The following is a 44,293-nucleotide window of genomic DNA, read 5'->3' on the forward strand; positions in this document are numbered from 1 at the left end:
AATCGACAGAGTATGACTTCATTTAAAAGTATTTATATTTTCATCTAGTGTACCTTGTAACAGACGGAAGTGCTGTATGAGAGGCAAAGCAAGTACCTTGGCTTCTTTAGGACAAATGTTAGTATATGAACTTGGTGATTATGAGCAAGGATTAGATTACTTACAGCAATCATTGAGTATATTACAGCATCTTCAATCTTGTGAAGCTGATACAGTCAGACAAATAATATTTAGCATCCAGAACTCAAATATTTAACTACGCGCCGACGTTGCACAATCTAGCGAGTATCTACGCCAACAAAGGAAAAGTGGATGAAGCGATCGCACTTTTCAAGAAGTCTTTGGAAATAAACAATGCGGTATCTTAATTAATGAACCAATTTTCTATGTTTATACCATCAAAATCTTGAAAATCTGCTACATTATTCGTTACTAAAATCAAGTTATTTGTAACTGCAATACTCGCAATTTGCCCATCAATAAATCCAGGATTTTTACCAATTTTTGATAATCTAGCTCTTTCCTGAGCATGATATTGTGCAGATTTTAAATCGTAATCAAATAAAGGGATTTCTGCTAAAATTACGTTGTTGATATAATCCTCTATATCTTGACGTTTTTTAGAAATAGGAAGACGGAAACAACCATATAACATTTCATGGATAACTAGGATAGCTGTGGCTATTTCTTGTCTATATAATCTTAGCTTTTCCATTACTTTCTCGTTGGGATTAGGTCGTTTAGCCTCCGACAAAATATTAGTATCTAGTAAATAATTTAGACTCATAAATTAACTTCTCTTCCTGGTGACTTATCCCGTAGATTTTCAAAAGTGTCATCATCAATACTTTCTAAATTAACCCTTTGTCTAAAGTTTTGTAAAGCTGACCAAAAATCAGTAATGTCTTTAGTTTCTCTTAACCTTTTTTGATGTTCAGATATAGAAAATGGTTTTATAACTGATAATTTATATTTGAGAAATTGAATAAAATCTAAAACTTCTTGCTGTTTATCTGGTGGTAATTCTCGGAATGTTTGTAGAACTGTTTGTTCAATAGTCATAGTTTTACCTCTGCTAGATGAGATATGATTACATTATAAGAAAATTGCTGTAATGAGGCTTTGATCTTCGTGGATAAGTCTTTGAACTCCATTTTAGATTAAATCAGGATCTATGCCGAGCGATCGCAACCGTTCTGCTAATAATTGAGTGCGTCGTTGGGCAAGTTGTGCTTCTTGTTTTGCTTGTTGAGCTTCTTGTTGAGCAAGTTTTTTGTCTTCTTCTGGTGTTAAAAACCGTTGTCCTTGCTGGTTATACCAATACATCCACTCGCGCGGAATGCCTAAATACGTTCCTCGTTCTATGCCAATTCCTAAACTAATCTCTGGTAGCCAAACAGGATTACCATCATGTAATTCATAAACATTGTTAACTAATTTGTAAACTTCTAAACGTGGCTTTCGGCGACGAAATGGGTTGTAAACTACATAATACAAAAATCCCAATCTTGCATACTCTGCTTTTTTAGTCGAGTACTCACCGCGATATGTCTTAGATACCACTTCCAGCGCTAATATCGGTAGTTTCTTCTCTTCCCAAAGCACGTAACTGGGGCGGAGGTTTTCATCATAAAATCGCTCAACGCCCAGACTCAAAAACCCATCTGGGACTATTGGCGGTAAGTCTGAGTCATAATAAATACCCATATCTACGCCAAAAAACCAATCCATACGTTCTGGCCAAGCCATTGCCAGAAGCGCTTTGAGTAAACCGGGAATCAAATCTTGTAATTCATTATCCACTGGCGTATCGTCAGAGTCTGGCAGTTCCTCTGATGAGGGCAAACAAGCTAATGGATCGTAATTTAGCATGATTGATTTCCCGTTCCTCAGTTATTAGTACATCTTTATTTTATAAATGAATCTTGATAGCAATTAAGGTGAGAGAATCAGGATGTATGCCAAGCGATCGCAACACGTTGTTTGTCTGGCTGGGGTTGTTGAGCTTATTTCATCTTTGCTTCTGGTGTTAAAAACCGACACCTCTCCCTACCCTTTTGCCTACTGTCTCAGTTCTTTGATGTTTTTCATCACTTGTTGATATAAGTCGTTGTTACCCTGACTTTGAAAAATGCTCGCTGCTTTTTCTAAATCCTTGAGTGCCCCCTGTCTATCTCCATTGGTGGCGCGGGCATTTCCTCGGTTATTGTAGGCAGGGGCAAAGTTAGGGTTGAGGCGAATGGCTTGATTGTAATCTGCGATCGCACCTTTTGGATCTCCATTGGCAGCACGAGCATTTCCTCGGTTATTATAAGCGATCGCATATCTGGGATTAAGGCGAATTGCTTGACTGAGATCGTCTATTGCCCCTTTTCTGTCTCCATTGGCGGCGCGGGCATTTCCCCGGTTGTTGTAGGCTTCGGCGTAGTTGGGATTAAGGCGAATCGCTTCACTGTAATCTTTAACTGCTTCTCTGTTACCTTCTAGTGAGGCGCGGGCATTGCCCAGGTTATTGTAAGCTTCAGCGTCGTTAGGGTTGATGCGGAGGGCTTGATTGTAATCTGCGATCGCTTTTTCTTTGTCTCCCAAATCAAAATAGGCTAATCCCCGGCCGTTGTAAGCTGCGCCATATTGAGAGTTTTGACTAATTGCCTTACTATAGGAAGCGATCGCAGCTTGTAAATCGCCGTTTAAATGCTGATTCTTGCCTTGAAGATAGAATTCCCCACCTCTGGATGCTGTAGCTGAACGACGGCTAGGTGTACTAACTCCTATTTCTGTCACCAAAACACTGTCATTCTTGCTACAAGAAACACTGCTAATTGCTGTCAATGTAGTAAAAATAGCTATAGTAAATACTTGATTTACCTTTGTTTGCTTTTGTCTAAATAAACGCCGTCTCATAATTTAATATAAACTGCCATAACACCTGAACGTAATTAGTACCAAAATCTAGATTTTAATTCTTTAACTCAATGGTTATTCTAACTTTGGATAGACGTTTCAAGTCAATTAACAAATTTACCAGATATTAAATATATTTATTTAATAGTTATATTAAGGGAAAAGCATGAATTGTAAAGTATAAAAATTGTCAATTCGGCTCTTTGTTATTGTCATCTCTCTACTTCTTGACAATGGATTCCTGAGCAGAAAGCTACTGTTACTCATGTTGTTTTAGATACTTTTTGGAAAAAATATATTTGAAATCTTAAGATTTGCTATAAACAATAACTCCATAAATTTTGACATTTGTAGCCTTATGGAAAATTTACTCATCTTCTGTTTCACTCTCTTGAGCTTTGGGAGTTAGCCGCCAAGAGGTAGTTTTTTCAATATCTACAGACAGTTGTTCTAGATTTGCCCCTAAATCTTTTTGGAGTTTCTGAGTTAGCGTGATAGGGAAATCTAAATCAATGTCTTGGGTTTGTGCTAGCCTGGCCAATTCTGAAAAAGTCGCTTTGACTGTAGTGCGATCGTAACTAGTCAGCTTATGATAAGAAGTTTCAGATATATTCTGAGCTTGCATCGCTTTTTTCATGCGTTCTTGCAAATGCTCAAATTCTGAATTCAACAACTTCCATTGTTGTTCAAGTTGCGAGTATCTAGTACTTAGTGAGATTAAATCTTCCGTTGCGGGTTCGGGGTTGGCTTTGGCTTGTAAACCTAATAAATTTGAGTGGATTTGAGCAAGATAAATACAATCTAGATAAGCATACTCTATCTGTTCTTCAGTCAGGGGGCGTTTTCCCCAATCGCTGGTTTGCTCTTGTTTATCGATATTGTTAAAGCTACAAAGTGCTGTAGCTATGGTTTTGAGTTGATAGTTAGGTAATGGCAAAATATGGTAGGGAATTTTTTTTGCCATTTCTAAAGTACAAGTAATATTTTTAGCTTTCTTGTTACCGAGAAATTTTAGATCGTAACTGGCATTGTGAAAAACTTTTTCAATGGCAGAATTTATCATAATTTTTTCAATAAATTCAGCTATGATATTAGGTTTATCTAGCACATCTAAAAGATAGACGCGATCGCCACTCATATCTTGAGGATTATCTAACACCTGAATCAGCGATAGTCTAGGATTACGACTTTTATAGTCAGCTACTTCTGTATCGATCCACAGTGTTTTGACATTGGTGTATTCAGCGACAATAGCACTAATTTCGCTGGCAGAAGTGAGGTAGGGCATTGGCTGATATTTCCTGAATATTTAGGGCGTTGCTAAGTAAGCCATAGTTTTCTAAAGTAACATTTTGTTGGTAATTTTGCTGGCACAGGATTGCAAAAATATGAAGTTTTGAGTTGCATAGGTATAGACATCGCCAAACTGACCCAAATCTGATAACATCGATTCACTAGTTTAAGGCTGCATAGTTTATCATTAAAAAAGCTCCTCAGCATCTACATTAAATTTATAGGAGCTACAGTCCGTATATACAGGTATCTTGGTTAGCAACCGGCAATAAAATTGAATTGGTGCTTCTCAAAAATGGCTGCAAAATCTTAGCCTAAACAAATCGTTCAAGTTTCAATTTCCAGTAACCTGAGTAATTGCTTGGACAATTTTGCTACTTCACATTTAATTGCTTTTTAACATCTGCTCCTCACCATGACACACAAATTAATTGCTTCCAGTAATCAATTCGGAGATAGATAATGAAAAAGCTAATTCTATTAATCGTTAGTAGCATTTTGGTAGTTGGTACTTTTGGCTGCCAAGAGGCTCCTAAAACTGTTTCGGAAACTCCTAGCACTACTAATGAAGCTGCTCAAGTACCAGCAAAACCTGCTTCACAGATAAATGAAGCTGCCAAAGTTCCAGGAATACAAACAACTCCTTTAGCAACTAGCACAGATACTAAAGTTAAAACCGGTTCTGAAAAAACGGCAGCAACAAAAGTTAAGAGCGACTTAAAAACTGAAGTTAGCGCCAAGTTGAACAAAGGCTTACCAGGCAATAAGTTACAGGTTGAAAACAAAGAGGGTGAAATTATCCTCAAAGGCACAGCGACTTCTGCTGAAGAACTCAAGAAAGCTGAAACTTTGGCTAAGGAAGTTCAAGGTGTGAAGACTGTGAAGGTGGAAGCAAAAGTTGAAGCTGTGAAAAAGCCATAAAAGAATAACTGAAATTCTCAGTTAACATCGGCATGAAAGCCAAACAGGGACTTACACAGATGTAAGTCCCTGTTTTTTATTTACTCATGTCAAGCAAGTTTGTAGAGAAGACTAAATTCCTTGGAATATTGTGCTTTTCTTTGAAATAAGATTTTCCTTACCCTTTCTGCGTTCTTTGCGCCTCTGTGGTAGCCTTGCAACAAGCTGTTACGCGTCTACGATAATCCTGAATTCTCTCCCCTACCCTCTTGCGAATTTTTAATTAGTTGATACACTTGTTCTTCATTAGCCCAGTTAACCAGCGCCTATGGTTCATATCAAGCGCGTGGAACTTACCAACTTCAAATCCTTCGGCGGTACTACTTCAGTCCCTTTGCTGCCGGGGTGTACTGTCATATCTGGGCCAAATGGTTCGGGTAAATCTAATATTCTAGATGCACTGCTATTTTGCCTCGGACTCTCCAGTTCTAAGGGAATGCGAGCCGAACGCTTACCAGATTTGGTAAATAACACCCAAACGTCTAAAGGACGCGCTTCTATTGAAGCTAGCGTCACTGTAACGTTTGATTTGTCAGATGAAATCTCACACAAAGATACAAAGGCGCAAAGGGAGGAAGTAGAAGAAGCAGGGGATACAGGGGATGTAGGGGAAGCGGAGGAAGAACCAAAATCCAAAATCGTTCGACTGAGCGAAGCCGAAGTCCAAAAGCCAAAATCGGCAGAGTGGAGTGTTACTAGAAGGCTGCGAGTCACCCACCAAGGAAGTTACACGTCGAATTACTATATCAATGGTGAAGCTTGCACGTTGACAGAGTTGCATCAGCAACTAAGTAACCTGCGGGTTTATCCTGAAGGCTACAACGTGGTGCTACAAGGGGATGTCACCAGCATTATCTCGATGAATGCGCGGGAACGGCGGGAAATTATTGATGAATTGGCTGGGGTGGCGGCGTTCGATCGCAAAATCATTCAAGCCAAATCAACTTTAGATGAGGTAAAGGAAAAGGAAGATAGCTGTCGGATTATCGAGACAGAATTAACTGCACAACGCGATCGCCTTTCTCAAGATCGTGCTAAAGCTGAGAGATATCAGAAACTCCGCACAGAATTTCTGGCGAAACAATCTTGGGAAGCAGTTTTATCATGGCGATCGCTACAAGCACAACAAGAAAAGTTAGTTCACGAAATTCAAACAGGCGATCGCAATTCTACTGAACTCTCAACCCAACTCACAAATCTAAATTCCGAAATCGTCCAAAAAACGGCTGAACTTGAACAACTCAATGCCCACGTCAAAGCATTGGGAGAAGATGAACTTTTGGCGGTACAATCTACCCTCGCCACCCAAGAAGCAGAACGAAAACAACTCCAGCGTCAGCTAACGGAATTAGAAACGGCTTCCCAAGAAACTGCTAAACGTCTGACTCAAACTCAGCAAGAAATTCAAAAACACCGTCATTCCCTAGAAGAAATTGCCGAAACCCAAATTGTAGAGACGCGATTCATCGCGTCTTCCCAACAACAAAGAAACGAAGCCCACCAAGCCTTAGAAACCTCCCGCGAAGCCGCCGCCGAAATCGCCTCAGCTTCCGAAGCCTGGGTGCAGCAACAAACGGCATTCAACCGTCAAATTGAAACTCTGCTGCAAACTCTAGAACCGCAACGCACAGAAAAAGCACAACTCACAGAACGCAATAATCAGTTACAGCAATTAATTTCCGAGCAAACCCAGTTAATTGAACGCGACGAACCCCTGTTAGCCCAAAAACAAACTCAATGTAGTCAAATTGAAACAGAATTTAACGCCTCTAGCGAACCCATCCAAAATTTAGCTCAAAATCTCTCAGCTACAGAACAAGAATTGCAAATCCAACAGGAAACCCAAAAGCGGTTACTTTTTGAACAACGAGAAAAACAACGCCAGCTGGATAAAATAGAGGCGCAAACTCAAGCACAGCAAGAAGTCCAAGGAACCCAAGCGAGTAAAGTTATTTTACAATCGGGAATGCCTGGACTTTGTGGCTTAGTTGTGCAGTTAGGAAAGGTAGAACCCCGCCATCAGCTAGCTTTAGAAATGGCTGCCGGTGGACGCTTGGGACATATTGTGGTGGAAGATGATGGTGTAGCCGCAGCCGGGATTGAATTGCTCAAACAGAAGCGTGCCGGGAGAGCGACTTTTTTACCACTAAATAAAATTCATGCTCCGAAATTTACTCAAGATGCAACGCTGCGTTTTGCTAGCGGCTTCGTTAATTATGCTGTGAACTTAGTCGATTGCGATCGCCGTTACAAAGATGTATTTAGCTATGTTTTCGGTAACACGGTAGTATTTGCCAGCCTTGAGGCGGCGCGGAAAAATTTAGGTTTATATCGCATCGTCACCTTAGACGGGGAGTTGTTAGAAACTAGCGGTGCAATGACTGGTGGTAGTAACAGCAATCGTTCAGCGTTGCGGTTTGGTACGGGTGAAGCGGCAGAATCTGATGAAGCGATCGCTTTGAGAAGTCGTTTGGTGGATATTGAGCGAGTTTTAGAGCGTTGTACTGAAGCGATCGCAACTTTATCAGCCAGAGCCAAAAAACTCACCCAAGAACTCGCAGAAGCGCGTCAAGCACGGCGCGAACAGCAGTTGCAATTGGAACAGTTGCAAAAAGATATTAAGAATTTAACAACACAATTAGAGGGGACGCGATCGCAACTCGCCCAAAACAGCGAAAAGTTAGCTATTGCTCAATCTCGATTAGAAATTTTAGACCGGGAATTACCGGGACAAGAAACTCAGTTGCAACAATTGCGACACGCTTTGGCAGAGTTAGAAGCATCCCAAACCCCCAGTGAATGGCAACAAATCCAGGCAACCATTAAAATTCAAGAGCAACAATTGCAACAACGTGAAACAGCGTTACGGGAAGCTGAACAAAGATTAAAAAATTTAGAAAATCAGCAACAGCGTTTGCAAGAAAAAATCCAAGAAGGGGAAACACGAATTACAGAATATGAAACCCAACAAATCTCTTGTAAAGACGCGATTCATCACGTCTCCACACAAATCACAACCATAAACGAGCAAATCACCCAAACCCGTTTATCGTTGAGTCAAATGGAGCAGAATTTGGGTGAAGAGAAACAAAAACGCGACGCTACAGAATTGGAAGTGCGATCGCACCTTTTACGCCAACAACAATTGCAATGGGAAATCGAAAAACTCAAAGAAACCCAAGAGAAACGGCGAGAGGAACTAATTGCACTGCAAAGCCAGTTGCGGGATATGGGAGCAGAATTACCAAATCCTTTGCCGGAAGTTCCAGATAAAGTAGATTTGGAAGAATTGCAGAAAGAATTGCGATCGCTTACCAAACGTTTACAAGCGATGGAACCGGTTAATATGCTGGCGTTGGAAGAATACGAACGCACTCAAAACCGCCTCCAAGAACTCACGCAAAAATTAGAGACACTAGAAGGTGAACGCACCGAACTACTTTTGAGGATTGAAAACTTTACCACATTGCGGCAACTTGCCTTTAAAGAAGCGTTCGATGCCGTCAACGAAAACTTTCAATCGATTTTTGCCATTCTTTCAGACGGCGACGGCTTTTTACAACTCGAAAATCCCGAAGATCCCTTTAGCAGTGGGTTAAATTTAGTCGCTCACCCCAAAGGCAAACCCGTACAGCGCCTAGCTTCCATGTCTGGGGGAGAAAAATCACTTACAGCCTTGAGCTTTATCTTTGCCCTCCAACGCTACCGTCCATCGCCCTTTTACGCCTTTGATGAAGTGGATATGTTCTTAGATGGAGCAAACGTAGAACGATTAGCTAGAATGATTAAGCAACAGTCACAACAAGCGCAATTTATAGTTGTGAGTTTGCGTCGTCCGATGATAGAATCAGCCGAACGCACAATTGGCGTTACTCAAGCACGAGGAGCCTACACTCAAGTTTTGGGGATTAAATTACAATCATCCAATACATCTGCTTGAGTTTTTGTTAATAATAGTGTATAGACAAACCGGATTCGAGATCAGGACTCGGTATAGAATGACCTCCGAACAGATAATTAGACGTTCCGATATATTAAACACTCAGGTGATTACCCGCGACAACGGCAAGCGGCTAGGCATCATCAGTCAAGTCTGGGTTGATATTGATCAAAGAGAGGTTGTGGCTCTTGGTTTGCGAGACAGCCTGATCTCCATTTCGGGCATACCGCGCTATATGTACCTCAACAATATCAGCCAAATTGGTGATGTCATCCTGGTTGATAACGAAGATGTCATTGAAGATATTGAAGTTGAATCTCTCAGTAATCTAATTAGCTGGGAAGTAATTACAGAAACAGGTGAAGTACTAGGCAAAGTTCGGGGCTTTAAATTCAACGGCGAAACAGGGAAGCTTAACTCCATAGTCATCGCTTCTTTAGGAATCCCCCAAATTCCCGACCAATTTTTGAGTACTTACGAGTTCTCAGTAGATGAAATTGTCAGTACTGGCCCCAATCGGTTGATTGTGTTTGAGGGAGCCGAAGAACGGGTGAATCAGTTGACAACTGGTTTACTAGAGCGTTTAGGTATCGGCAAAGCGCCGTGGGAGAGGGATGCAGAAGAAGAATACGGCTATACTCCACCACGCCAAGTTGCACCAGGTAATCAACTGCCCAGTGGAGTGCCATTGCAGCCACCTAAACAGAGAGTTCGCGCCCCCGAACCCGTAGCGCGGGAAGAAGAATGGAATGAAGACTATGTGGAAGAAGAAAGACCACAGCGTCAGGTAATGAAGGCGCGGCAGTATGAATCTATTCAATACGAAGAAGACGAGGAAGAAGATAACTGGAGTGAAGCAACAGGCAACGACAGGTATCAACAACCGCAGCCACTAAAGTATGAAGCCAAGCCCTACAGCAAGCCTTATGTTGACGAATACGATGATTATGATGATGTAGACGGCGATGCTTGGGAAGATGAGCCAAAGCCTGTGAATATTCCTAAAAAAGTCAAAGAAAGGCAGCCAGAATACGAAGAAGAAGGCGGATATTAAATAATTCGTAATTCGTAATTCGTAATTCGTAATTTTCCAGTTCAATTACGAATTATTTCTCAGATAAGTTTAGCCCTCTCCTTGCAACTAAGGAGGGGGCTAATTTTTTAGGATAAGTGAGGGATGAAAGCAATACGTTGGTTCGGTTAAGGTTTTTTGATGAAAATTCTAGATCACAAAAATGCGATAAATCGACGTCTCTACAATAATCAGTCCTTTGTAGAGACGGCGATTCATCGCGTCTATTGGCTTAGAGGTAGATATTCAATTCGATCCTGGTATTCATCCTCAAACGAAGCTTGCACAATGATGATTAATTTTTCAACAGTTTGTCCAATGCTTTGGTTTGCATCGATGGTGAATATTCCAGGAATATGGCGGGCGACCTGAAGCTAAATGGTCAGCCAAATGTCTAGGCATCGACTTACGGTTATTTATCACCAAAATAAATCCATCGGTTTCGCACCAAATCAAAATCTCTGGATCTGGAGTACCCTTGGGTGGCACATTTAAATCCCCAATGATTCGAACAACCAATTCAGGGTTGCGCCGCACAAGTTGAGAACGATATGTAGGACTCAAATGTTCATCCAACAGATACCGAATTGCCATTAGCTTTCCTGTAACTGCTTTGGAGCGTTTTCTTTCTGCATCTGCCGAAACCTCATCCTGGCAGGAGATGGATTTCGCTGTTGTTCTTCGCGCATGGTTCGGGAAAATTCCAACCAATCTATCAGATACGCATCAACCTCTGAGCGATGATGCAAGTAATACAAAATCGTGGCGTAAACCTGTTCTAACGTCACCGTATGAAATTGTTCGGCAATTTCTTCTGGTGTTTTAGAGCGATAGATATACTCGTAAAGAATGCTCTCAATCCCAATACGGGTTCCTTTGAGTCGGATGTAATCTGGTGCAAGGGCGTTGAAATACTCTTCCAGGTTCATAAAGCAATACCCCTCAAATTAACATTCCACTTTAATCATAAAAGAACACCGGGAAACTCTATGATCAACCCTAAAACAGTTTGTAACTAATTAGTGAACTGTTCAGAAACTCACCAAAAACTGCTAGCGTCAAACAAAGGAAAAATATCGTTGTGGACTTTCGAGCTTGAAAACGCGTTCTAATTACTGGCAACTACTGCCTTATATCCGCCTCCAGTGGAAAACGATCGCCAAGGGACTTATTGGGATCTTGGGATACGTGCTAGCGACATTAGTGTTGATAAATCTTGCCGGTAAATTGGCAATTCCCTTTGCCCAAGGTAATGTAGTAGCGATCGCTCAAATAACTGGCAGTTGTGCCTTAGTCTTTCTTGTCAGAGGCTTGTTTCAGTCTATACAAGATATGTACATGGCGAAAGCTTCTTTGAGAGTTGCTTTTTATCTTCGCCAGCAAGTCTACGCCCATCTGCAAAAGCTAAATCTCAGCTATTTTGAAACCGCAAAAGCAGGTGATTTATCTTACCGCCTCACGGAAGATGTTGACCGGGTTGGCGAAGTAGTAAATAAAGGATTTCACGACTTTATCCCCTGTATTTTGCAGTTGTTGGCAATTCCGATTTACATGATTTATCTGAATTGGCAACTGACACTAGCAACAGTGATAGTCGCGCCATTGATGGGTATTTTGGTTGGCTGGTTTGGTGAACGGTTACGCAAGTATTCCTTAAAAAGTCAAAATCGCGTGTCGGGTTTATCAGCCATCCTCGCGGAAGTTTTCAACGGTATTCGTTTAGTACAGGCTTTTGCTGCCGAAAATTACGAAATCGCCCGCTTTGGCCATGAAGCAGAACGCAGTCTCAAAGCCAAATACTCAGCCGAACGCCTGAAAGCGATTCAGATTCCCATTGTGGGATTTTTGGAAGCTTTAAGTGCGTTATCGTTACTGATTGTGGGAGCGTGGCAAATTTCCCAAAATAACTTAACAGTGGCGAATTTTTTCAGCTATCTGGCGGCGGCGGCGCTGTTAATTGATCCCATTGGTCATACTACTAACAACTACAACGAATTTAAGCAGGGTGAAGCATCTGTTGACCGGGTTTTTGAATTGATGGCAATTCAGCCAACGGTGATCGAAAAGATCAATGCGATCACTCTGGCTCCAGTCAAGGGCAAAATAGAATATCGTCATATTTCCTTTGCCTATAAGCCAGGTGAACCCGTATTGAAAGATATCAGTTTATTGGTATCACCAGGTGAAGCGATCGCACTTGTGGGTGCTTCGGGCGCTGGTAAAACCACATTTGTCAATCTCCTCCCCCGTTTTTACGACCCGGAAGTTGGGCAAATATTCATTGACGATGTTGATATTCGGGATGTGAAGCTGCATAGTCTGCGGCGACAAATTGGGATTGTTCCGCAAGAAACCATCATGTTTTCCGGGACAATTGCCCAAAATATCGCCTTTGGACAAGATGTTTTTGACATGGAAGCAGTTAAAGAGGCGGCGAAAATTGCTAATGCTCATCAGTTCATTAGCCAACTACCAGAGGGTTATCAGACCTGGGTGGGTGAACGTGGGGTAAACTTATCAGGAGGACAAAGACAAAGAATTGCGATCGCTCGTGCGGTTCTCCTTAATCCCCAAATCTTGATTCTTGATGAAGCGACATCAGCATTAGACTCTGAATCAGAAGCACTGGTACAGGAAGCGCTAGAAAGGCTGATGCAAAAACGCACAGTATTTATCATTGCTCACCGCTTATCAACCGTGAGACGGTGCGATCGTATTTTAGTTCTCGAACAGGGACAAATTGTTGAATCAGGAACCCATGAAGAATTATTAGCCCTAGAGCATCGCTACGCGCGGTTTTATGCCCAGCAATTTAGTTAGCAGTGGAGAAGACACAGAAGGTTATGGACTTCCAAATAAAAAATTACTCAAAAAACTCTCTTCTCCTCATTCCTCTGTGTCGCGCCAGTCGCTACAACGGGGGGAACCCCCGCAACGCGCTGGCTTCTGTGTGTCTCTGTGGTATCCTGCGGCAAGCCGTTCGCGTAGCGTCTCGTAGAGAAGCGTCTACGTTTATTTAGGTAATCTATTTCTTGGAAGCCCCTTAAAGAAAAGTAGAACTTTTCAAAAGTTTGTGTTTGATTGACTTTTTTGGTTGATTACTTTGTCCTGGTGTCACATAATCGATTACGAGATTGATGGTAGTTTATTTTTGCACCAACTCCTTTATCCAATAGCGATACAAGCTATGACACTCAATTTATATTTCCTGCGACATGGAGAAACTACTTTTAGTCAAAGTGGTAATTTCTGCGGTGAAACTGATGCGGAGTTGACAACAGAGGGGATGCAGATGGCATCCGGTTTTGCCGATGTTTATCAACAATTGAAGTGGGAAGCGGTCTATGTTAGCCCAATGAAGCGCACAATTGCAACTGCCAAGCCATTTTGTGATGCTATCGGTATGGATATGCAATTGCGTGACGGACTTAGAGAAGGTAGTTACGGCGAATGGGAAAGGAAGAGTAAACCATTTGCCCAAGAGAATTACGCAGAAAACTATGTAAAATGGTTGACAGAACCCGCTTGGAATGCGCCACTAGGTGGAGAAACTGCGGTAGATATTGCTAACCGTTCTATGCCTGTAATTGCTGAAATTCAAGAAAAACATCACCAAGGTAATGTTTTAGTAGTTTCCCATAAAGCCACGATTCGGATTATGCTTTGCAGTTTGCTGGGAATTGATTTGGGACGCTATCGCTATCGGGTGAATATTTTGGTCGCGTCCGTAAGTATGGTTAAATTTGACGTTAATGGCCCTTTGTTAGAAATATTAGGCGATCGTCATCATATACCCGATCATATTCGCTCTCGTCCGGGAACATAAACCTCGTCTACCTTGAGAACCGTAGTTTTGTAGGTTGGGTGCAGCGTTAGCGTAACCCAACATAAAATTTGGTGGTAATGTTGGGTTGCGTTTCACTCCACCCAACCTACATAAATATATCTTTTAAAAAACTCTAGGTTTCAAGATAGATGAGGTTTAATTAGCAAAAAGTTTTGTTATGAGTGGGATGCAAGCCGAGTTTGACATGACTTGCCAAGAAGGGATAGCAGCCTTTCAAAATACCAAATTAGATGAGTTGACCCTGGGTATTTAGCATAGTTTTTGCAAAAATAATTTCGTTAACTATATCCATAACATCATTCACTACATCTTCTGCTGTTGAAGGGTCATTGATATATTGATTCAGTGACTTAAATTTTTCCGGTGAAATATTTCCCATTAATTTACTATCCCAATTTTCCAGCATTTCGTCGAACACTTTTTTGGCATCGCCATTAGTACATACAATAGGAATTACTGGAATTTTTTCTTGTTTAGCATATAGATAAGTTTCATAAGTTCCACCAACGCCTCCCACAAGAATCACCAAATCTGAATGTCGCAAACAATCGAGCCACTCATTAATACCTGACTCGGTGTATTCGACTTTTCCACCCTTAAATACAGGTTGTTTGCCTCGCGGAACAACGTGAGTTAACTTATCGGTTAGGCGGATATCTTTTTGCGCGATTTTTTCGGCAAACTTATCAGCGACAACATAATCTACTCCCTCCCATCCACCTGTTATCAAGTTATAGTTATATTCTGCTATTCTTTCACCAAGTTTTTGAGCGCACCAATTGATTTCATTAGGAATCTCAAAAAATCCTGTTCCTGCAACTAAAATACTCTTTTTGCTTCTGAGTTTAACAGCATCATTTTTAATAGCATCAGTAAGCTGATTGATAAATACATTAAAGTTGTGAGACGGATCAATGCTTAATTTATCCGAGATAAAAAACATGAATTCATCAATCTTCTGGGAAATTTCCATAATTTTTTCAGCAACATTATACATTGCAGAATCTTCATGAGCAGATAATTCTGAACCCATAAGTTGTTTTATTGTTTCACTCTGTTGCTTCCAATATTTTATATACTCAGTCTTACCTTCTTTGGTATAAACATTAGCATCCTGTAAAACTACAGGAAAAACTTTTTGTTCATAATCCTTGCGTTTCATGATTTCAACAGCTTCAAACATACAGTATTCCGAGCGCAAATATTTGTCGCTGACAACGACAATTACATAGTTTCCTCGCCCGATTTCCTGCATGAAGTCGTGTATACTCTTACCTAGCGTTAAATAGTTGCGATCGCGAATTAAGTTGTAATGTTCCGAAATAAGTGCGGTGCAAATTTTATCGACTAATTCTTCACGTTGACTACCTAATTCACTCTTGTTATCTTTCCATGCATAAGATATGTATATCTGATTCATTTTTTTAAAATTTTCTGAGATGCGATAGAGAAATTTGGAACCAATAGGTGAATAAAATTCGTTGCTACATAAACTATATCCATCTACGTGGACTGAAAAAATAACCCACGCAGGCAAAAATAATTCTGAGGTAGATTTTAGAGCATCAGAACTTTGGAGTTTAGTCTGTGTAGCCGTGATTTATAATCACCAAGGCTGAATAAAATTTTACTTTTATATTTGATGACTGACCTACGTATTTTCTCGCAATTCAATTCAACTCGGATTTCTATATCTATTCAATTCAGTTAAAAATTTTATAGAGACGTTGCATTGCAACGTCTCTTATGAGATTATTCGTCGTGTAAATTACACCAGATATAATCTCAATAAGCTGTCTAAATTAAAAAGAAAATAGGTATGATTTTACTATTTTCTAGACTGAATCGCTTGGATTAGCTCATAAAAAGGTTGCCAATTATCTTCTTGAGCAATTGCTTCCCAAATAGACTCAATCACAGGTCTTAATAGTGCCGTTTTAGGATTATGAACAGCTAGTGTTTGGGCAATTACATTGGTGCGGTCGCTATCAAAATCATTCAAGATTTTATGGTATAGTATGCACCAATCATCAAAAATCCCCGACGCACCCGGTACTGGCACAATATCCGAATTATTCATCACAAAACCTGGCTCATCTCGCCATTTTGATGAAAAAGTCCGAGCCATCTCATAAAAAAACTGGTGATAACCAACTTGGCTATCTTTCAAGAATTCAACCGTTAGATTCAACAGTTCCGCAGCTTGTGGGTGTGACAGTTCCACAAAACCTAACTTTCTCAACATCAAAGAGCTGTATTCAGCTTGATAATATTCATCAAACCTTTCTAATGCAGCTTCCATTTCTTCTTTATCAAGAATCGCCTTTAAAGGTTCTTGGAGCATTTGTAAATTCAACTTACAAATACTTGGTTGATTACCGTAACAATAGCGTCCATAATAATCAAAATATGCAGCTATAAAGGATGGGTTATAAGTTGGGATGAACGCATAAGGCCCATAGTCAAAACTCTCTCCAGTAATCGACATATTGTCAGTATTCAGAACTGCATGACAAAAGCCAGCCGCCATCCACTGCGCTACTAGTTCTGCAACTCGTTTCACTAATTCTGCATAAAACAAGACATATTTATCTTGTTCAGTGCTTAAGTGTCGATAATATTGCTCAATTACATGGTCTAATAGCTTCTTAGTTAAATCTGGACGCTGAAAATAGTGCAGTCGCTCAAAAGTGCCAAACCGAATATGAGAACTGCTCATTCTAATCATCACAGATGAGCGGGTAGGTGAAGGTTCATCGCCCCGCCAGAGGGGTAAACCTGTTTCAATCATGCTCAAACAGCGCGAGGTACGTACACCCAAGTGGTGTAGTGCTTCCGCAGCTAGAACTTCCCGCACCCCGCCTTTGAGCGTGAGCATACCATCGCCTCCACGGGAGTAGGGCGTTCTCCCAGAGCCTTTTGTGCCAAAATCGTACAATTCGCCATCAGTGGCCCGTACTTGCCCATAGAGAAAGCCTCTACCATCACCCAACTGTCTGTTATATTCACCAAATTGATAGCCGTGGTAACGTAGTGCTAACAAGGGTTTGCGCCCCTGAAACTGGCCAAAAGCTGTGATAAAATCTTCATCTTTGACTACTTGAGGGTCTAGACCCAAACGAGGTAGTAGTGCATCGTTACGCCAACGCAAGAGGTGTTGGGGGAATTCCTCTGCTGCAACCTCATCGTAGTAGTCATCGCCTAGAGATTCTAAAGCGCTTTCGTAGTTGAGGGAGAGAAAAGGATTGCTAGAATTTTTGTAGTTTGGGGTTTCAGCCAGAGTCATTACGAGCAAAGCTTAATTCATTCTTCCCTTAATACTACCTCTGGCTTCAACATCAGCATAGACGCAAAAAGTAACCCATATCTAAAAAATGGTAGCGTCACCATTAAAATCTAGAGCGCATAATGAATAAAGTTTTGCAATTAAAGAAAAAATTAACTCAATTAGCTATTTTAGACGCTACATTTGAGGTTTTTGGCTCAGAATCACACCAATATCAATTAAAACCTTGCTTGAGTAACAAAGATATTCAAGTTTTTGAATCTAAATACAATATTACGCTACCAAGTGAATATAAAAATTTTCTGTTAGAAATTGGCAATGGTGGTGCAGGGCCAGGATATGGCTTATCTGGACTATCGGGTATTGAATATGAAGATGTTATTTCCGAAAAACTATACCAAGATAATTACGAAATTCTCTCTCAACCATTTCCTTTTACAGAAGCGTGGAATGATTTAGATTTGATTGTCAATAATAATCCCGATGTCGTTACCAAAAATGATGCATACTTCGATGATAAGTTTATTCAGGGCACTCTCACAATTACAAATTATGGTTGTGGAATTTATGGGATGTTAGTTATTACTGGGGAGCAGTCAGGAAAAATCTGGATAGATGACCGTACTAATGATAATGGGATATATCCTGCTTCTTTAAGTTTTTGTCATGCTTTCCATGATTCTGACCCTGATGATTTACATCCCAATAACGATGAGGAACAGCCTTTGAGTTTTTCTGATTGGTATGAAGACTGGCTTAACCGAAGTTTGCATCAAATCCGCCAGTCTTCAGAAACTTAACCTGAATTCAATAGACCAAGTTAGAAAATAACTGCTTAAAATTTTGGTGCTTGCCAGTTAGGATTTGTAAGACTTGTCATAATATGATCTTCCCATTGTCCATTAATTAACAGATAGTCTCTAGCATATCCTTCAATGACAAAACCGAGTCTTTTTAAAACATTGCCACTACGCCGATTGTGAGGCATATAATTTGCCATAACTCGGTGAAAATTTAACTCTTGAAAAAGATACTCAGTTGCGGCTTTTAGCCCTTCTGTCATATATCCTTTACCTTGTTTACTTTCAGCTAGGCTATATCCCACGTAGCAAAAATGAGCGGCTCCTCGAACAAAATTGCTAAAATTGACCGTTCCAATAATTACAGTAGGATTTTTTTTGGTAAAAATAAATAGCTTTAATGATTGTCCATTGATAAATTCTAGAAAACTATTCTCTATCTGATATTGCCAATATTCTTCAGTGAAAAAACCATCAGCCCATAGAGGGTAGAATGGGGTGAGATAGGTTTTGTTATAAATGAAGTATTTGAGAATTTGGGGTATATCTTCATGAATCCCCGCTCGTAATAATAAGCGATCGCTAGTAATTATTGGCAGTTCTGATATCATAATCGATGGGATCTCTTCCCAGCACATACTCTAAATTTTATAAATTCTCTCATACCTACGGTTTAGCAGCAGCAGTTAGAACTGCTTTCCCCAATATTCTGTACAAAAGATAGAGTAAGTATTTTTGCTGGTAATCTGCCATTCCACCAAAATCTTGATAAGCTGATGTCTAATATCTAGAGCGCAAGGATTGAGAGCCAAGGGGTGATAAAGCACAGTACACGGCATAACTTCGATAAAATCGCTTTGCCTAAACACTGTACCGCAGGAAATTCAACCAAAAGAAAGCTCAAGATTTAGCCCAGTCTACAAGAAGGATAGTGATGTGGTGGGAATACGCTACGATTGGCAGGAATTAGAGATTCGGGCGATATACAACACGCCATTGCTAGAGCTTATTTATCAAGCTGCTAGCGTGCATCGCCAATATCATGACCCAACAAAAATACAAGTTTGTAAGCTTATATCCATTAAAACGGGAGGTTGTCCAGAAGATTGTAGCTACTGTGCCCAATCTTCTCGCTATAAAACAGAGGTAAAGGCGGAAGCACTCCTAGAAAAGGAAACGGTAGTTAACATTGCCCAGAAAGCGAAAGAAACTGGTGTTAGTCGCATCTGCATGGGTGCTGCTTGGCGCGAAGTCCGGGATAACTCACAATTTGAGGAAGTCCTGGAAATGGTCAAGGATGTAACTGCAATGGGTTTAGAAGTGTGCTGCACTCTGGGTATGTTGACGGCAAATCAAGCCCGGAAATTGGAAGAAGCGGGACTTTACGCCTACAACCATAACTTAGATACCTCGCAGGAATATTACAACACAATTATTACCACGAGAACTTATAGCGATCGCTTGAACACAATCGAGAATGTCCGTCAGACCAATGTTACCGTCTGTTCCGGCGGCATCCTTGGTTTGGGCGAAACTGTCGATGACCGAGTTGGGATGTTACAAACTCTGGCAAGCTTACATCCGCATCCAGAGTCTGTGCCAATTAATATTCTTTCACAAGTACCGGGCACACCCTTAGAAAATCAGCCTGATGTCCCCATTTGGGATATTGTGCGAATGATTGCCACAGCCAGAATTTTAATGCCAGCTTCCGATGTGCGTCTCAGTGCTGGTAGGGCTAGACTTTCTCAAGTAGAACAAGCTTTCTGCTTTATGGCAGGAGCCAATTCTATCTTTTCTAGTGACGACAACAAAATGTTGACGGTGACAACTCCCTGTCCAGATTATGATAGCGATCGAGAAATGCTGAATTTACTTGGTTTGGGGATGCGTCCACCTTCCCAAAGACAAGAGAAAGTAGCAAGCCCGGCTGTTGTAGGATAAATATTTGATTTGGTGTAAAACATTTAGTCAAGGATTCAGATCCAGACTAAATGTTTTTTTGTTCTGACTTTCTTTATTGAACAGAATTCAGGAGTCAGGAGTCAGAATTCAGAATGAATTCTGTACGACTGGTGGATGAATAACCGGCGTTTTTGCACCCCCACCAAATTTTTAATTTGGTGGTCAACAAGAAAGTCGCGGATCTGAATCCCCGACTGATAGCGTAGCGGTAGCGAGTCTGCGTTCGCTTTTAGCATCTCGTAGAGAGCGTCTTGATTCTGACTCCTGTTAGCGGTAGCGGGGCGTTTAGCCCATTCTGACTTCTGAATTCTTCTTCAATAACAAGATTGCTACTATTCTCCTTCAAATGAATTCAAGAGCTTTCTTAAAAGCACAACCAGTAATTCCCGCTCTGAGGGCTGCAAAACACTGAGGATGCGATGCTCATTGGCAACATGAGCTTCTACGGCTTTCTCAATTAAGTTGAAACCTTTTTCTGTCAATGTGATTAAAGTGCCGCGCCGATCACTCGGATCAGGAATTCGTTGTACGAACCCAGCTTTCTCAAGTTGGTCAACGCGATGGGTCATTGTGCCCGATGAAACCATCAAAGTATTAAACAATGCCGTTGGTGATAGCTGGTAAGGAGCGCCAGAACGACGTAAGGTCGCTAACACATCAAATTCCCCAAGATTCAGACCAAACTGAGAAAACGTCTCTTGGATTGCGTGTTCAAAATGCTTGGCTACCCGTCCCATCCGCCCAATTACTCCCATTGGCGATACGTCCAAATCAGGACGCTCACGTTGCCATTGCGCCAAAATTATATCGACTGAATCGGAAGCCATTGTGCTGATTGCTGATGCAAATTTCTTGACATCAAATATCTTAACATCAAGATAAATGCTAAAATCTCGTTATCAAGTATCTTGATGTCGAGATAAAATTTTATGAAGATAAAGACTGCCGGAAAGTTTGATATTTGCCTGACAGCCTTAGCACCAGCAATCTGGGGAACTACGTACATTGTGGCAACAGAACTTTTACCACCGAATCATCCGTTGTTAGTTGCAGCATTGCGATCGCTACCTATCGGTATTTTGTTAACCGCAAGTTTGCAACAACTCCCCAAAGGTATTTGGTGGTGGCGGATTTTCCTGCTGGGAGGGTTGAATATTGGTATTTTTCAAGCCTTGTTATTTGTGGCAGCCTATCGTCTTCCCGGTGGAGTAGCAGCAACAGCCGGAGCAATTCAACCGTTGTTAGTGGTGATATTTTCGTGGCTATTATTGGGCGATAAACCATCCAAATGCTCAATTATCGCTGCCATTACCGGATTTATTGGCGTTGGTTTATTGGTTCTCAGTCCTGCGGCTCGTCTGGATTGGATCGGAATTGGCGCTGCGATCGCGGGAGCAGTAACAATGGGCTTAGGAACAACATTAACTAAACGCTGGAAACGTCCAGTTTCCCTGCTGGTGTTTACGGCGTGGCAATTGGCGATCGGCGGGATGATTCTTTTACCTATTGCCCTAGTTGTTGAAAAACCGTTGACTAACCTGAGTGTGACAAACCTATTGGGATTTGTCTATTTGGGTTTGGTGGGAACTGGGTTAGCTTATATGCTTTGGTTTCGGGGAATTGAACGATTAAAAGCAACAGCTGTTTCTTCCTTGGGATTGATGAGTCCTCTAGTTGCAACACTGATGGGCTTTCTGGTGTTACATCAAACGTTAATGCCAATTCAACTGATTGGAGCAGCGATCGTACTAGTGAGTGTTTTGGTAGGGCAACAAACGAATCGATTAGGCGATCGTTCGACTACCCACAAAATATCGTCTAAAAAATTACTTTAGTTCAATATGGTTTGCTATTGATTAATTGAGTTAAACAGATTTATCGCCAACTTTTGGATGTTATTTTTAAGCACATTAAGGGACAGGTAGAATGCCCGTCCCTTAAGATTGATCGGTTGATAAGTTGGATCTGTCTCTCGATTAAATTATCTTGGCAGTTCGCAGACCGAACAACAGACCGACAGATAAACCGAAGAACAAAGCTAAAAAGCCGATGTAAGCTGCAATTGCAAACATTTATTTTTCTCCACAATACTTCCTAAATATATTGAATCATTAGTTGTTGGGCATTAGGCATTGGAAAACTCTTCCCCAGTACCCAGTCCCCAGACTTCAATCCCCCAGATTGCGATAGAATACAGCCCACGGGCGCTTGTTTGGGGTTGAGCAATGACTTCTTTAATTAATGTAAATTTACCAGAGCAGTCTTATGAGATTGCGATAACTTCGTTGAGCTGCGCTAACGCACCTTCGAGTTTAGATCAACTGGGTCAACAGATGGCTAATCTGAAACTAGGCAAGAAAGTACTGCTAGTTTCTAATCCAAAGATTTTTAAGCATTATGGGGAAAGAGCAATTACATCCCTGACATCTGCGGGATTTGAAGTCGCTAGCTGCACTCTACCGCCTGGTGAACGCTACAAAACCCTCAATTCCATCCAAAAACTCTACGATATCGCCTTGGAAAACCGCCTAGAACGTTCTGCGACGATGGTGGCTTTGGGCGGAGGCGTGATTGGCGATATGACTGGCTTTGCAGCCGCTACTTGGTTGCGGGGTATTAATGTTGTCCAAGTGCCTACAACTCTCTTGGCGATGGTGGATTCGGCAATTGGTGGCAAAACTGGCGTAAATCATCCCCACGGTAAAAACTTGATTGGGGCATTCCATCAGCCGCGCTTGGTTTTGATTGACCCAGATGTGTTAAAAACTCTTCCGATGCGCGAATTCCGGGCAGGAATGGCAGAAGTTATTAAATATGGTGTAATTTGGGATGCTGAATTATTTGCCCAGTTGGAAGCAAGTAAACGGCTTGACCAACTCCGCTATGTAAAACCTGAGTTAATAGGAACCATATTAACGCGCTCCTGTCAAGCTAAAGCTGATGTTGTTAGCAAAGATGAGAAAGAAGGCGGATTACGTGCGATTCTCAACTATGGACATACCATCGGTCATGCAGTGGAAAGCTTGACTGGTTATCGTTTAGTGAATCACGGTGAAGCGGTAGCTATTGGCATGGTAGCAGCCGGTCAAATTGCTGTGGAATTGGGAATGTGGCAAAAGGAAGATACAGAACGTCAAAATGCTTTAATTCAAAAAACGGGTTTACCAACTCAGTTACCATCTGGGGTAGATATTGAAGCAATTATTGATGCGTTACAACTAGATAAAAAAGTCAAAGCAGGAAAAGTACGGTTTGTTTTACCAACAGAGATTGGTGTAGTTACAGTTACCGATGAAGTGCCATCAGATATCATTCGGCAAGTCTTGCGGGGAATGTGAAGAATTTGAAAAAGAATTCAAAAGTCAGAATAAAAATTAGTTGCCCTGTCCTTCAATTACGAATTACGTTAGCGTAGCGTTAGCGAGGAACGAGCGTCATTACGAATTACTGAGCCATGATACTCCAAGCCAAAAATCAATTAACTTTGCAAGAGTTCCTAAATCTTCCTCCCGGCGAAGGAGACATAACTTATGAACTTGTTGATGGTCATGCAAGTCCTAAAATATCACCAAAAAAATTTCACTCTAAACTTACCCGTGCCCTCCTCAATTTGATTGAGCAATGCTGTCAGGGTAAAGGAGAAGTTTGTCCAGAATTAGCTATCGCCTTAACCCGTCGAGGGCGAGATTGGATGCCAATACCGGATATTTTGTATATTTCCAATGAACGTTTACCCCCGGATTGGGAACAAGAGGGAGCATGTTCTGTTCCTCCCAATTTGGTGATTGAAATTATTTCGCCTGGACAAACCTTTGGACAAATGGCAGCTAAAGCCAAAGACTATTTAGATGCTAAAGTGCTGCGGGTGTGGGTGGTAGATAGTAAAGCTAGAAGTATTACTGTTTTTTATCCAGATGCAGCACCACAAACTTATATGGGAGACGAATTACTCACAGATTCCCTATTTGAGGGACTCGAATTTACTGTTGAGCAGGTGTTTCAAAAGGCTAAAATACCATTAGATGCCGAATAGTAGACTTTTTGCGTCTAGCACAATTTGACGCATATCATTTTTATTGCCTGCTTGATATTGAGAAATGAATTCATCAATATCTATAATGTTTCTTCCCATACTTTCATGTGTACATAAGCTTAGACAGTCGTAGCCATTGTTAGAGATTATTTCCTCAACAAATCCAGTCATGACCACAAGGTATGTAAGCTGCTCAGGTTGACTACCGTAAAAATCAGACTGGATAAATTTTACAACTTTTAATTCTCCTAGAGTTACTTTTACCTCCTCCATAACTTCTCGTCTTGCAGTTTCCTCATAAGTAAATTCGCCTATCTGCACATGTCCCCCAGGGAGGTCAATACCACGGTCAAGGAGAGCGCATACAATTAAACCATCCTTGGTAAAAGGTACGACTAGAACACTCGTTATCTTTTCAAAGGCAGGCAAAAATGAACTGCCAATATCTACAAAATTGACTTTTTGGCCTTTTTGGATGACAGTCTTTCTGTAATCCTTCTCACTCATTGGCTTAACTTCTGCTATTTTATTTTTCAAACTGCGGTTCTTTCTGCGGTTGCTGCTGGCTATTTGTTGGTTGCAATTTAAATAAAGCTGGTGGTGTAGCTTTACGGAATGCACCACAGTAGTGCATAGTCATAACTGCTTTAAAAGCCCAATGGTCTTTTGGTACATCACTAAAGGGATTCGGCAAATTTTCTGCTTGATTTTGGATACAAGCATTCAAAACTTGATTCGATTTTGCTGGTGTGTCGGTAGTAGGTTCTTGAGATTTGACAGGAGTAACAAAGCTACTACTAGCTAACATTACGACTGTTACCAAAAGTTTGCAGTTCATAAATTTGAGTTCTCTAGGGATGAAACTCCCAGATGTTAGTTCCCAGGCTCTTGCCCAGGAACTAGAATAACCTAAGCGTTAGAAAACATGGTAAGCATTACTAATAGAACAACTAATCCACTGATCCAAAGAGCTAACGAACCCCAACTAACTGAATCTTTTTGTACTCTTTGCCAGAAATTGTTAACTAAGTTATTTCGAATTGCCATTTTATAACCTCCAATTTTTATTAAACTTGTACTTACTCAAGGTATGAAGCCTGTATTGAGCAAAGAAAAGTTCATCTTTAGGAATATCAGCCTTTATTTGCTGATTCCCAAAGACTAATCAACAGAGATTTAAATTAATCCGTTCAGGGATGTTTACGATAAAGCGTGTGTCTTAACGCATTACCGATCTAATAAACAAAAATTTACAAAAAGATATTTGTTGATGCTTAACTTTATTTTCCCATACGTAACTGTTTACACTTAGAAATTTGGCAATTTTGAGAGAATTCTTAACGTTTCCTTAATCATGTGTAAAAACTAGTATTTTTTTAATCAAAAACTACTTAAATACTGATTATGTTTAACTTTCACTCGTGATTTATCTAGACTTGAAAATAGACACAACTAATAGTGAAAAGGTAGGTAAATAATGGTGCAACAAATAAGACATAATGAACCGCAATATATCTGTATTATTCCAGTTGAGAGAATTACAGCTAACCAAGACGAAGAAATTATGACCTTTGGTATATCAGCCGACGATGCCAAAAAACAAGGTGAGGAATTATTAGCATCTATCTATAGTTGTAATAAATCACAAATCTTGGAATTGATCCAGCAAGCACGAATTGAACCAATAGCTCAGTGGTGTGCCCCTAAAGAACGCTAAAAGTACTTATGACGGTCTTGGCAACAGCAAGTATTAGCACCCAAAATGGTATGCAAATATTTGCCTTACCTGCATGAAGGAGCAATGAATCTATGACCGATGCCAAGCAAACTTCCCCGCGCCGCCGTCGCTCTTGGGCAGAGCCATATAAAATCAAGGTGGTTGAGCCATTAAAAATCACTACTCGCGCTGAACGCGAACAGGCGATCGCACAAGCCGGTTACAATACCTTTCTGCTACGTTCTGAAGATGTCTATATTGATTTGCTCACTGATAGCGGCACTTCAGCCATGAGTGATTATCAGTGGGCGGGGATTATGCTGGGTGATGAAGCTTATGCCGGCAGCAAAAATTTTTACAATTTAGAAGCAAGTATCCAAAAGTATTACGGCTATCGCCATATTGTACCCACTCATCAAGGGCGTGGTGCAGAAAACATTCTTTCTCAAATACTGATCAAACCAGGTGACTACATACCTGGCAATATGTATTTCACCACAACCAGGCTGCATCAGGAGTTAGCTGGCGGTACTTTTGTAGATGTGATTATTGATGAAGCCCACGATGCTCAATCACTGCATCCATTCAAGGGCAATGTAGACTTACAAAAGCTTACAGACCTAATTGAGCGAGTTGGGGCAGAACGTATTCCCTATATCAGCGTCGCCGGAACCGTGAATATGGCTGGCGGACAGCCGATTTCAATGGCTAACCTGCGGGCAGTACATCAGTTAGCCCAAACCTACGGTATCCGCATTATTCTCGATGCCACCCGCGCTGTGGAAAACGCTTACTTTATCCAGCAGAGGGAAGAGGATTATTCCAATCAGGCGATCGCTACCATCTTACGCGAATTTTGCTCCTATACCGACGGCTGCACCATGAGCGGCAAGAAGGATGCACTAGTTAACATCGGCGGTTGGCTGGCTCTTAATGACTATAATCTTTACGAAGAAGCACGTAACCTAATTGTTATTTATGAAGGTCTACATACTTACGGTGGTATGGCTGGCCGGGATATGGAAGCTATGGCACGAGGTATAGAAGAATCAGTTCAAGACGATCATATTCGTGCCCGTGTCGGTCAGGTTGAATACCTCGGACAAAAGCTTTTAGATTGGGGTATTCCAATTGTTGTGCCGATTGGTGGTCATGCCATTTATTTAGATGCCAAACGCTTTTTACCACAAATCCCCCAAGACCAATTTCCGGCACAACGTTTAGCGGCTGAACTGTATCTAGAGGCAGGCATTCGGGCAATGGAACGGGGTATTGTTTCGGCCGGGCGCAGCAAAGAAACAGGGGATAATTATTATCCAGAGTTAGAATTAGTCCGTTTGACTATTCCCCGCAGAGTTTACACCCAGGCTCACATGGATCTGACTGCTGAAGCAGTTGAAGAAGTTTATCATAATCGCGATCGCTTACGCGGACTCAAAATGATTTATGAACCGAAGTATCTCCGCTTCTTTCAAGCAAGGTTTGAATTGAATTAGGGGGATTGGGGATTGGTTATTCTCCTCTCCCTCATCTCCCCCTCTGCCCCCTATGCGGCATAGAAAACCAACGTCCGCAACTCGATGCTCTCACGTGGTGGGGCATCTGGCTGGCTTGTTGGGTCGTCGAATGCGGTGTGGGCGGCGAACCGCGCCAAACCTTCTTCCTCTGAATCAAAACACTTGATAAGTAGGGCTTCGTTCCGTTGCATTTGCGGAAAGTAGAACCACCGATGTTTCGGGTTGTACGTGACTGCGTAGGTTTCGCCAACGCGATCGCGATACACAAGATCGGTAGCCACGAGGTCATTCGGTGCGATACTTTGGGCATCACACACCGCTAATGGAGACTCTTGAACGGGCCCTGCGATCGGTCGCCAGAGGTTAACTACACTAAATCTATACCGCAGAAGCTCATCAGGGTCTTCAGTACCGATTGCTTCCAAAACGGTACGGGCGCGACTATAACCAGACTTGGCGGTGAAGTCGTTGTGTACGCCCCTGACTGGTGTCTTTATGCCTTGTTCGCCCTGCTTCGCTCGTTCGGCATTACGCAGGTTGTGATCGAACACTATCACCCTTTGGGCACCTGTCAAATCCTTGAGAAATTCCTCGGCTTCAGGGTAGTAAACACGGCGCACCTCATCGCGATCGTAAAAGTCTTTAACAGTGCTGTGCTGTTCGACCAAGGCGAATCCCTGCTGATCTAAGGACACATTTTCTGCGATCGGCCGAGCATCGTAGATTGGGAGTGTATGTATCTCATACTTCCCACTTCGCTGTGGAATACCTGGCGGTGGTTCGTAGGTGTAGTTAACAGGTTTTTCTGCTGTCGGGGTGAGGTAATGGAGTTCTCCCTCAACGTGCGGTATATCTTTGAATAATTGACTGTTTAAGCTCATGGGTTAATCTCCCAGTGAATTCAACAATGTTTTAATGATGGCGGATAGGGGACTGTAACCTATTAACTATTTTTGAGCAGAAGCAACGGGAGTGGGCGCACCAAGAATCTTGGCAAATCGTTCTAAATAGAAGCTTGTAGGATTTTCCACCGCCCGAATTGACTCGCGATCGCGCAGGGTATTCCACCATTTATGCAAGCGAGGGGTTTCTGTTGGTAAGGTAAAATTGCGGAAGTGTTCTAGAAGGGGCAAGCGTTCAAACCAAGGATAGAAGCTAATATCAACTAAACTCAATTGCTCCCCTAACCAGTAAGGGCCATTACCAGAAAGCTTACCTAGTCCTTCTTGCTCAATGTACAATAACGCTTCCAAAAACTCTCTTTGTCCTTGTCCCTGTTCTTGAGCATCTTTACCACGCAGGAATTTGTTAAAGGCGGGTACAAAGCGAGTGTTGGCATAATCGATCCAGATCCGAGCGATCGCTTTAGCTCCTGGATCGCGGGGTAATAAAGGTGGTTCTGGAAAGACTTCATCAAGATATTCGTTGATGATGGCAGACTCATAAATTTCGATATCCCCATGTTTAATCGCAGGGACTTTGCCGTAGCGCGAAATCTGTGTATAGCCATCTGGTTTGTTTTGTAAGTCAATTTCAGTGCTGCTAAAGTCAATTCCTTTTTCTAGTAAAACCACACGGGTTCTTTGGGAAAAGGTGGAGGCTTTGGCAAAGTAAAGTTGTATGTTGCTCATAAAATACTTTCCTTGTAAATGCGTGGACGCGCAGTATTACTAAATATCAACTACTGAGGAAGCAAAAGTGCAATCGCATACTGGATATTATACTACGGTTTATCGGTCGAATTAAAGTACAAAGTTCCGAGGTTATTCCACAGTCTTTACAAAAATACAAATTCTAACAATTCGAGACAACTTGGCAAAAGTGACCAAAGCCAAGTATCGATATTATTGATAACCACTGCTAAAGTTGATACAGCACACAACTATGATGTTATAAGTGCAAAATTTAAATCTGTAGAAACTGCAATCACAATTAGGTCAGTAAATCAGGATTTTCAAGTCAATATTATGGAGCCAATTCAGCCACAACAGCGCCGCGTCGCCGATCAAGTGTTTCAGCAATCCCTCGATCAGTTGGAGGATATCTTACAAGAAATTTCAACTGAGGAAGAAGAAATTCCACAACTCCCCCAACTGCATACTACTAATCTCAGTGAAGTCGAAGTCGATCAAGATTTGATCGCTATTGATTTAGCGGCCCTTGAGGACGCAGTTGCTGATATTGAACAATATCTTGAAGAAAAGACAAAAACTCAAGAAAAGTTATGAGTTTTAATTCCTAACTCTTAACTCATTTGCCGCCGAGCTTCGTACAACATTAAAGCAGCTGCGATCGCTACATTCAAAGATTCTACCCCAGGACTCAAAGGAATTCTGACTTGTTGATCTGCGATCGCTGCTAAATCTGCCGACAATCCGGCCCCCTCATTTCCTAGTAAAATCAGACTGGGTTTGCGCCAGTCCACATCCCAATAAGTTAAAGTCGCACTGGGTAAGGTTGCCACTACCTGCATCCCTGCTTGCTGACTTTGTTGAACTGTTGCTTTTAAATCTTCGGTTACGGACATTGCTAGGCGAAACCATTGTCCTGCGGAAGCCCGGAGAACTTTTGGGCTGTCTAAATCTACACTATCTCCACTTACCCACAAACCTGATGCTCCTACCGCCGCAGCAGTGCGAATCATCGTACCCAGGTTTCCCGGATCTTGCACCGTTTCTAAAGCTAGAACTAGACCAGTCAATGGTAGTTGAGTTTGGCTATCCCTTCGTTTTGCCGTTGCTACAACACCATCCGGTTGGACTGTAGTAGCGATCGCATTTAATACTTCCTCGCTGACAATCTCGGCGCGATCGCTTTTACTACAAGCTTCTTCCCAGAGTGATGAGTGGGCTACTTGCCAATCTGGAGTACAACACACTGTTTCTAGTGGGTAGTTTACCGCACAAGCCTCTTCCAACAGGTGCGTCCCTTCCAGTAAAAATAACTGCTGCTTGTGCCGCTCCTTGGTGGAGTGGAGTTTGCGAATTTGCTTAACTAAGGAATTTTGTAAACTGGTCAACATTAAAAAGTTAGGAGTTAGGAATTATGGAGTTAGGAGTTAATTTTAGTTTTCTTTCAACTTTTAACTCTTCACTTTTAACTCCTAACTGAAAATTATGCGGAACCCGGGACTTGAACCCGGAAGCCTTGCGGCACTAGAACCTGAATCTAGCGCGTCTGCCAATTCCGCCAGTTCCGCTGGCACTTGTCTTTATCGACAATTTCCTATTATTGCGTTATGTTTTACCTTTGTCAAGTGAAAACCTAATGCCTCCTTTAAGAGGCTCAGACTGGAAACGAATTTTTCAGTGGATTAGGTCGAATTAAAATATTAACTGAACAGTAGAGCATTGATTTTTAGAGAATACTTAAGTCATTTTACTGAGTATTTAATTTTGCTTAAAACTACTACTTATTCATTCTTTTTTATTAAATTTTTTAAAAGCTCAAAATAATTGCTATTGCTTGCTTTGAGCCATTATTTTTCACCAAAAAATAATTTTTTTATGCAATATGCTGTTCTAAAATGTGGACAATTTGAATCTTTACTGTAGAATCAAAACCAACTTCAAACATATAAAATACGTATTACTTTTGGAGGTAGGCTTATCAATCCTTCTACCAGCTTACCAGATGCCAAAATTGCTCCAGAAGCAGACTCCTCAGTCTTGCAAATTTGGGGTGGGCATCCTTTGCGAGGTCATGTGAAAATTAGCGGGGCAAAAAATGCAGCACTGGTAATCATGGCTGGAGCCTTGCTGTGTCCGGGCGATTGTCGTATCCGCAACGTCCCCTTATTAGCGGACGTAGACCGGATGGGTCAGGTGTTATCAGCTTTGGGTGTAAGCTTAACGCGGCAAGGCGATATTTTAGACATCAACGCCAGCGAAATTAAAACATCAAAAGCTCCCTACGAACTAGTTACCCAGCTAAGAGCGAGTTTTTTTGCCATTGGTGCCATTCTTGCAAGATTGGGAGTAGCACAGATGCCCTTACCAGGCGGTTGTGCTATTGGGGCAAGACCAGTTGACTTGCATGTTCGGGGACTGCAAGCAATGGGGGCTGAGGTGCAGATTGAGCATGGCATTTGTAATGCCTACGTCCCTGGCAGCAGCCGGAGATTAAAAGGTGCGAAGATTTACTTAGATATCGCCAGCGTTGGAGCGACGGAAAACTTGATGATGGCGGCTACCCTGGCAGAAGGGGAAACGATCATCGAAAATGCTGCCAGAGAACCGGAAGTAGTTGATTTAGCTAACTTCTGTAACGCGATGGGAGCGAAGATCAAAGGGGCGGGTACTAGCAGGATTATTGTTGAAGGAGTCCCCAAGCTGCATTCTGTTGACTACAGTATTATTCCCGATCGCATTGAGGCCGGGACGTTTTTGCTGGCAGCAGCAATTACCCGTTCCGAACTTCTTCTTTCGCCGGTGGCTCCAGAACATCTTATACCAGTGATTGCCAAGCTGCGGGATATTGGGGTGACGATAATTGAGGATAAGCCTGAACACTTACGTATTCTGCCGGCGGAAACTCTCAAGGCAACGGATATTGAAACCCAATACCATCCAGGTTTCCCTACAGATATGCAAGCGCCGTTCATGTCTTTGCTGACATTGGCCGAAGGCGACAGCGTGATTAACGAATCCGTCTTTGAAAATCGCTTGCGTCATGCCTCAGAGTTAAATCGCTTGGGGGCAGACATTCGTGTTAAAGGCAACGCTGCTTTCGTTCGGGGAGTACCGAAATTGTCTGGCGCACCAGTGTTAGGTACAGACTTACGAGCATCGGCAGCGCTAGTCATAGCAGGACTGGCAGCAGAAGGAAAAACTACCATTCAAGGATTACAGCACCTTGATCGCGGTTATGATCGGCTCGATATGAAGTTGCAGCAATTGGGCGCTAAAATCCTGCGTGTGGGTGAAACATCAGCAGATGCCGAAATCGCTCCCAGCATCAGCAGTCTTTCAAGTTGAAATTGATCTGACAATTCAGGCCATTTGGAAAAGCCCATGAAAGAGCTAACTCCCTAGCCCCCTTCCCGTGTCGGGAAGGGGGAAAATTCAAAATCTCTCTCCTACAAGGAGAGAGGTTTTCCACCGTGAAGAGTCGGGAAATTGAAAGGTTGAGACTGAGACGGAAACAAGAGGAATGAGGGAGACAAAGTAAAATTTTCTCCCCCCCACTCCCCCTGTCTACCCTGCCTAAATCGTTATACTAACTGTGGGCGGCTGTTTATTTAACTAGCCAGATTCCATAGTTGTTTTTTTATAGCTTGCTGCACTATGTCTTTCTTCAAAACCCCTCTGATTGGTTTAAAAGCTGACTCATTTCGTCATCCATTAGACCTGGAAGCTACTAAAACGCTCAAGCAAATACCAGGCATAGATATGTTGGTGCGAAATTGGCTCGGGCCAATGGCAGAGCAGGTTTTCTATGTAGAAAATATTGCCTCCAGCATTCTGGTGGGGGAAAAGCAACTACCCGATTTATACAAGCTGTTGTTAGACGCTTGTGAAATTCTGGATATAGAGCCTCCCCAGTTGTATGTCCGGCAACATCCGGCTCCCAATGCCTATACTTTTGCTGTGCGCGGTAAACAGCCCTTTGTGGTAATACATACATCTCTAATTGATATCCTCACCCCAGAGGAAATACAGGCAGTAATTGCCCACGAGTTGGGGCATCTCAAGTGTGACCATAGCGTTTATTTGACCCCAGTAAATTTATTAATATTAGCTGCGGCGATTGTGCCCAATGTCGGAACCTTCGTTGCTCAAGCGATACAAGCGCAGCTTTTAGAATGGGTGCGCTGTGCTGAGTTTACCTGCGATCGCGCCGCATTACTAGCAACCCAAGATCCCAAAGTTGTCATGTCAGTGTTGATGAAGCTGGCGGGTGGTTCCCCAACTTTAGCGCCACAACTGAATCTCGATGCTTTTGTTGCCCAAGCCCGCGCTTATGATGACATTAGCAAGACCGAATTAGGCGAAATGGTCAAAGCTGCCCGCACAGCCCAATTAACCCATCCAGTGCCAGTGTTGCGGGCGCGAGAAATTGACCGTTGGGCAAGCAGCACAGAATACCAATCTTTAATTCAAAGTCATGGATTGAAATCTACAAGTAATGAAGTTGCATCCAAAGGCGGCTGGCGAAACTGGTAGAGTTACTAATGCGATCGCACGGTGAGTTACTTTAAAAAAACTCAGTTACTAAAAAAATCGTTCAATCAAACAATCGGATTAAAAAACATCCTATTGGTTAACCCACAGCCGCTACCATGACAGTTGTATCCAACGACCATCGGTTTCAACCCATAAATCTCTTTGAGTACGAAAAGCTAGCAAAAGAGCATCTGTCTCAAATGACTCTTGATTACTATAGCAGTGGTGCTTGGGACGAAATCACATTACGAGATAATTGTGCTGCCTTTGAGCGAGTCAAGTTAAGACCTCGGATATTAGTCGATGTTAGCGATCGCAATTTAACTACCTCCATTTTAGGACAACCCCTGCAACTACCTTTGTTAATTGCGCCAATGGCTTTTCAATGTCTAGCCCATCCAGACGGAGAAGTGGCCACAGCCCTAGCTGCCGCATCAGCTGGTGTGGGAATGGTATTAAGTACAATGGCCACAAAGAGCATTGAAGAAGTAGCAATTGCGTGTGATAAATTTCCAGATTCTCTGCGATGGTTCCAGCTTTATATCCATAAAGACAAGGGATTAACTCGTGCTTTAGTAGAAAAAGCTTATAAAGCAGGCTACAAGGCACTCTGTCTGACTGTAGATGCACCAGTTCTCGGACAACGCGAAAGAGATAGACGTAACGAGTTTGCCTTACCCACAGACTTACATCTGGCTAATCTCGCCACTATCTCAGGGCTAGATATTTCCCATGAGAAAGGCGAATCTGGGTTATTTACCTATTTTGCCCAACAACTAAACCCAGCAGTAACTTGGGATGATTTGGAATGGTTGCAATCTTTATCTCCACTACCTTTAGTTATCAAAGGAGTTTTACGGGGAGATGATGCTGTGCGGGCTGTAGAATATGGGGCCAAAGCAATTGTTGTTTCCAATCATGGTGGCAGACAACTCGATGGTGCGATCGCTTCAATAGAAGCCCTAGTTGAAATCGTAGCAGCAGTAGATGGTAAAGTAGAAGTGCTACTGGATGGAGGCATTCGCAGGGGTACAGACATTCTCAAAGCTCTGGCATTAGGAGCAAAAGCAGTACTGATTGGACGACCGATTTTGTGGGGACTAGCAGTAGCAGGACAAGTTGGTGTATCTCACGTCATCTCACTGCTACAAGATGAGCTAAATGTAGGGATGGCACTTAGCGGCTGTGCAAACCTACAGGATATTAACCCTAGTTTATTGACGTTGCCACGCTTTTAAGCCTTAGATAATGGTTTAGACATCATTATTCCAGAAAAACTTTGATAATTAATTTTCAAACTTGTTACAAAATCGCTCATCTATAGTAGAATAGTTAAGTTAGATATAAGGGCGGGTGGCGAAATTGGTAGACGCACCACACTCAAAATGTGGCGGCCTTGCGGTCATAGGAGTTCGATTCTCCTCCTGCCCACTATTAAATAAGTAAATAGAATAGAGAGGTTAAAAGTTCATGCGCCTGAAAAGATGGGAATCTCCCCGTAAAGAAGGTAGGAATGACAAAGGTAGAGGCGGCTCTGCGAGAAAGCGGCAACTCAAAAAGCAACGCCAAATGTTACGTCAAAAACTCAAAGAAGCTAACAAGCCAGACAATAATAAAAATAATCGAACAGGGGAAGATAAGTTTATCTTCCCCTTATTTTTTGGGCTTTTATCTCTTAAGCACATAATTACGTATCAAAATCGGCAAACTGAGTGTCTGTTCTTTCGTTTTTCTATGTAAACTAACTACGTAAAAAATACTACCTAGTAATAAAGTTTCTACTAGGAATTTTTCGTAATTGTAATGCTTGCATGAACCAATCAAAAATTAATTATGAAGAAAGTATGAATTTTGTCAAACAGCATCTAAAATCCCTAGCTTAAAACAGTAAGCTAGGACACAACAGCAAATATTTATAATATTACCAATTAACCTAAAAGCATACTAAAAAAGCAATTGCACCTCCATGTGTTAACTTCCAACGATTACACAAGCCTATAAAAAGTCAGGAGTTATCCAATCCGAATTATTCAATATTCGGAATGGTCTAAGCAATCTATGGATTTTTTTCTTGGACACAGGAGTTATTGATGGTGGCAAGAGTGCCTCTACCTACTAAAAAAGTGCTTGATTTCCCTATTACTGCTTTGCGTTTTGACGAGCAGGTACAAACAATACTGAAGTGGGCGAGTAGGCGTGAGAGTAAAACTGTATACGTAGCTAATGTACACATGCTCATTGAAGCTCATTGGCATCCACAGTTTGCCACCGTATTACGAAATGCAGATATAGTTACTCCTGATGGTATGCCTCTTGTATGGATGATGCGAAAAATGGGGGCTATTTACCAAGACCGTGTGGCAGGGATGGATATTTTTTTAGCATTGTGTCAGCGAACTCAAACACAAAATCTCAGTATTTTCTTTTTAGGTTCCCAAACAGAAATTCTTTCTAAAATGCGAAAAAGATTAGAGCAAGAATTTCCCCAAATAAAGATTGCGGCGATGGAACCTCTACCCTTTCGTCCCCTGACTGAAACTGAAGACGAAGCCTTAGTTCGAAAGATTAATTCTAGTGGTGCTAGCGCCGTCCTAGTATCTCTAGGATGTCCTAAGCAAGAAAATTGGATAGCTCAACATAAAGGTAAGATACAAGCTGTAATGATTGGACTGGGTGGAGTTTTCCCAGTTTATGCCGGAATTCACAAGCGGGCACCCCGCATAGTTAGAGACTTAGGACTTGAATGGCTGTATCGATGGATTCAAGAACCACGCCGACTTTGCGGCCGCTATGCTAAGACCATTCCACTATTTATATGGCTGGCTACCAAGCAACTACTATCATCAAGTAGGATTGCAGCAGTTTTTCTTCACGAGACTGGGGATTAAGGAAAAGGAAACAGGGCAAGATGTGATTGGCGTGGAAAGAAATAATCTAGATACCCCTAGCTTTGAATATAAAAGCTAGGTGTCTCACTGGTAAGCAGGAATAGATGATAAGCCGTTCATAATCAAGTGAAGCAGATTTTAAATGCAAAGAAATCGCGATCGCAATTCCTTTACCCTTTAAGTGAGTTCGACGATACAGCCAAGCATCAATTCAAGGGTTCACCCCAAAGCCATGAAAGAGTCTAAGTGTAAGCATTCCGACCAATCAATGTCCTGCCGTAAAAATCCTTTATCTGAAATAAACTATTAAAGTACTTGACACAAACCCAGGATTAACTGCTATATTAGCTAGAGTAAAGTCGTTGGGGCGTAGCCAAGTGGTAAGGCAGCGGGTTTTGGTCCCGCCATCCCTAGGTTCGAATCCTAGCGCCCCAGTACATCTAAAGACAGGTTGTTACGCCTGTCTTTTAGAGTTTTTATTCAATTAGCTAGAAATTCAACTTAATTTATCTGATTATGTAGAGCTTACTTATCAGGGGATTTGAGAGCTTGGTCTAGAGTTTGCCGAGCCTGTTCTGCTTTAGATCGTGCTTCTTGATAACGTACATTAGCTTGGGCAAAATTTTTGAGGACTTTAAAACCTTCCTTGAGTCGAGTAATTTCCTCTTCAGTCACCGAATCGTCAGTGAACAGAACATCAACCGCTTTGCGAATTTCTAACGCTTCAGCTCGTGACTCCTGAACTTTCAGCTTGAGTGTGGCCAGGTTACTTAAAACCTGGACAGCTTGTGTAATAGTATCCTCACCGCTAGCAGTGTCAATAGTTGACTCTTTAACCTCAATTAATTGTTGAGGGCCAAATCCTTCTTCCAGTTCCGTGGGTAGCTTACCTGCATCCATCAGTTCCATCAGCTGATCCATTGCTTTATCACGGGCTTTGGCTGAATCTTTTCCAGAAACAGTAAGGATAATTTCTGGACTTTGAGCGAGAGTATATTGAACCATATTTGAGCAGAAAATTTGCTGATTAACCAAGCTGAGGGAAACAATTATAACATGTTGTGTGTCAGGTCATTTGTTGGTTTGTTATTTCACTGCCGGGTTGCTAAATTGATGTAATTTCATACTTTATTGTTACCCCTGTTAAGTCGATCAAAATAAAACTTTATACTTAATAAAACGGGAATAAGTTTCAACAGGAGGGGAGAGCAATGGCTCCCAATCCCACCATCATGCAAGCTGTCGAAAAACTGGGCTACCGTGTCACCGTTGGTGATGTGGCAACCCAGGCAGGATTGAACGTCGCTGAAGCTAATCAAAGCTTGTTAGCCCTAGCATCTGATGCTGGAGGACATTTGCAGGTAGCGGATTCAGGTGATATAGTTTTCCTTTTTCCACAAAACTTTCGAGCAATTTTGCGTAATAAATACTTCCGGCTACGATTGCAGGAATGGTGGAAAAAAATCTGGAGTGTTCTGTTTTACCTGATTCGGATTTCTTTTGGAATTTTCTTAACTGTTTCCATCGCCCTGATAACTGTTACCATCTTCATGATTATTACTGCTGCCAATTCCGATCGCGACGGCGACAATCGGGGCAGTAATTCCGGGGGTGGGGGTTTCTTTTATTTTCCAAATTTCTTCTGGTATCTTAGCCCAAATTATGACACCTACTACCAGGAACGGCGACGTGAAACCAGAGAAGAAAGCAATCTGAATTTCTTTGAAGCTGTCTTTTCGTTTTTGTTTGGTGATGGGAATCCTAACGCCAACTTAGACGAACGTCGCTGGCAGGAAATTGCTACGGTGATTCGGAGCAATCGTGGCGCAGTGGTAGCAGAACAAATTGCCCCATACTTGGATGATATCGGCGAGGGATATACAAGAGAGTACGAAGATTACATGCTGCCCGTTCTGACGCGATTTAATGGGCAACCGGCGGTAAGTCCAGAAGGGCAAATTGTTTATTACTTCCCAGAGTTACAGGTGAGTGCGGTTAAAAAGCGCCGTCATTCAATATCATCTTACTTAGAGGAATTGCCTTGGCGTTTTAGTGCCGCAAGTTCAGGGCAAATTATGTTGAGTGCAGGGTTGGGGGCACTAAATTTAGTTGGTGCTTTAGTACTGGGAAGTTTGTTGAGAGATGGTACTGTTGCTGCCCAATTAGGTGGACTGGTAGCTTTTGTGCAAGGAATTTATTGGCTGCTATTGGCTTATGGAGCAGGTTTCTTAGGCATACCGTTGTTGCGTTATTTCTGGATTAAGTGGCGTAATCGCAAAATAGGCGATCGCAATCGCGATCGCCTTTCCCGATCAAGGCTATTGGCAAGTCCTGATGTACCTTTGCAACAAAAAATCTACTATGCTCAACAATTTGCCCAAGAAAAAGTTATTAGCAAGGAAGATTTAGTGTATTCTAGCGAAACTGACTTACTTGACCAGGAAGTTGAGCGTTCTGCACAAATTGACGCTGAATGGCAACGGCGCTTGGAACGTGGGAGTGAGGAATAGAAAGCAGAGGGACAGGGGGGCAGGGGAGCAGGGGGAGAAGAATTAAGAATCAGTACCCAATGCCCAATACCCAATCCCTGATTACTTCGCTTGAATTGGTGTTAGAGCTACACCCTGATAATAATGTCCCAAAATTTGCAGGTGGTTTACTCCTTGCCGAGCCAGATTGTACGCCCCCCACTGACTCATACCCAAACCATGACCAAAGCCAAGCCCTTGAAGTACAAAACTACCATCGGCTCCCTTGCTGACAGTGAAGCGGGTACTTTTTAACTTCAGCGCTGTCCGCACTTCCTCACGCTGGAGAAGCTTAGTGCCCTTGTTACCGACAATTTTTAAGACTTTAACACTACGGAAAGGCGAGAATGTTTCTGGAATCATCGCCGTTACATTGCCAAGTTCAGGGAATTTAGCACTAATCTCACTGGGCGAGAAGGTTTTTACCCAATTACACGCGCTGATATTTTGATCGTAGTCTTGAACAGCACGCAGGTAAGGTAAGGTATTTCCCCAAACATCTTCTACATTTTCGGTGTGTCCCCCAGAACAAGCATGAAAAACTGAGAGAATAATCCGGTTTTTGTAAGTTAATACCTGCCCTAGTGTAGAATCCACTGCGGCGTAAGTAGCGGGAGCTTCACTGATGACACCTTTGTAAATTTGCCAACGATCTGGGGTATTGCCTAAATCGTAAACGGGATTATTCCGTTGTTTTTCACGCTCGTAAAGAGCGTAGGTGCGAGCTGCGATCGCTTGGGCTTTTAAAGCTTCTTGGGGCCAGCTAGCATCCATTTCGCCACCAAGAACGCTGTAGAGATATTCTTGGTCATCAACCCAATTAACAGCCGTTAAGCCTTTTTCTGTGGGTACAACCAGAGTTCTACCACGATACCAGCGATCGCCAATATAAACAAATCCTTTACCCGTTGGCTCAATCCAAAATAAACCAGACTGCCACTTATCTAAAGCAACTCCGCCAGGAATGGCTTGGGCATAATATGCACTCATCGCTGGTAACTGTCCGAGAGTTCGTCCGGTACTATCCTTGACAATCCCAGTGGTAGAACTGCCCACTTTTACCTGATTAACGCCCCTCTCAATTGCCACGCGCAGAATTACAGACGCTTGGGCTGGGGCAACCAAAGCAATCCATAAGAGAACACTCACCCACCAATGACGTACTTTAATCTGGGAAAATAAAAAGCCTAAGTAAAGTTGGAATTTCATGCTGGTCATCTAATCACACTAGTATCTAATTGACGCTCTGGATTATCACGTCTACTACTTTAAGATGAGACACTTCTCCAACGCAGGAGGTTGCCACCTCCTACTAATTATGCATTTTGCTTTAGCTATCAGCTAGAAATCAAGTCAAGAAGCCAGGCAGATAATTCCTCTCCTCTACCTGTTTCCAATGCCCAATTCCCAATTCCCAATGCTTCTTCAGTCTACGATGCCAATACCTTTTGAGAATTACTCACTTCATTAGCGATAATTCCAATTAAATTCAACTGACTCAAAATTTCTGTAGCTTGAGTCAGTTCAGTTCTGGTTACTTTGCCCATGCGCTCTACCATCACAATAGCATTGCAAAAAGATGCCACAATCCTGGCATCAACCGTACCTAAAATAGGTGGAGCATCTATCAGTACTAAGTCATAACTTTGCTCAAATAACTCTATTAGTTCTTTCATTCGTTGAGAACTGAGCAACTTCACCGTATCTTCTGGTTCCGGCCCAGCAGTCAAAATATCAATTGAAGGATGAATAGGCTGGATATAATCTTGAAAATGAGTAGTTGTCTCATCAACTAATAACAGAGATAGCCCCCAATCATTAGATAATCCCAGGATTTTATGCAAGCTAGGATTGTGCAAATTAGCATCAATAACTAATACCCGTCGGTGCATCCGGGTAGCGCTAGCTACAAGCCCTAATACCAAGGTTGTCTTCCCTTCCCCTGGTAGTGCTGAAGTAAACATCAGCGACTTGAAAGGTAAGGGATATTTTAATATCTGAATGTTTTGGTAGATCATATCCAGGTTCTCATGGACGGGCAATCTAGTAGTAGCTTCTATTACAGAGTCATTTGATCTACGCCGCCCCTTCCAAGACAGTCCCAACCACCGTTTTTTGGCACTATGCGATGGCAATTTTGGCACTGATCCCAGTATACGTAGATTCGTCAGTTTCTTTAAATCTCCCGTACAATAAATAGCGTCATTAAACTTTTCAAAAATCAAGGCTGCTAAAATACCTAAAATCGGTCCAATCAGAGTTCCTCCAACCAAAAGGAATAATCTGTTATTCCCCATATAAGTCCCTAGAGCAGGTTCTGTTAAAACTTGCCAAGTATATCCTTCCTGAGCAATTTTTAGCCCTAAAGACTGTTGTACTTGAAGGAGTTGTTCAAGCGTTTTATGACTAGTTTCTACCTTTGGGAGTAAACGATTGTACTCGGCTATTAAACTTGGGTACTTGTTTAGTTCAGAACGGAGCCGCTGTTCTGACTCAGCTAGATTCTTTTCATTGGCAGTTAGCCCTAAAACAGTTGTCTGCACCAGAATAAACTCATCTATTAGCGTTGGATCAACCCCTATTATTTGCCCTTTTGAAAGCGGTTCTCCCTTACTGCTATTAGTAATAGATTTTACCTCTTGTCGTAATAGCGACAATTGGCTCTGGCGTTGTTGCTTTAGCTTTTGTACCGATGGATAATCATCTGTATAGCGCAGTCGCTCTTTAGCTAATGCTAGTTCAGTCTTTTGAATTTCAATCAATAATGTTTGATAGCGGCTTGACTGATTTAAACGAGAAGAAATTAGTTCATTCTGCTGGGATGAAGACGCTATTTGTTGCTCTAGGTTATCGTAGCGGGCGTTTGCATCTTGAAGGTTGGCACGAGTAGTTTGTAGCTGATTTTGAATATCGGCTAGAGATTCTAGCAAAATTTTACTTTGGACTTCGGGATCTAGTAATTTATGTTTTTTGCGAAATTGCTCCAAATTTTTATCAGCTTTACTTACTTCTTTTTTTATCTCCGGTAAGCGAGCATTTACAAAAGCCAGTCCATGATTCAGGCGTTCTTTTTGTTGTTCTTTATTGTAATTTTGATAAACTTTTTGTAGAGCTTGCAGTAATTTTTGTGCTTTGACTGGATCTTCATCATTGAAAGAAACTTTAAATACTTGACTAAAAACTTTATTAGCTCCTATACCTCCCTCTTCTGGAGTTACTTCTAAAGGTGCTTTTTTGTTCTGTTTTGTTTGACCATTGATATCCGCTAAGGTAATATCAGGATAATCAGAATGAACTAAATCTACAGCTTTCTGGAGAAGCTTAGAACTCAGCATGAGTTTCATCTGAGTAGTGGAATCAACAACTTGATAATTAGAATCAGTAACCTGAGTGTCTGCCACGACTGGAATATTATTTGACTGTGCCCCTTGAGATAAATTGGAATTCACCAATATCTGCATACTACTCTGGTAAGTAGGTTTGGCAATGACAGCCAAGAGGCTAGCAGCAGACATAACTACACAAGAAACCCCCAAAATCAAAAAGCGTCGGCGAAGCAAAATAGTAGATAGTTGTCTGATGTCAACTGCGCTTTGTGCTGAAGTAGTAGTAATTTGTTGCTCTTGATTCAGACTAATCTTAGCCACTATCAAACTCCTCTAATATCGAAACAATATATTTATTTGGAAGATTTATGAGAAATCTAAAATGTTTTTTACACCTATAGCCGTAATAGCACACTTAATTATTCTTCCAACAATGACAAGCTCACTTGGCACAATATTATGCCAAGTGGTGCTTTCATGTTCATCAATTCATGCATATAAATTCTTAATCAGTGTTGGAAGAATAAATTTTCAATAAATATTTTATTGAAAGGATAAAAATCTTGACCAAAAATTAATTATTTTGTCTAAGTATTGAAGTAGACAATCATCTAATTTACAACACTACTATAGAAATTAAAGTTCTTTTGATAACTTGTAGTATAAAAAACATTGAGAAAAATATTTAACCCATACTCTTTGGAGATTTTTTCCCCACTTAGATAACTGTAAATTGTTGGTTAACTAGTTGACTTACTTGTAAAATTAAACTGCTGTTTATTTGCTGGGCGTTATGATTTGGAGTAGTAAACTTCAAGATAGAGCCTGGTTAATTTTAGATTGTAGATTAGAAGGGTTCAATAGAAAATCTAAAATTAAACGCCTACCCTGGTTAACTCTACTTCTCGTCGTCTGGGTACTTCATGAATCATGAAATCATAAGCCATGTCAGTGCGGGGAAAAATAGCACGGGCTTCTTTGAGGAGATCCTTCAACTCCAAGGTATTGCCAGGAGCATAACGGGGGCTGAAATGACTCATAATCAGTCGATGTGCCCCAGCAGCTAAAGCTGTTTGCGCTGCCATTGTGGTTGTGGAATGCAAGCGCTGAAAAGCCATATCTGCATCTTGATGGGCAAAGGTTGCCTCGTGAATTAATACATCTGCATCATGAGCTAATTCCACTGCACCATCACAATAAATTGTGTCTGTGCAATAGGCAATTTTCCGTCCAATTTCTGTAGGACCGCATAATTGGGTACCATCAATCACCCGTCCGTCGTCTAGAGTAACAGTTTCACCGCGTTTGAGTTGACCGTAAATACGACCAGAAGGAATTTCTAACGCTTTGGCTTTTTCCACATCAAAGCGTCCTGTCCGGTCTTTTTCGGCTACGCGATAGCCGAAAGCTGTAATCCTGTGATGCAAATTACCGCAGGTAACGGTGAAGTCATCGTCTTCATAAATTACCCCTGGACGGATGGCGTGAACTTTAATTGGGTAGGAAAAGTGCGTGTAGGAGTAACGTGAGGCGGATTGAATATAATCATTTAATCCAGGTGGTCCATAAATATCAATTCTTTCCACATTGCCAGCTAAGCCGCAAGTAGCAAGAAGTCCCATCAAGCCAAAAATGTGGTCGCCATGCATGTGGGTGATAAAAATTCGGGAGAGTTGACTGATTTTAAGCTCACTCCGCATAATTTGATGCTGGGTGCCTTCACCACAATCGAATAACCACAGTTCTGCCCTTTGGGGTAATCTCAGGGCGACACTGGAAACATTGCGCGATCGCGTGGGTACACCGGAACTCGTCCCTAAGAATGTTATCTGCACAGTGTTCTTTAGTCTTCCTATTGCTCAATATTGCAACTCTATTTTCTATAGTGACACGGTTATTGATTTATTTTTTGATAGCCCTTATCAGAAAAACTAAAAACCCGATAGCTATTAGATCAGCTAACGGGTTTTATTAGTAATAATATCCCTGGCACCGAGCTATTTTTGCGTAGGGCGACCCCTAAACTATCGTTGCCGCAACAGCGTTTCACGTC

At 41.8% G+C, this 44,293-nt stretch carries 43 protein-coding genes and 3 tRNA genes; 24 read left to right on the forward strand and 22 right to left on the reverse strand.

All coding sequences use genetic code 11. From position 1 onward, the window contains the following. Positions 1-76: 76 nt before the first annotated feature. The gene (locus GNF10_RS11230; RefSeq protein ID WP_185580234.1) at positions 77-256 is read left to right on the forward strand and encodes a hypothetical protein; all 180 of its coding nucleotides are present in this window, start codon (positions 77-79) and stop codon (positions 254-256) included. A 13-nt stretch (positions 257-269) separates the two neighbouring features. Beyond that, on the forward strand, positions 270-368 hold the full coding sequence (locus GNF10_RS11235) for a tetratricopeptide repeat protein (RefSeq protein WP_260446250.1): 99 nt from the start codon (positions 270-272) through the stop codon (positions 366-368). Here GNF10_RS11235 and GNF10_RS11240 read toward each other — a convergent pair. From GNF10_RS11240 to GNF10_RS11260, 5 genes are all read right to left on the reverse strand, one after another. Then, positions 365-787 (reverse strand): type II toxin-antitoxin system VapC family toxin, encoded by a 423-nt coding sequence (locus GNF10_RS11240; protein ID WP_185593551.1) that lies wholly within the window; start codon positions 785-787, stop codon positions 365-367. The genes GNF10_RS11235 and GNF10_RS11240 overlap by 4 nt on opposite strands. Next, the gene (locus GNF10_RS11245; RefSeq protein WP_185580544.1) at positions 784-1,062 is read right to left on the reverse strand and encodes a DUF2281 domain-containing protein; all 279 of its coding nucleotides are present in this window, start codon (positions 1,060-1,062) and stop codon (positions 784-786) included. The genes GNF10_RS11240 and GNF10_RS11245 overlap by 4 nt, the downstream gene beginning before the upstream one ends. A gap of 93 nt (positions 1,063-1,155) precedes the next feature. Then, positions 1,156-1,872 (reverse strand): Uma2 family endonuclease, encoded by a 717-nt coding sequence (locus GNF10_RS11250; protein ID WP_185580545.1) that lies wholly within the window; start codon positions 1,870-1,872, stop codon positions 1,156-1,158. Between the two features lie 189 nt (positions 1,873-2,061). Further along, the gene (locus tag GNF10_RS11255) at positions 2,062-2,904 is read right to left on the reverse strand and encodes a tetratricopeptide repeat protein (protein WP_185580546.1); all 843 of its coding nucleotides are present in this window, start codon (positions 2,902-2,904) and stop codon (positions 2,062-2,064) included. A gap of 367 nt (positions 2,905-3,271) precedes the next feature. Continuing rightward, positions 3,272-4,192, reverse strand: a complete 921-nt coding sequence (locus GNF10_RS11260) for a ribonuclease D (protein WP_185580547.1) — start codon at positions 4,190-4,192, stop codon at positions 3,272-3,274. 467 nt (positions 4,193-4,659) lie between these two features. Between GNF10_RS11260 and GNF10_RS11265 the strand changes: the two genes are divergently transcribed. From GNF10_RS11265 to GNF10_RS11275, 3 genes are all read left to right on the forward strand, one after another. Then, entirely contained in the window at positions 4,660-5,118 is a 459-nt protein-coding gene (locus GNF10_RS11265; protein ID WP_185580548.1) for a BON domain-containing protein, read from the forward strand. Positions 5,119-5,425: 307 nt separating this feature from the next. Next, positions 5,426-9,097 (forward strand): chromosome segregation protein SMC, encoded by a 3,672-nt coding sequence (gene smc / locus GNF10_RS11270; RefSeq protein WP_185580549.1) that lies wholly within the window; start codon positions 5,426-5,428, stop codon positions 9,095-9,097. Positions 9,098-9,155: 58 nt separating this feature from the next. Continuing rightward, positions 9,156-10,151, forward strand: coding sequence for a PRC-barrel domain-containing protein (locus GNF10_RS11275; protein WP_185580550.1), 996 nt, complete (start codon positions 9,156-9,158; stop codon positions 10,149-10,151). Between the two features lie 321 nt (positions 10,152-10,472). On the opposite strand, the gene GNF10_RS11280 is transcribed toward GNF10_RS11275, so the two are convergent. Both GNF10_RS11280 and GNF10_RS11285 read right to left on the reverse strand, forming a co-directional pair. Further along, positions 10,473-10,763, reverse strand: coding sequence for a DUF5615 family PIN-like protein (locus GNF10_RS11280; RefSeq protein ID WP_260446056.1), 291 nt, complete (start codon positions 10,761-10,763; stop codon positions 10,473-10,475). Then, positions 10,763-11,098 (reverse strand): DUF433 domain-containing protein, encoded by a 336-nt coding sequence (locus GNF10_RS11285; protein ID WP_185580551.1) that lies wholly within the window; start codon positions 11,096-11,098, stop codon positions 10,763-10,765. Before GNF10_RS11285 ends, GNF10_RS11280 begins: the two co-directional genes overlap by 1 nt. Before the next feature lie 166 nt (positions 11,099-11,264). Here GNF10_RS11285 and GNF10_RS11290 point away from each other — a divergent pair, with 166 nt between their 5' ends. The 3 genes from GNF10_RS11290 to GNF10_RS11300 all read left to right on the forward strand — a co-directional run bounded on the left by GNF10_RS11290 (position 11,265) and on the right by GNF10_RS11300 (position 13,995). Then, the gene (locus tag GNF10_RS11290) at positions 11,265-12,989 is read left to right on the forward strand and encodes an ABC transporter ATP-binding protein (protein ID WP_185580552.1); all 1,725 of its coding nucleotides are present in this window, start codon (positions 11,265-11,267) and stop codon (positions 12,987-12,989) included. Further along, positions 12,970-13,167 carry a hypothetical protein gene (locus GNF10_RS11295; protein ID WP_185580553.1) on the forward strand — a complete coding sequence of 66 codons (198 nt, stop codon included), beginning with the start codon at positions 12,970-12,972 and terminating at the stop codon, positions 13,165-13,167. Before GNF10_RS11290 ends, GNF10_RS11295 begins: the two co-directional genes overlap by 20 nt. 189 nt (positions 13,168-13,356) lie before the next feature. Further along, complete coding sequence (locus GNF10_RS11300; protein ID WP_185580554.1) at positions 13,357-13,995, forward strand: histidine phosphatase family protein; 639 nt, start codon at positions 13,357-13,359, stop codon at positions 13,993-13,995. Between the two features lie 247 nt (positions 13,996-14,242). On the opposite strand, the gene GNF10_RS11305 is transcribed toward GNF10_RS11300, so the two are convergent. Both GNF10_RS11305 and GNF10_RS11310 read right to left on the reverse strand, forming a co-directional pair. Continuing rightward, positions 14,243-15,436: a toll/interleukin-1 receptor domain-containing protein gene (locus GNF10_RS11305; RefSeq protein ID WP_260445952.1), complete on the reverse strand. Its 1,194-nt coding sequence runs from the start codon at positions 15,434-15,436 to the stop codon at positions 14,243-14,245. Positions 15,437-15,844: 408 nt separating this feature from the next. Continuing rightward, on the reverse strand, positions 15,845-17,302 hold the full coding sequence (locus GNF10_RS11310; RefSeq protein WP_185585920.1) for a YdiU family protein: 1,458 nt from the start codon (positions 17,300-17,302) through the stop codon (positions 15,845-15,847). Positions 17,303-17,424: 122 nt separating this feature from the next. Between GNF10_RS11310 and GNF10_RS11315 the strand changes: the two genes are divergently transcribed. Beyond that, entirely contained in the window at positions 17,425-18,102 is a 678-nt protein-coding gene (locus tag GNF10_RS11315; protein WP_185585919.1) for an SMI1/KNR4 family protein, read from the forward strand. 35 nt (positions 18,103-18,137) lie between these two features. On the opposite strand, the gene GNF10_RS11320 is transcribed toward GNF10_RS11315, so the two are convergent. Further along, positions 18,138-18,713, reverse strand: coding sequence for a GNAT family N-acetyltransferase (locus GNF10_RS11320; protein WP_185585918.1), 576 nt, complete (start codon positions 18,711-18,713; stop codon positions 18,138-18,140). A gap of 325 nt (positions 18,714-19,038) precedes the next feature. On the opposite strand from GNF10_RS11320, the gene bioB reads away from it, so the two are divergent. Beyond that, positions 19,039-20,046, forward strand: a complete 1,008-nt coding sequence (gene bioB, locus GNF10_RS11325; protein ID WP_185585917.1) for a biotin synthase BioB — start codon at positions 19,039-19,041, stop codon at positions 20,044-20,046. Between the two features lie 353 nt (positions 20,047-20,399). Here bioB and GNF10_RS11330 read toward each other — a convergent pair whose 3' ends face one another. Next, entirely contained in the window at positions 20,400-20,894 is a 495-nt protein-coding gene (locus GNF10_RS11330; RefSeq protein WP_185585916.1) for a MarR family winged helix-turn-helix transcriptional regulator, read from the reverse strand. Between the two features lie 102 nt (positions 20,895-20,996). Between GNF10_RS11330 and GNF10_RS11335 the strand changes: the two genes are divergently transcribed. Beyond that, positions 20,997-21,902, forward strand: coding sequence for an EamA family transporter (locus GNF10_RS11335; protein ID WP_185585915.1), 906 nt, complete (start codon positions 20,997-20,999; stop codon positions 21,900-21,902). A 141-nt stretch (positions 21,903-22,043) separates the two neighbouring features. On the opposite strand, the gene GNF10_RS11340 is transcribed toward GNF10_RS11335, so the two are convergent. Then, complete coding sequence (locus tag GNF10_RS11340; protein ID WP_094332720.1) at positions 22,044-22,139, reverse strand: cytochrome b6-f complex subunit PetL; 96 nt, start codon at positions 22,137-22,139, stop codon at positions 22,044-22,046. A gap of 153 nt (positions 22,140-22,292) precedes the next feature. On the opposite strand from GNF10_RS11340, the gene aroB reads away from it, so the two are divergent. Both aroB and GNF10_RS11350 read left to right on the forward strand, forming a co-directional pair. After that, the gene (gene aroB / locus GNF10_RS11345; protein WP_185585914.1) at positions 22,293-23,405 is read left to right on the forward strand and encodes a 3-dehydroquinate synthase; all 1,113 of its coding nucleotides are present in this window, start codon (positions 22,293-22,295) and stop codon (positions 23,403-23,405) included. 116 nt (positions 23,406-23,521) lie between these two features. Then, on the forward strand, positions 23,522-24,100 hold the full coding sequence (locus GNF10_RS11350; RefSeq protein ID WP_185585913.1) for a Uma2 family endonuclease: 579 nt from the start codon (positions 23,522-23,524) through the stop codon (positions 24,098-24,100). Here GNF10_RS11350 and GNF10_RS11355 read toward each other — a convergent pair. Continuing rightward, the gene (locus GNF10_RS11355) at positions 24,086-24,637 is read right to left on the reverse strand and encodes an NUDIX hydrolase (protein ID WP_260445951.1); all 552 of its coding nucleotides are present in this window, start codon (positions 24,635-24,637) and stop codon (positions 24,086-24,088) included. The genes GNF10_RS11350 and GNF10_RS11355 overlap by 15 nt on opposite strands. Continuing rightward, positions 24,627-24,938: an S-layer protein gene (locus tag GNF10_RS11360; protein WP_185585912.1), complete on the reverse strand. Its 312-nt coding sequence runs from the start codon at positions 24,936-24,938 to the stop codon at positions 24,627-24,629. Before GNF10_RS11360 ends, GNF10_RS11355 begins: the two co-directional genes overlap by 11 nt. Before the next feature lie 639 nt (positions 24,939-25,577). On the opposite strand from GNF10_RS11360, the gene GNF10_RS11365 reads away from it, so the two are divergent. Both GNF10_RS11365 and GNF10_RS11370 read left to right on the forward strand, forming a co-directional pair. Continuing rightward, on the forward strand, positions 25,578-25,817 hold the full coding sequence (locus GNF10_RS11365; protein WP_185585911.1) for a hypothetical protein: 240 nt from the start codon (positions 25,578-25,580) through the stop codon (positions 25,815-25,817). Between the two features lie 92 nt (positions 25,818-25,909). After that, positions 25,910-27,313, forward strand: coding sequence for a tyrosine phenol-lyase (locus GNF10_RS11370; protein WP_185585910.1), 1,404 nt, complete (start codon positions 25,910-25,912; stop codon positions 27,311-27,313). A 50-nt stretch (positions 27,314-27,363) separates the two neighbouring features. On the opposite strand, the gene GNF10_RS11375 is transcribed toward GNF10_RS11370, so the two are convergent. Both GNF10_RS11375 and GNF10_RS11380 read right to left on the reverse strand, forming a co-directional pair. After that, entirely contained in the window at positions 27,364-28,215 is an 852-nt protein-coding gene (locus GNF10_RS11375; RefSeq protein WP_185585909.1) for a CmcJ/NvfI family oxidoreductase, read from the reverse strand. Positions 28,216-28,281: 66 nt separating this feature from the next. Then, a complete protein-coding gene (locus GNF10_RS11380; RefSeq protein WP_185585908.1) occupies positions 28,282-28,965 on the reverse strand; it encodes a glutathione S-transferase family protein in 684 nt (227 codons plus the stop codon). A 216-nt stretch (positions 28,966-29,181) separates the two neighbouring features. Between GNF10_RS11380 and GNF10_RS11385 the strand changes: the two genes are divergently transcribed. Further along, a complete protein-coding gene (locus tag GNF10_RS11385) occupies positions 29,182-29,562 on the forward strand; it encodes a hypothetical protein (RefSeq protein ID WP_311774150.1) in 381 nt (126 codons plus the stop codon). Positions 29,563-29,579: 17 nt separating this feature from the next. Here the strand turns inward: GNF10_RS11385 and GNF10_RS11390 are convergent, their stop codons facing one another. Together GNF10_RS11390 and GNF10_RS11395 are read right to left on the reverse strand one after the other, a co-directional pair. Next, positions 29,580-30,356: an RNA methyltransferase gene (locus tag GNF10_RS11390; RefSeq protein WP_185585907.1), complete on the reverse strand. Its 777-nt coding sequence runs from the start codon at positions 30,354-30,356 to the stop codon at positions 29,580-29,582. Between the two features lie 95 nt (positions 30,357-30,451). Continuing rightward, positions 30,452-30,533: transfer RNA gene (locus tag GNF10_RS11395), tRNA-Leu, on the reverse strand. A 409-nt stretch (positions 30,534-30,942) separates the two neighbouring features. On the opposite strand from GNF10_RS11395, the gene murA reads away from it, so the two are divergent. The 7 genes from murA to GNF10_RS11430 all read left to right on the forward strand — a co-directional run bounded on the left by murA (position 30,943) and on the right by GNF10_RS11430 (position 36,821). Beyond that, complete coding sequence (murA, locus tag GNF10_RS11400; RefSeq protein ID WP_114084512.1) at positions 30,943-32,310, forward strand: UDP-N-acetylglucosamine 1-carboxyvinyltransferase; 1,368 nt, start codon at positions 30,943-30,945, stop codon at positions 32,308-32,310. Positions 32,311-32,619: 309 nt separating this feature from the next. Continuing rightward, entirely contained in the window at positions 32,620-33,498 is an 879-nt protein-coding gene (locus tag GNF10_RS11405) for a M48 family metallopeptidase (RefSeq protein WP_185585906.1), read from the forward strand. A gap of 116 nt (positions 33,499-33,614) precedes the next feature. Continuing rightward, positions 33,615-34,736, forward strand: coding sequence for an alpha-hydroxy acid oxidase (locus tag GNF10_RS11410; RefSeq protein ID WP_185585905.1), 1,122 nt, complete (start codon positions 33,615-33,617; stop codon positions 34,734-34,736). A 109-nt stretch (positions 34,737-34,845) separates the two neighbouring features. Then, positions 34,846-34,929: transfer RNA gene (locus GNF10_RS11415), tRNA-Leu, on the forward strand. Between the two features lie 39 nt (positions 34,930-34,968). Next, the gene (locus GNF10_RS11420; RefSeq protein ID WP_185585904.1) at positions 34,969-35,238 is read left to right on the forward strand and encodes a hypothetical protein; all 270 of its coding nucleotides are present in this window, start codon (positions 34,969-34,971) and stop codon (positions 35,236-35,238) included. A 350-nt stretch (positions 35,239-35,588) separates the two neighbouring features. Next, positions 35,589-36,386: a WecB/TagA/CpsF family glycosyltransferase gene (locus GNF10_RS11425; protein ID WP_185581066.1), complete on the forward strand. Its 798-nt coding sequence runs from the start codon at positions 35,589-35,591 to the stop codon at positions 36,384-36,386. Between the two features lie 363 nt (positions 36,387-36,749). Continuing rightward, positions 36,750-36,821 (forward strand) — tRNA-Gln (locus GNF10_RS11430). Between the two features lie 90 nt (positions 36,822-36,911). On the opposite strand, the gene GNF10_RS11435 is transcribed toward GNF10_RS11430, so the two are convergent. Beyond that, a complete protein-coding gene (locus GNF10_RS11435) occupies positions 36,912-37,391 on the reverse strand; it encodes a hypothetical protein (protein WP_012411525.1) in 480 nt (159 codons plus the stop codon). 206 nt (positions 37,392-37,597) lie between these two features. Here GNF10_RS11435 and GNF10_RS11440 point away from each other — a divergent pair, with 206 nt between their 5' ends. After that, positions 37,598-38,896: a hypothetical protein gene (locus GNF10_RS11440; protein ID WP_185581067.1), complete on the forward strand. Its 1,299-nt coding sequence runs from the start codon at positions 37,598-37,600 to the stop codon at positions 38,894-38,896. A gap of 81 nt (positions 38,897-38,977) precedes the next feature. Here the strand turns inward: GNF10_RS11440 and GNF10_RS11445 are convergent, their stop codons facing one another. The 3 genes from GNF10_RS11445 to GNF10_RS11455 all read right to left on the reverse strand — a co-directional run bounded on the left by GNF10_RS11445 (position 38,978) and on the right by GNF10_RS11455 (position 44,075). After that, complete coding sequence (locus GNF10_RS11445; RefSeq protein WP_185581068.1) at positions 38,978-40,123, reverse strand: SpoIID/LytB domain-containing protein; 1,146 nt, start codon at positions 40,121-40,123, stop codon at positions 38,978-38,980. Between the two features lie 221 nt (positions 40,124-40,344). Then, positions 40,345-42,561 (reverse strand): polysaccharide biosynthesis tyrosine autokinase, encoded by a 2,217-nt coding sequence (locus GNF10_RS11450; protein ID WP_185581069.1) that lies wholly within the window; start codon positions 42,559-42,561, stop codon positions 40,345-40,347. Positions 42,562-43,115: 554 nt separating this feature from the next. Beyond that, entirely contained in the window at positions 43,116-44,075 is a 960-nt protein-coding gene (locus tag GNF10_RS11455; RefSeq protein WP_185580584.1) for a ribonuclease Z, read from the reverse strand. Between the last annotated feature and the right edge of the window lie 218 nt (positions 44,076-44,293).

The sequence above is a fragment of the Nostoc sp. UCD121 genome (assembly GCF_014222285.1).
Lineage (GTDB): Bacteria > Cyanobacteriota > Cyanobacteriia > Cyanobacteriales > Nostocaceae > Nostoc.

What these genes read in the sequence shown, in the direction of transcription:
- GNF10_RS11330 (WP_185585916.1), bottom strand. Translation starts at nt 20,894, where the DNA reads ATGGCTTCCGATTCAGTCGATATAATTTTGGCGCAATGGCAACGTGAG.
- GNF10_RS11275 (WP_185580550.1), top strand. Translation starts at nt 9,156, where the DNA reads ATGACCTCCGAACAGATAATTAGACGTTCCGATATATTAAACACTCAG.
- GNF10_RS11380 (WP_185585908.1), bottom strand. Translation starts at nt 28,965, where the DNA reads ATGAGCAACATACAACTTTACTTTGCCAAAGCCTCCACCTTTTCCCAA.
- smc (WP_185580549.1), top strand. Translation starts at nt 5,426, where the DNA reads ATGGTTCATATCAAGCGCGTGGAACTTACCAACTTCAAATCCTTCGGC.
- GNF10_RS11300 (WP_185580554.1), top strand. Translation starts at nt 13,357, where the DNA reads ATGACACTCAATTTATATTTCCTGCGACATGGAGAAACTACTTTTAGT.
- GNF10_RS11370 (WP_185585910.1), top strand. Translation starts at nt 25,910, where the DNA reads ATGACCGATGCCAAGCAAACTTCCCCGCGCCGCCGTCGCTCTTGGGCA.
- GNF10_RS11435 (WP_012411525.1), bottom strand. Translation starts at nt 37,391, where the DNA reads ATGGTTCAATATACTCTCGCTCAAAGTCCAGAAATTATCCTTACTGTT.
- aroB (WP_185585914.1), top strand. Translation starts at nt 22,293, where the DNA reads ATGACTTCTTTAATTAATGTAAATTTACCAGAGCAGTCTTATGAGATT.
- GNF10_RS11335 (WP_185585915.1), top strand. Translation starts at nt 20,997, where the DNA reads ATGAAGATAAAGACTGCCGGAAAGTTTGATATTTGCCTGACAGCCTTA.
- GNF10_RS11315 (WP_185585919.1), top strand. Translation starts at nt 17,425, where the DNA reads ATGAATAAAGTTTTGCAATTAAAGAAAAAATTAACTCAATTAGCTATT.
- GNF10_RS11280 (WP_260446056.1), bottom strand. Translation starts at nt 10,763, where the DNA reads ATGGCAATTCGGTATCTGTTGGATGAACATTTGAGTCCTACATATCGT.
- GNF10_RS11285 (WP_185580551.1), bottom strand. Translation starts at nt 11,098, where the DNA reads ATGAACCTGGAAGAGTATTTCAACGCCCTTGCACCAGATTACATCCGA.
- GNF10_RS11320 (WP_185585918.1), bottom strand. Translation starts at nt 18,713, where the DNA reads ATGATATCAGAACTGCCAATAATTACTAGCGATCGCTTATTATTACGA.
- GNF10_RS11310 (WP_185585920.1), bottom strand. Translation starts at nt 17,302, where the DNA reads ATGACTCTGGCTGAAACCCCAAACTACAAAAATTCTAGCAATCCTTTT.
- GNF10_RS11445 (WP_185581068.1), bottom strand. Translation starts at nt 40,123, where the DNA reads ATGAAATTCCAACTTTACTTAGGCTTTTTATTTTCCCAGATTAAAGTA.
- GNF10_RS11340 (WP_094332720.1), bottom strand. Translation starts at nt 22,139, where the DNA reads ATGTTTGCAATTGCAGCTTACATCGGCTTTTTAGCTTTGTTCTTCGGT.
- GNF10_RS11405 (WP_185585906.1), top strand. Translation starts at nt 32,620, where the DNA reads ATGTCTTTCTTCAAAACCCCTCTGATTGGTTTAAAAGCTGACTCATTT.
- GNF10_RS11420 (WP_185585904.1), top strand. Translation starts at nt 34,969, where the DNA reads ATGCGCCTGAAAAGATGGGAATCTCCCCGTAAAGAAGGTAGGAATGAC.
- GNF10_RS11255 (WP_185580546.1), bottom strand. Translation starts at nt 2,904, where the DNA reads ATGAGACGGCGTTTATTTAGACAAAAGCAAACAAAGGTAAATCAAGTA.
- GNF10_RS11245 (WP_185580544.1), bottom strand. Translation starts at nt 1,062, where the DNA reads ATGACTATTGAACAAACAGTTCTACAAACATTCCGAGAATTACCACCA.
- GNF10_RS11305 (WP_260445952.1), bottom strand. Translation starts at nt 15,436, where the DNA reads ATGAATCAGATATACATATCTTATGCATGGAAAGATAACAAGAGTGAA.
- GNF10_RS11360 (WP_185585912.1), bottom strand. Translation starts at nt 24,938, where the DNA reads ATGAACTGCAAACTTTTGGTAACAGTCGTAATGTTAGCTAGTAGTAGC.
- GNF10_RS11440 (WP_185581067.1), top strand. Translation starts at nt 37,598, where the DNA reads ATGGCTCCCAATCCCACCATCATGCAAGCTGTCGAAAAACTGGGCTAC.
- GNF10_RS11295 (WP_185580553.1), top strand. Translation starts at nt 12,970, where the DNA reads ATGCCCAGCAATTTAGTTAGCAGTGGAGAAGACACAGAAGGTTATGGA.
- GNF10_RS11265 (WP_185580548.1), top strand. Translation starts at nt 4,660, where the DNA reads ATGAAAAAGCTAATTCTATTAATCGTTAGTAGCATTTTGGTAGTTGGT.
- GNF10_RS11350 (WP_185585913.1), top strand. Translation starts at nt 23,522, where the DNA reads ATGATACTCCAAGCCAAAAATCAATTAACTTTGCAAGAGTTCCTAAAT.
- GNF10_RS11425 (WP_185581066.1), top strand. Translation starts at nt 35,589, where the DNA reads ATGGTGGCAAGAGTGCCTCTACCTACTAAAAAAGTGCTTGATTTCCCT.
- GNF10_RS11250 (WP_185580545.1), bottom strand. Translation starts at nt 1,872, where the DNA reads ATGCTAAATTACGATCCATTAGCTTGTTTGCCCTCATCAGAGGAACTG.
- GNF10_RS11240 (WP_185593551.1), bottom strand. Translation starts at nt 787, where the DNA reads ATGAGTCTAAATTATTTACTAGATACTAATATTTTGTCGGAGGCTAAA.
- GNF10_RS11230 (WP_185580234.1), top strand. Translation starts at nt 77, where the DNA reads ATGAGAGGCAAAGCAAGTACCTTGGCTTCTTTAGGACAAATGTTAGTA.
- GNF10_RS11260 (WP_185580547.1), bottom strand. Translation starts at nt 4,192, where the DNA reads ATGCCCTACCTCACTTCTGCCAGCGAAATTAGTGCTATTGTCGCTGAA.
- GNF10_RS11375 (WP_185585909.1), bottom strand. Translation starts at nt 28,215, where the DNA reads ATGAGCTTAAACAGTCAATTATTCAAAGATATACCGCACGTTGAGGGA.
- GNF10_RS11365 (WP_185585911.1), top strand. Translation starts at nt 25,578, where the DNA reads ATGGTGCAACAAATAAGACATAATGAACCGCAATATATCTGTATTATT.
- GNF10_RS11410 (WP_185585905.1), top strand. Translation starts at nt 33,615, where the DNA reads ATGACAGTTGTATCCAACGACCATCGGTTTCAACCCATAAATCTCTTT.
- GNF10_RS11390 (WP_185585907.1), bottom strand. Translation starts at nt 30,356, where the DNA reads ATGTTGACCAGTTTACAAAATTCCTTAGTTAAGCAAATTCGCAAACTC.